The sequence below is a fragment of the Flavobacterium sp. ASW18X genome, assembly GCF_005144745.1.
GTDB lineage: Bacteria > Bacteroidota > Bacteroidia > Flavobacteriales > Flavobacteriaceae > Croceivirga.
Map to the genome: position 1 here is coordinate 1 of NZ_SWKK01000003.1, position 57,671 is coordinate 57,671.

At 38.9% G+C, this 57,671-nt stretch carries 45 protein-coding genes, 1 tRNA gene and 1 pseudogene (1 of these 47 running past the window's edge); 17 read left to right on the plus strand and 30 right to left on the minus strand.

Annotated elements, in window-relative coordinates; genetic code table 11:
- Window positions 1–3,363 carry a transcription-repair coupling factor gene (gene mfd / locus FBT53_RS01010; protein WP_136949315.1) on the minus strand — a complete coding sequence of 1,121 codons (3,363 nt, stop codon included), beginning with the start codon at window positions 3,361–3,363 and terminating at the stop codon, window positions 1–3.
- A 152-nt stretch (window positions 3,364–3,515) separates the two neighbouring features.
- Here mfd and FBT53_RS01015 point away from each other — a divergent pair, with 152 nt between their 5' ends.
- Window positions 3,516–4,865 carry an NAD(P)/FAD-dependent oxidoreductase gene (locus tag FBT53_RS01015; protein WP_136949316.1) on the plus strand — a complete coding sequence of 450 codons (1,350 nt, stop codon included), beginning with the start codon at window positions 3,516–3,518 and terminating at the stop codon, window positions 4,863–4,865.
- On the opposite strand, the gene FBT53_RS01020 is transcribed toward FBT53_RS01015, so the two are convergent.
- From FBT53_RS01020 to FBT53_RS01050, 7 genes are all read right to left on the minus strand, one after another.
- On the minus strand, window positions 4,866–5,666 hold the full coding sequence (locus FBT53_RS01020) for a tryptophan-rich sensory protein (RefSeq protein ID WP_136949317.1): 801 nt from the start codon (window positions 5,664–5,666) through the stop codon (window positions 4,866–4,868).
- Between the two features lie 80 nt (window positions 5,667–5,746).
- Window positions 5,747–6,373: a ligase-associated DNA damage response endonuclease PdeM gene (gene pdeM, locus FBT53_RS01025; protein ID WP_136949318.1), complete on the minus strand. Its 627-nt coding sequence runs from the start codon at window positions 6,371–6,373 to the stop codon at window positions 5,747–5,749.
- A 97-nt stretch (window positions 6,374–6,470) separates the two neighbouring features.
- Entirely contained in the window at window positions 6,471–10,826 is a 4,356-nt protein-coding gene (locus FBT53_RS01030) for an endonuclease/exonuclease/phosphatase family protein (protein WP_136949319.1), read from the minus strand.
- A 108-nt stretch (window positions 10,827–10,934) separates the two neighbouring features.
- Window positions 10,935–13,418 carry a ligase-associated DNA damage response DEXH box helicase gene (locus FBT53_RS01035; RefSeq protein ID WP_136949320.1) on the minus strand — a complete coding sequence of 828 codons (2,484 nt, stop codon included), beginning with the start codon at window positions 13,416–13,418 and terminating at the stop codon, window positions 10,935–10,937.
- Between the two features lie 195 nt (window positions 13,419–13,613).
- Window positions 13,614–13,913, minus strand: coding sequence for a GIY-YIG nuclease family protein (locus FBT53_RS01040; RefSeq protein ID WP_136949321.1), 300 nt, complete (start codon window positions 13,911–13,913; stop codon window positions 13,614–13,616).
- A 76-nt stretch (window positions 13,914–13,989) separates the two neighbouring features.
- Window positions 13,990–15,606: an ATP-dependent DNA ligase gene (locus FBT53_RS01045; RefSeq protein WP_136949322.1), complete on the minus strand. Its 1,617-nt coding sequence runs from the start codon at window positions 15,604–15,606 to the stop codon at window positions 13,990–13,992.
- Window positions 15,603–16,628 carry a ligase-associated DNA damage response exonuclease gene (locus FBT53_RS01050; RefSeq protein WP_136949323.1) on the minus strand — a complete coding sequence of 342 codons (1,026 nt, stop codon included), beginning with the start codon at window positions 16,626–16,628 and terminating at the stop codon, window positions 15,603–15,605. Before FBT53_RS01050 ends, FBT53_RS01045 begins: the two co-directional genes overlap by 4 nt.
- 87 nt (window positions 16,629–16,715) lie before the next feature.
- Between FBT53_RS01050 and FBT53_RS01055 the strand changes: the two genes are divergently transcribed.
- Window positions 16,716–17,141, plus strand: coding sequence for a TerB family tellurite resistance protein (locus tag FBT53_RS01055; RefSeq protein ID WP_136949324.1), 426 nt, complete (start codon window positions 16,716–16,718; stop codon window positions 17,139–17,141).
- Window positions 17,142–17,153: 12 nt separating this feature from the next.
- Here the strand turns inward: FBT53_RS01055 and fbp are convergent, their stop codons facing one another.
- On the minus strand, window positions 17,154–18,158 hold the full coding sequence (gene fbp / locus FBT53_RS01060) for a class 1 fructose-bisphosphatase (protein WP_136949325.1): 1,005 nt from the start codon (window positions 18,156–18,158) through the stop codon (window positions 17,154–17,156).
- Between the two features lie 107 nt (window positions 18,159–18,265).
- Here fbp and FBT53_RS01065 point away from each other — a divergent pair, with 107 nt between their 5' ends.
- The 3 genes from FBT53_RS01065 to FBT53_RS01075 all read left to right on the plus strand — a co-directional run bounded on the left by FBT53_RS01065 (window position 18,266) and on the right by FBT53_RS01075 (window position 21,916).
- The gene (locus FBT53_RS01065; protein ID WP_136949326.1) at window positions 18,266–18,748 is read left to right on the plus strand and encodes a GNAT family N-acetyltransferase; all 483 of its coding nucleotides are present in this window, start codon (window positions 18,266–18,268) and stop codon (window positions 18,746–18,748) included.
- 17 nt (window positions 18,749–18,765) lie between these two features.
- Window positions 18,766–20,016 carry an aspartate kinase gene (locus tag FBT53_RS01070; RefSeq protein WP_136949327.1) on the plus strand — a complete coding sequence of 417 codons (1,251 nt, stop codon included), beginning with the start codon at window positions 18,766–18,768 and terminating at the stop codon, window positions 20,014–20,016.
- A 61-nt stretch (window positions 20,017–20,077) separates the two neighbouring features.
- On the plus strand, window positions 20,078–21,916 hold the full coding sequence (locus FBT53_RS01075) for a lysophospholipid acyltransferase family protein (protein WP_136949328.1): 1,839 nt from the start codon (window positions 20,078–20,080) through the stop codon (window positions 21,914–21,916).
- A 1-nt stretch (window position 21,917) separates the two neighbouring features.
- Here FBT53_RS01075 and FBT53_RS01080 read toward each other — a convergent pair whose 3' ends face one another.
- The 13 genes from FBT53_RS01080 to serS form a co-directional block, all read right to left on the minus strand.
- Entirely contained in the window at window positions 21,918–22,544 is a 627-nt protein-coding gene (locus tag FBT53_RS01080) for a protein-tyrosine-phosphatase (RefSeq protein ID WP_136949329.1), read from the minus strand.
- An 8-nt stretch (window positions 22,545–22,552) separates the two neighbouring features.
- Entirely contained in the window at window positions 22,553–23,029 is a 477-nt protein-coding gene (locus FBT53_RS01085) for a GNAT family N-acetyltransferase (RefSeq protein ID WP_240729733.1), read from the minus strand.
- 101 nt (window positions 23,030–23,130) lie between these two features.
- A complete protein-coding gene (locus tag FBT53_RS01090; protein ID WP_136949331.1) occupies window positions 23,131–23,553 on the minus strand; it encodes a TM2 domain-containing protein in 423 nt (140 codons plus the stop codon).
- 52 nt (window positions 23,554–23,605) lie between these two features.
- Complete coding sequence (locus tag FBT53_RS01095; RefSeq protein WP_136949332.1) at window positions 23,606–23,992, minus strand: VOC family protein; 387 nt, start codon at window positions 23,990–23,992, stop codon at window positions 23,606–23,608.
- 63 nt (window positions 23,993–24,055) lie between these two features.
- Window positions 24,056–24,511 (minus strand): DUF1801 domain-containing protein, encoded by a 456-nt coding sequence (locus tag FBT53_RS01100; protein ID WP_136949333.1) that lies wholly within the window; start codon window positions 24,509–24,511, stop codon window positions 24,056–24,058.
- 27 nt (window positions 24,512–24,538) lie between these two features.
- Window positions 24,539–25,471, minus strand: a complete 933-nt coding sequence (locus tag FBT53_RS01105; RefSeq protein ID WP_136949334.1) for a 2-hydroxyacid dehydrogenase — start codon at window positions 25,469–25,471, stop codon at window positions 24,539–24,541.
- Window positions 25,468–25,833: a cupin domain-containing protein gene (locus FBT53_RS01110; RefSeq protein ID WP_136949335.1), complete on the minus strand. Its 366-nt coding sequence runs from the start codon at window positions 25,831–25,833 to the stop codon at window positions 25,468–25,470. The genes FBT53_RS01105 and FBT53_RS01110 overlap by 4 nt, the downstream gene beginning before the upstream one ends.
- A gap of 30 nt (window positions 25,834–25,863) precedes the next feature.
- Complete coding sequence (gene mgtE, locus FBT53_RS01115; protein WP_136949336.1) at window positions 25,864–27,216, minus strand: magnesium transporter; 1,353 nt, start codon at window positions 27,214–27,216, stop codon at window positions 25,864–25,866.
- Window positions 27,203–28,066, minus strand: a complete 864-nt coding sequence (gene rsmA, locus FBT53_RS01120; RefSeq protein WP_136949337.1) for a 16S rRNA (adenine(1518)-N(6)/adenine(1519)-N(6))-dimethyltransferase RsmA — start codon at window positions 28,064–28,066, stop codon at window positions 27,203–27,205. Before rsmA ends, mgtE begins: the two co-directional genes overlap by 14 nt.
- A gap of 27 nt (window positions 28,067–28,093) precedes the next feature.
- On the minus strand, window positions 28,094–28,405 hold the full coding sequence (locus tag FBT53_RS01125; protein ID WP_136949338.1) for a gamma-glutamylcyclotransferase family protein: 312 nt from the start codon (window positions 28,403–28,405) through the stop codon (window positions 28,094–28,096).
- On the minus strand, window positions 28,405–28,716 hold the full coding sequence (locus FBT53_RS01130; protein ID WP_136949339.1) for a DUF4286 family protein: 312 nt from the start codon (window positions 28,714–28,716) through the stop codon (window positions 28,405–28,407). Before FBT53_RS01130 ends, FBT53_RS01125 begins: the two co-directional genes overlap by 1 nt.
- 9 nt (window positions 28,717–28,725) lie before the next feature.
- Complete coding sequence (locus FBT53_RS01135; protein ID WP_370323656.1) at window positions 28,726–30,510, minus strand: tetratricopeptide repeat protein; 1,785 nt, start codon at window positions 30,508–30,510, stop codon at window positions 28,726–28,728.
- Window positions 30,511–30,565: 55 nt separating this feature from the next.
- Window positions 30,566–31,837, minus strand: a complete 1,272-nt coding sequence (serS, locus tag FBT53_RS01140; protein WP_136949340.1) for a serine--tRNA ligase — start codon at window positions 31,835–31,837, stop codon at window positions 30,566–30,568.
- Window positions 31,838–31,954: 117 nt separating this feature from the next.
- On the opposite strand from serS, the gene FBT53_RS01145 reads away from it, so the two are divergent.
- Both FBT53_RS01145 and FBT53_RS01150 read left to right on the plus strand, forming a co-directional pair.
- Entirely contained in the window at window positions 31,955–32,521 is a 567-nt protein-coding gene (locus FBT53_RS01145; RefSeq protein WP_136949341.1) for a cysteine hydrolase family protein, read from the plus strand.
- A 38-nt stretch (window positions 32,522–32,559) separates the two neighbouring features.
- Window positions 32,560–32,940, plus strand: a complete 381-nt coding sequence (locus FBT53_RS01150; protein ID WP_136949342.1) for a VOC family protein — start codon at window positions 32,560–32,562, stop codon at window positions 32,938–32,940.
- Here FBT53_RS01150 and FBT53_RS01155 read toward each other — a convergent pair.
- Window positions 32,927–34,261: an HTTM domain-containing protein gene (locus tag FBT53_RS01155; RefSeq protein WP_136949343.1), complete on the minus strand. Its 1,335-nt coding sequence runs from the start codon at window positions 34,259–34,261 to the stop codon at window positions 32,927–32,929. The genes FBT53_RS01150 and FBT53_RS01155 overlap by 14 nt on opposite strands.
- Entirely contained in the window at window positions 34,245–35,183 is a 939-nt protein-coding gene (locus FBT53_RS01160) for a bifunctional riboflavin kinase/FAD synthetase (protein WP_136949344.1), read from the minus strand. Before FBT53_RS01160 ends, FBT53_RS01155 begins: the two co-directional genes overlap by 17 nt.
- 54 nt (window positions 35,184–35,237) lie before the next feature.
- Between FBT53_RS01160 and FBT53_RS01165 the strand changes: the two genes are divergently transcribed.
- Together FBT53_RS01165 and FBT53_RS01170 are read left to right on the plus strand one after the other, a co-directional pair.
- Window positions 35,238–38,993: a reprolysin-like metallopeptidase gene (locus FBT53_RS01165; protein WP_136949345.1), complete on the plus strand. Its 3,756-nt coding sequence runs from the start codon at window positions 35,238–35,240 to the stop codon at window positions 38,991–38,993.
- Window positions 38,990–39,685, plus strand: a complete 696-nt coding sequence (locus FBT53_RS01170; protein WP_240729735.1) for a hypothetical protein — start codon at window positions 38,990–38,992, stop codon at window positions 39,683–39,685. Before FBT53_RS01165 ends, FBT53_RS01170 begins: the two co-directional genes overlap by 4 nt.
- Here FBT53_RS01170 and pth read toward each other — a convergent pair whose 3' ends face one another.
- The 3 genes from pth to FBT53_RS01185 all read right to left on the minus strand — a co-directional run bounded on the left by pth (window position 39,686) and on the right by FBT53_RS01185 (window position 41,952).
- Window positions 39,686–40,252 carry an aminoacyl-tRNA hydrolase gene (pth, locus tag FBT53_RS01175; protein WP_240729737.1) on the minus strand — a complete coding sequence of 189 codons (567 nt, stop codon included), beginning with the start codon at window positions 40,250–40,252 and terminating at the stop codon, window positions 39,686–39,688.
- Window positions 40,253–40,381: 129 nt separating this feature from the next.
- A complete protein-coding gene (locus FBT53_RS01180; RefSeq protein WP_136949347.1) occupies window positions 40,382–40,990 on the minus strand; it encodes a 50S ribosomal protein L25/general stress protein Ctc in 609 nt (202 codons plus the stop codon).
- Between the two features lie 20 nt (window positions 40,991–41,010).
- Window positions 41,011–41,952, minus strand: coding sequence for a ribose-phosphate pyrophosphokinase (locus FBT53_RS01185; protein ID WP_136949348.1), 942 nt, complete (start codon window positions 41,950–41,952; stop codon window positions 41,011–41,013).
- A gap of 149 nt (window positions 41,953–42,101) precedes the next feature.
- Between FBT53_RS01185 and FBT53_RS01190 the strand changes: the two genes are divergently transcribed.
- The 6 genes from FBT53_RS01190 (at window position 42,102) to FBT53_RS01215 (ending at window position 50,476) form a co-directional block, all read left to right on the plus strand.
- A tRNA-Leu gene (locus tag FBT53_RS01190) sits at window positions 42,102–42,183 on the plus strand.
- 267 nt (window positions 42,184–42,450) lie between these two features.
- Window positions 42,451–43,665 carry a DNA polymerase IV gene (dinB, locus tag FBT53_RS01195; RefSeq protein ID WP_136949349.1) on the plus strand — a complete coding sequence of 405 codons (1,215 nt, stop codon included), beginning with the start codon at window positions 42,451–42,453 and terminating at the stop codon, window positions 43,663–43,665.
- Between the two features lie 108 nt (window positions 43,666–43,773).
- Window positions 43,774–46,788, plus strand: coding sequence for a DNA polymerase III subunit alpha (locus FBT53_RS01200; protein WP_136949350.1), 3,015 nt, complete (start codon window positions 43,774–43,776; stop codon window positions 46,786–46,788).
- Between the two features lie 292 nt (window positions 46,789–47,080).
- Complete coding sequence (locus tag FBT53_RS01205; protein WP_136949351.1) at window positions 47,081–47,446, plus strand: hypothetical protein; 366 nt, start codon at window positions 47,081–47,083, stop codon at window positions 47,444–47,446.
- A 1-nt stretch (window position 47,447) separates the two neighbouring features.
- Entirely contained in the window at window positions 47,448–49,739 is a 2,292-nt protein-coding gene (locus FBT53_RS01210) for an FdhF/YdeP family oxidoreductase (protein ID WP_136949352.1), read from the plus strand.
- A 59-nt stretch (window positions 49,740–49,798) separates the two neighbouring features.
- Window positions 49,799–50,476 (plus strand): hypothetical protein, encoded by a 678-nt coding sequence (locus tag FBT53_RS01215; protein WP_136949353.1) that lies wholly within the window; start codon window positions 49,799–49,801, stop codon window positions 50,474–50,476.
- 26 nt (window positions 50,477–50,502) lie between these two features.
- Here the strand turns inward: FBT53_RS01215 and FBT53_RS01220 are convergent.
- The 3 genes and pseudogenes from FBT53_RS01220 to FBT53_RS01230 all read right to left on the minus strand — a co-directional run.
- Window positions 50,503–50,781, minus strand: a pseudogene (locus FBT53_RS01220) (trehalase family glycosidase); the annotation flags it as partial.
- 41 nt (window positions 50,782–50,822) lie between these two features.
- The gene (locus tag FBT53_RS01225) at window positions 50,823–51,458 is read right to left on the minus strand and encodes a response regulator transcription factor (protein ID WP_136949354.1); all 636 of its coding nucleotides are present in this window, start codon (window positions 51,456–51,458) and stop codon (window positions 50,823–50,825) included.
- A complete protein-coding gene (locus FBT53_RS01230; RefSeq protein ID WP_136949355.1) occupies window positions 51,448–53,478 on the minus strand; it encodes a sensor histidine kinase in 2,031 nt (676 codons plus the stop codon). The genes FBT53_RS01225 and FBT53_RS01230 overlap by 11 nt, the downstream gene beginning before the upstream one ends.
- Window positions 53,479–53,650: 172 nt before the next feature.
- On the opposite strand from FBT53_RS01230, the gene FBT53_RS01235 reads away from it, so the two are divergent.
- Both FBT53_RS01235 and FBT53_RS01240 read left to right on the plus strand, forming a co-directional pair.
- Entirely contained in the window at window positions 53,651–54,073 is a 423-nt protein-coding gene (locus tag FBT53_RS01235; protein WP_136949356.1) for a hypothetical protein, read from the plus strand.
- A gap of 6 nt (window positions 54,074–54,079) precedes the next feature.
- On the plus strand, window positions 54,080–57,671 hold the 5' portion of the coding sequence (locus tag FBT53_RS01240; RefSeq protein ID WP_136949357.1) for a M4 family metallopeptidase. Its footprint extends 386 nt past the window's final position; 3,592 of the gene's 3,978 nt are visible here — the first part of the coding sequence; the start codon lies at window positions 54,080–54,082; its stop codon lies beyond the right edge, outside the window.

Below are 57,671 nucleotides of genomic sequence, written 5' to 3' on the forward strand. Positions count from 1 at the left end.
CTAATTAGCTAAAGGCTGTAAAATACGTAAGGCAACATCTACGTTGGTAATCCGATCCATGGTTAAAAGAAGGCGTAAACCGTTTCGGGTTTCTTTTTCTTTTAGCTTTACTTTATTAGGATTGGTCTGCACATATTGCAAAACGCGGGTAAAGGCACTGGTTTGGTAAAAATCGGATTGCTGGTCGGCAAGAAAGTAACCCACAAATTTACCTTTTTTCATCACTACCTTTTCCAAGCCAATTTTGTTGGCAATCCATTTTACGCGTACGGAGTTTAAAAGGTCAACCGCTTCGTCTGGTAGCTCGCCAAAACGGTCTTTTAGTTGTTGTTCAAATTGCTGTAATTCGGTTTCGTTGGTGGTTTCGTTTAACTTGGTGTACAAGTTTAAACGCTCCGTAATGTTATTGATATACTCGTCTGGGAATAACAACTGAAAATCGGTATCCAAAGTAGTTTCTTTAACATAGACTTTTTTACGGTCGTTCCCTTCCACTTCGTCGTACAACTCCTTAAACTCGTTTTCTTTTAATTCATCTATAGCTTCAGAAAGAATTTTTTGGTAGGTTTCAAAACCAATTTCGTTGATAAAACCGCTTTGTTCACCACCCAATAAATCGCCAGCTCCACGGATTTCTAAATCCTTCATGGCAATATTAAAACCACTTCCCAAATCCGTAAACTGCTCCAAGGCTTCAATACGTTTACGGGCTTCTGGTGTCATGGACTCATATGGAGGGGTAATAAAATAACAGAAGGCTTTTTTATTGCTTCGCCCCACACGACCACGCATTTGGTGCAAATCACTCAATCCAAAATTATTGGCATTGTGGATAAATATGGTGTTTGCATTGGGTACATCTAACCCACTTTCAATTATGGTTGTAGACACCAATACATCAAACTCACCGTTCATAAAAGAAATCATGAGTTCTTCTAGTTTTTTACCGTCCATTTGCCCATGGCCAATGCCAATTTTAGCATCGGGTACCAGCCGTTGTAGCATACCTGCTACTTCTTTTATATTTTCTATTCGGTTGTGGATAAAAAATACTTGTCCGCCGCGAGAAATCTCGTAAGAAACCGCATCCCTTATTACTTCTTCGTTTAGACCAATAACCCTACTTTCTATAGGATAACGGTTGGGGGGTGGTGTAGTAATTACAGACAAATCCCTAGCTGCCATTAAACTGAACTGCAAGGTTCTTGGTATAGGTGTCGCCGTTAGGGTAAGAACATCTACATTTTCTTTTATCGCCTTTAATTTATCTTTTACGGCTACACCAAATTTTTGTTCCTCATCAACAATAAGTAGTCCTAAATCTTTAAATTTTACGTTCTTGTTCACCAATTGGTGCGTGCCAATAATAATGTCTACTTGGCCAGCTTCTAGGCGTTCTAAAACGTCTCTTTTTTCTTTGGTGGTTCTAAATCGGTTTAAATAGTCTATGGTAACCGGAAACTCTTCTAGTCGTTTTCTAAAGGTCTTGGCATGCTGAAAAGCCAAAATGGTTGTAGGCACCAAAACAGCAACTTGTTTGCCATTGTCCACAGCCTTAAAAGCGGCTCTAATGGCAACTTCGGTTTTTCCAAAGCCTACATCCCCACAAATAAGGCGGTCCATAGGACGCTCACTCTCCATGTCCTTTTTAAAGTCCTCCGTAGCTTTTGCCTGGTCCGGTGTATCCTCGTAAATAAAAGAAGCCTCTAGCTCGTGCTGTAGATAGCTATCTGGCGCATATTGAAACCCTTTTTCCGTACGTCTTTTGGCGTATAGTTTTATAAGGTTAAAGGCAATGTGTTTAACCCTACTTTTGGTTTTTTGCTTCAGTTTTTTCCAAGCAGCAGAACCTAACTTAAATACTTTGGGCGGCGCACCATCTTTACCGTTGTATTTGCTTATTTTATGTAGGGAGTGTATGCTAACGTAGAGTATGTCTCTATCGCCGTAAATAAGTTTTATGGCTTCTTGCTTTTTGCCTTCTACATCTATTTTTTGTAAACCGCCAAATTTACCTATACCGTGGTCTATATGCGTTACATAATCGCCCACTTCTAATTTGGTGAGTTCTTTTAAAGAGATGGCCTGTTTTTTAGAATAGCCATTCTTTAGGTGAAATTTATGGTAACGTTCAAAAACCTGATGGTCTGTATAACAAGCTAGTTTTAGTTCTTGGTCTATAAAGCCATTGAATATTGGAGTCACTACTGCTTGGTAGTGCACCTTTTCTTCCATGTCTTTAAAAATATCTTCAAAACGCTTGGCTTGCTGCTCCGTTGCGCAGAAAATAAAATTAACAAAACCGTCTTTATGGTTTTGGTTCAGGTTATTGATGAGCAGTTCAAACTTTTTATTAAAGGTAGGCTGCGGCTTATTTTGAAACTGAATAATATCCGTCTGTTCGGTATCCTTGGCATTTAATTGGCCCAATTGAACCAGATTAAATTGATGCAATTGTTCCTGTAACAATGCACTGCTGGCAAAAAGTTCATCGGGTGTTGCGCGTTTAACCTCGTTGCCTAGTTTATTGAAACTTTCTTCCGCACGTTCAAAATTTTCGTTAATCCGATTGTACACCAAAGGCAGGTCTTTGGCAAAAATCACCGTATTGTTAGCTATGTATTTTAGAAAGCTTTGTCTGCTTTCTTGTAAGGTTTTGTTCTCTACGTTCGGGATAATGGTAATTTTATTCACCTTATCCGTAGACAATTGTGTTTCTACATCAAACGTACGGATGCTATCTACCTCGTCTCCAAAAAATTCTAGTCGGTACGGTTTATCATGGCTAAAAGAAAAGACATCTACAATACCCCCACGTACAGAGAATTCTCCCGGCTCTGTAACAAAGTCTACACGTTTAAATTTGTATTCAAATAGTACTTCGTTTAAAAAATCTAACGATAAGGTATCGTCCAACTTAATTTTGAGCGTACTTTTTTCCAGTTCTTTCCGGGTTACCACTTTTTCAAAAAGGGCATCGGCATAGGTAACAATCAATGCAGGTTTCTTACGAGAGTTTATCCGGTTTAGCACCTCTGCTCTCAAAAGTACATTGGCATTGTCCGTTTCTTCTATTTGATAGGGCCTACGGTAGCTGCCTGGATAGAAAAGTACATCCTTATCGCCTAGTAATTGTTCTAAATCGTTAAGTACATAGGCGGCCTCTTCCTTATCGCTCAGCAACACCAAAAATGGTTTCTCAGCGGTTTTAAACGTATTTGCTAAGGCAAATGAGAGTGAAGAACCTACCAGGCCTTGAACGGTAGTTTTTAAGGGCGATGCAGAATCTTGGGCAATAGTGTTTTGCAGTTTCCTAAGGGTAGGAGACTGTTCAAATAGCTGAAGTACGGACGCTTTGGTCAATCCTGTAATTTTTTTTGAGTTGCAAAGATACGCATCGTTCCTAAATCGATGCCATCCATTTTTGATGGAAATGCGTTAGTCCTTGACGCTAAAAATGAACACCTTGCCAAAATTCTCTTTTTGTAAATTTAAAAGAGACCAATACTTTTTATATGGAAGCCAAGAAGTTTAATGTTTTTGTAATAGGAAGTGGCATTGCGGGGCAAACCGTGGCTACTAGTTGTGCCGAAGTTGGCCTTAAGGTGGCCATTGCCGATAAGCGAGCGTTTGGAGGGACTTGTGCCAATAGGGGGTGCGACCCTAAAAAGGTGCTACTAGCTGCTACCGAAGCACTACAGCAAACAGCGCAATTAAAGGGTATTGGCTTAGAAGGTAAAATGGAAATCAACTGGAAAAAGCTACAGAAATTTAAGCGTACATTTACTAAATCTGTACCCAAAGCCACTGAAAAAAAACTACTAGAAGCGGGTATAACGCTGTACCACCAATCGCCTAAATTTCTAGATAGAAATACGTTATCCGTAGAGGGTAAGATGATTAAGGCAGACCATATTGTAATTGCAACCGGTTTGGAACCTGTGAATTTGCCTATAAACGGGAGTAAACACTTAAAAACTAGTGACGACTTCCTAAATCTTAAAACACTCCCAGAAAAACTGGTATTTATAGGCGGTGGCTATGTTGGGATGGAGTTTGCGCATATAGCCGCCAGAGCAGGGGCAAAAGTAACGGTCATAGATTCTGGAGATTTGCCTTTAAAGGGTTTTGACCAAGACTTAGTTGGGCGCTTAGTAGCATATTCTAAAACTTTGGGAATTGAATTTATTATGAATGCTAAGGCAAGTGCCATAAAAAAACTGAAAAAAAATTACAAAGTATTCTACGAACAAGGCGATAAAAAGCATCATTTAAAAACCGCTATGGTCTTTAATACGGCAGGCAGAGTGCCAGCGTTAAAAGCCTTAGACTTAGAAAAAGGGCGGGTAGATTTTAATGCGAATGGTATAGAAGTAAACACCTTTTTACAGAGTAAAAGCAATGATTTGGTGTATGCCTGTGGCGATGTAGCAGATAGTAACCTGCCTCTAACGCCATTATCGGGGAGGGAAGGCTATGTGGTAGCAGAAAACATTATTAATACCAGCAAAAAACGTATAAATGTGCCAGTTATTCCTTCTGCAGTATTTACCCTACCAAACTTAGCTTCTGTGGGTTATAGTGAGGAAGAAGCAAAAAAGCGTTATAAAAATGTAATTGTAAAGTCTGGCGATGCTAGCAGTTGGTTTAATGCCAAACGATGGAACGCGCCAGTATACGCCTATAAAATTTTGTTGAATGAACGTACAGGGGAAATTGTGGGCGCGCACCTATTGGGTCCGGATGTAGGTGAGACCATTAATACTTTTGCCTTGGCCATAAACCATAAAATGACGGAAGACGATTTACAGGGCACTATATTCTCTTACCCATCTTGGGTGTACGATACCAAAAGTATGGTGTAGTTATTTTAAGCCCCAACGCTCTTTGCATTTTTCCACAGGGCTTGTGGCTCTATTTTTATAAGCGTGGATTCCTGTAGCAATAAATAAAACAATGGCCCCGCCCAGAGCGGTAAATGCTACACTTGGAAGAGCGGTTTTATGGCGAATGTAAATAGCTGCCAACGCCCAAACCCCTACCAGTGCAAACTCGCGCATGTTTCGTTTTAGGATGATGAGTAGGTTGATGAGTACCGCGGCAACAATCATCACAATAGTCCATGTTGCTTCAGAAAGTGGGCCACCGGTCCAACCCAATTTGGTTAAGTAGGCCGATACGTTGGCAATCGTTGCCACGGTTATCCAACCAGAATACAAACATATGGGCCACCACACAAAAGCGATAATTTCTATGGGAGCATCCCAGCATTCCATATCCGTATTTCGTATTATTTGAATCAAGGAGACCAAAATTCCAAGCATGATGAGTACGGAAAGTCCAACAAAATCATAACTAAAAGCAACCACCCAACTGGCATTTAAAATGTTAGTTAGAGCGAACCAAAAGCCGGTTTGTAGGATAAATTCGTCTGTTTTTTTACTGAAAAATGCGCGTCTAACCTGAAAAGCAGCATAACCAATTAAGCTTAAGAAGATGAGTCCCCAAATGGAAAATGCATAACCTGCAGGTGTAAAAAGATTATCGTATTGGGCACTAACCTCACCAATAGTGGTATTGTTTAAACGGTAAATTTGAGAAAGCGCATTTACCAAAAGCACCAGTACTACAGATAATGCATTTATGATTGTTAGTCGTTTTACCATTTGTGCCAGTTTAGTTGGGAAAATTAAGCAAATGGTACTGGTTTGTTGGTCTGGATTGCTATAAAAAGGCGTTCTTTTGGCTATACCTTAATCACTTGTTGGTCTGCCAACACAAAAACTTCGTCTTCTGGTTGGGGTGTCAAAACATACGTTCCTGTAAACTCCCCAAATGCAGGTAAAATAAGTTGTTTGTCCGTTTTATAAAAGCAGGGCAGTTTTAGATGCTGCCGGCCAAACCCCTTTAGTTTAACCGCAGGGTGTATGTGGCCACAAAAGTTATAGTGGCCTTCTTTTTCTTCTGGATGATGCGCCAATAGAAAGCCATCCGTTAGTATCTCTTCATGCAATTCAATATGTAAAGCCTCAAATTTTTCTGGGGCAATAATGTCGTGGTTTCCGGTAATTAGGGTGATTTTAGCCGGAGTCTTTGCGACCCAATTCTCAAATAACAACCACTCTTTGTTTAAAGAAGAGTGGAACAAATCCCCCAAAAAACAAATTTCAAAAGGCTGAAATGTTTGGATGACTTCATCTAGCATTACATAATTCTGATGCACTGCTTGTTTGGGTACTGCTGCACCAAATTTTCTAAAATGCGATACCTTTCCAAGATGCACATCGCTAATAAATAAGCACGATTTTTCTTGCCAGAAAAGCGCTCCATAAGGGTGTAAGGTAAAGTTTTGATTTAAAATAGTAATCTTCATTAAGCAACTGCAAGAATCCAGATGGCAAAGATACGAGCCAAAAAAAGAACGCCCAGCATAATGCCGGGCGTTACTTAGTATCTGGAAAGTGTGTATGCTATTCTTTAATCAGTTTAATGCTTTCTACTACCTCGCTACCTTCATAAAGGTTTAAAAAGTAGATGCCTTTATAGAGGTAATTTAAGTATAGTTTTTGACTTTGACATCCTTTTCTTATCCAAGTTCGGTATACCACACGTCCGTAGCTATTAAAAACAACTGCATAGTATCGTTCTTGAGTAGGTGTGCTAAAATTAATTTCGGTATAGGAGTTAAACGGATTTGGACTCGCGGTAATTACTTGCGCTACTGGGGGTACATTCTCACAACTACCCAAAGTAGCTCCTTTTTCCAATAAACGTGCTGCTGCTCTTTTGGAAACACAAAGGCTTCTGCCTTTAAAACAAACAGTAACTTTAGGGTTTCTGTAATTGTTGCCACAACTTACATCTTCTACGGTTACCGTAATATCTTTTATGGTTTCGCAACCATTGGCATCGGTAACCGTTACGCTATACGTGGTGGTTTCTTCTGGGCAAACATGTATTTGCTCTGTAGTTTCACCTGTATTCCACAGGTAGTTGTAGGGTGCAGTGCCACCCATAGTTTCTAGCACGCTAAGGGTAGTACAATTGGCATTATCATATCCAACAAAAACCTTAACATCTTCAGAAGTAATTACGTCTATAGCCGCTGGCTCCATTAATGTAAAACTAGCACTCACGCTTGCAGAAAGCGCATCGGTAATGGTAACGGTATAATCACCAGCTTCCAAACCAGAAACACTTGGGGTACTAGCGCCATTACTCCATACATAGGTATACGGAGCTGCACCGCCAGAAATGCTAACACTGGCCGTTCCATCAGCTTTTCCAAAACAACTAATGTCCGTACTAGCCAATTGCTCCAAACTTAGTGGTTTAATCAGCATGCGTACAGAAACAGGAAAATGGTCCGATGCGGTACTGGTATAATCACCGTCATAAAATTCGTAATGCACCCGAGCAGATTGGTCAATGTAATTAGGTGCTATCTCGTTAGACACCAAAATATGGTCTATCATATTTTCCCTAAACGCGTAAGACCTAAAACCTTGTTCGCTTAAAACATCCGTAAGTACATCAAAGTTGGTAGCATCTGCTACGTAGGCCTCGTAACTAGAAAGGGTAGTGTTAATATCATCTGCAACCGTTTCGTCTACATCATCATTAAAATCGCCCAAAAGAACCAAGTTGTTCGTAGGGTAATATTGATTTAAGCTATCGCGAAGCATCTCAACATCATACTTACGCATATCGTAACGTTCTTGAGGACCATTACTGCTATTCGCTCTTGCGTGTAACACGATAAAATCATAAGGAACTTGGGTGCTATCGATAGTTACTTGGGTAGACATCATAAACGGTAAACGCCCACTGGCATAGAAACGGTCTGGAGTACTAGGATAATCGGTCAAGAACGATGTGTCTCCACCATTGTAATACGGATGTACACTTTCTAACAACACCTTGGTATCCGTAATGCTTACCGTACCATTCTTATAAATAAAACCTACTTTCTGTTGGTTGCCCGATGTATCGTCTGGATAAGAAACGGCAGGAGAAAGCACATAACTGTATCCTTCTAATTCGTTCACCATGGTGGTAAATAAAGCTTCGTCTGCAATCTCTTGTACGGCTAAAACGTCTGGGTTTAATTGCTGAATAATTGTTTTAACGCTGTCTTTTTGTATGGCGTCCGAGTTTGGGTTGCCCGCCGCTGGCGAATTGCTGTCATCTCCAAACCATTCTATATTCCACGTAGTGATTTCTAGTGTACTAGCAGGGTCTACTGGTATTGGTAAAGGTGGATTCTCATACGGTTGCGCACAAGCCAAATCTGTGCGTTGTCTTGGTAATAATTGGTAGAAGTCGCGGAATTTACCAACTACTCCAATAACTTCTCCGCAATTTTCTGGTTGTGCCAAACCTACAAGTTCAGTTACGTCATTGTCTATTCGCATTTCACCCGTACCACTTGCATCTGTAAGTTGGTAATTGCTATTACCGAACAACAAATCGTTTGGTCTAGGGAAGGTAACATTGTTAATTTTTACCAGCTGTCCATCGTATGCTCCTAATTGGTCTAGGGTTATCGTTGCCGGAATAATGGGTTGGTTAGGGGTGCCGTTTGCACTCACTGAAGTAACCGGCCCTAATTGCAGTTGTTCGTTAAAAGAACTACGTACCGCGGTAACGGTAATGCTGTCCCCAACCTGGAATAGCCCCTCGCCATGAACTTGAGGGTCAAAAATGGCAATACCCGCAGTAGTATCTTGTAGGTATGCAGAACCACCAAATTCGTCCGATACGGTTAATACGCCAGTAACGGTAACCAAGGTGCCCTCTGCGGCATTTCGCGCTTCGCTAATAGTAATTACGTCAGGATTTTCGTCCACTCCACCATCACCACCAGCGTAGGTTTTAACGGGGTAAGGTACGCTTGCTGTGGCATTGGTAGTGGTGCCATCTAGAGCGTTGGTGCCACTAAAACTCCAATCGGTTAAAACAAAAGAACCGTTATTTAATGTGCCTGTGTTACGGTAGGCCCATCCATCCAGATATTCCCAAGCTTGTCCTGTGCCATCTGTATTGCTATCCCCAAAAACATCTATAATTTCATTGTTGTAAAAAAGTTCAACGGCATCATCCCCATTAATGGCTAAGGCTCCAGAAGTAAAATCTGGTGCAAAGCCCAAGTAAGCGGTAAAATTATCGGTTTCAGAAGCTACGTAAATGTATGTTCCTGCGGCTACGCTCACGGCCGGAAAGGTAAATTCTACTCCATCCGTACCGCCACCATTGTTGGCAGAGCCAACACCATAGCTACTTAAATCAGCAATGGTATTTCTTACATACAATTCCATAGCTTTTGGCGTTCCACCAGAAAGTGGGCCATCTATAACCCCAGTAATCAATAAATCGGGTCCAAAAGCTTTTGTTGGGAATGGTGCAGTGGCAGTGGCATTATCTGTGCTGCCATCTAGAGCATCCGTTCCAGAGAATATCCAGTTGCTGGGGTCAAAAGATCCACCATTAGCTATGCTATTGTCTTTACGATAGGCCCAGCCGTCTACATGGTCCCAAGCTGTTCCTGTTCCATCGGTATTAATATCCCCAAAAACGTCTATGATATTACCATTTAAAAATAGTTCCACGGCGTCGTCACCATTAATTCCCATTGCACCAGTGGTGTAGTCGGGTTCAAATCCAAAAAAGCTGGTAAAACCATCCGTTTCTGAAGCAACATAGATAAACGTGCCAGCAGCTACTGGAACCGCATCAAATGTAAATTCTTGTCCGTCTGTACCACCACCGTTGTTGGCTGAACCCAAACCATAGGTAGATAGATCATCAATAGCAGCCGTAGCATATAATTCTACGCCTTTTGGTACACCGCCAGAAAGCGGCCCGTCAAAAACGCCTGTAATAATAAGATTTGCACTAATTGTGCTGTCAGATTGGGTTTTAGCAGTAGTAGTTACTCCAGTAGAATACTCAAAACTGTCGGAAACCGACCAAATTTTGTAGTAGTACGATGAATTAGGTATTAAACCTGCATGATTAAAACTACTGTTATTGCCAGAAAGTAAAATGGTACTACCATCGCTTAATTGTTCTCCCGGTACATAAGGAATACCTTCTTCTGGGCTAGCAGTAATTGGGGCAGTAGTAGAAAATACCAATAAAATATTATCGTTATTTGGATTCAATGCCCATGTTAAATCTATAGCAGTAGTGCTATTGGCCAAGCTGTTAAAATTAGTAGGATTGGCAATGATATCTACTTGACCGCCTCCAAAGGTTGCGGTTGGGAAAGGCACTGGCGCATTGGCATTACTCGTTTGTCCATCTAAGGCATTGGGACCACTGTAGGTCCAATTGTCCAATACAAAGGTTGCTCCATCTGGGCCGGTATCACTTTTACGATACGCCCAACCATCTAAGTACTCCCAAGGTTGCCCAGTTCCGTCTGTGTTGATGTCGCCAAAAGTATCAATTACCGTGCCTTGGTAGTACAATTCTATAGCATCATCTCCATTTATATTCGCTGAACTATCTACGTAATCTGGAGTAAAGCCAAAAAAGGAAGCAAATTGTACCTCTTCTGAAGCAATATAAATAAAAGAACCCGCTGTTACACTTGTCACCGGAAAAACAAATTCTTCACCGTCCGTGCCACCGCCATTATTGGCAGAGCCAAGACCGTAAAAACTTAGATTGGCAATATCATTAACGGCATAAAGTTCTACCGCTTTTGGTAGTCCGCCGCTGAGAGGACCATCTATAACTCCAGTAATTCTTAGGTCTTGAGCAAGGCCGCTAAAACCAAAAAAGAGGATTGCTAAAAATAGTAGCGCGTAATTTTTTTTCATATAGTGGGTTTAAGAATAAAAAAACGCTCAAAGGTGCGGTGTTTTTATGATGTAGAGGCGTGTTAAAAATTAAGGTTAGGTTAACAATTTTAACACATAGGCGAACCGTTATTTGGTAAGCATGCGAGTCATACGCTTAATACGGTCTGCCAGTTTTTCTGAAGACAGTTTTTCTCGTAATCGGTCTGTGATGATAGGAAAAGAAAAAGGAGTAGGTTTTTCGCAATTTTTCCAAATAATGTTTTGCTGCGCGATGCGTTCCAGCGCTAATCGCAAACGGCCTTCTTCCAATTGATGTTCAAAAGTCTCGGTAAAAGCCTGTTGAAACAACAAGTTATCTGGCTCATAATCCCGAAAAACATCGAATAACAATTGTGAACTGCTTTGTAGGTGCTTCATTTTTACGCCTTTCTCTGGATAGCCTGTAAAAACCATTCCGCTGATTACCGCAATATCACGAAACTTGCGCCTTGCCATTTCGTTACTGTTCAGGCTCTTTTGTAAATCGGCCAATAGGTAATCCGTAGTAAACAAATCGTTGTCCAGTACGGCTTGTATGTCAATAGGTTTATCGCTCAACATCTCAAAACCATAATCGTTAAAGGCCAAAGAAGCGGTAATTGGACTTAATAGGCTTATACGATACGAAAGTAGGCTGCTCATCGCCTCATGTACCGCACGACCCTCGAACGGATAAAAAATATGATGATACCCGTCTCGCGTTTTAAAGGTTTCAATGAGAAATTCGTCCGGTTTGGGCACAATGCTTTCTTGGCGCTGCTTATTAAAAATAGGTTGTAAAGCCTTTAGTTCTTCACTAATAAGTTTCCCCTCTCCTTTGGGGAGGGGGCTAGGGGGTGGGGCTTTATAGAGTTCCTGGCGTAGCAATTCGGACATTTGGGCACTAAAGCTTAGTCTACCGCCCATCCAACTGGGTACTTTGTTGGTTTTTTTATTGGAATTTCGAACGTGGGCCTGCATGCCTTTGATACGGATGAACTCCAAGTTTCTTCCCGCAAAAGTAAATACATCGCCCTGCGTTAATTTCGAAATAAAATATTCTTCAATAGAACCAATATACCTTCCTTTTTGGTATCTAACACTTATGGTAGCATCCCCTACTATGGTCCCAATTTGAAACCGATGCCGCATAGCTACACCGCGATTGTTCACTTTAAACTTGCCGTCTGCTTCCACTTCCACTTTTTTGTACTCGTCATAGCTGCTCAGACTTTGGCTGCCCATGACCAAAAAATTTAGGAGCCATTGCCACTGGTCTTCCGTAATTCCTTGATAGCAAAAGGTCTGCTGAATTTCAGGATAGATTTCTTCTGGGTAAAAACCATCCGAAACTGCTAAAGTGGTGAGGTATTGCAATAACACATCATAACTGTTGAGGTAGGGTAGGCGGTCTTCCACCGCATTTTCCTTAACAGCCACCTGCAAGGCAGAAGCTTCTATCAATTCCATGGCATGTGTAGGCAAAAAGTGGATAACACTCTCTTTTCCGGGTCGGTGCCCACTACGCCCTGCACGTTGTAAAAAGCGAGCTACCCCCTTGGGGCCACCAATTTGGATTACCGTTTCTACTGGAGCAAAATCTACACCTAAATCCAAACTAGAAGTACACACCACGGCCTTTAAGCTTTCGTTACGAATGGCCTGTTCTACCCACAAGCGTGTTTCCTTGTTTACACTGCCATGGTGCATGGCCATTTCCCCTGCGAATTCCGGATACTTTTCCAAGATTTTCTGAAACCAAATTTCGCACTGGCTACGGGTGTTGGTGAATAGTAAAGTGGTCTTGCTGTTGTTGATGATGGGGACCACTTCGTCTAACAAATGCAAGCCTAAATGCCCACGCCACGGAAAGGTTTCCATGGTTTTTGGGATGATGCTTTTTACGGTAATTTTCTTTTGTAGGTTGGCGCGTACCATGACGGAATTTTCCAGTTCTGGACTTGTGGGTCCCAGTAACACCTGTCTGGCCTGTTCTAGATTACCAATGGTTGCCGAAATGCCCCAGATACGTAAATCATTGCAGATGGTTTTGAGTCGGCTAAGACCCAGTTCCATTTGTATACCACGTTTTGTACCCAAAAGTTCGTGCCACTCATCTACCACAATGGCAGAACAGTTTTTAAAGACTTTTTTATAATCCTTGGAAGAGAGCAATAATTGTAAACTTTCTGGTGTGGTAATGAGCAAATCTGGCATGGCAGTGCGTTGCTTGGCGCGCTCCTTGGTGCTGGTATCTCCTGTGCGGATGCCTACCGTCATTTTGGTGCCTAAATCTTCCGTAATGCGTTCTGCGGATTGTTTTATTTCTTGGGAAAGGGCTCGTAATGGTGTTATCCAAATAGCTTTTAACCCCTTTTTGTGTTTGTTCTTGTAATCAGGATTTTGTTTGATGTAGTTGAGAACGATGGGGAACCAAAGTGCGTAGGTTTTTCCGCTGCCTGTGGGCGCATTGAGCAGTCCGTGTTTGCCCGCCAAAAAGGCTTTCCAGGTCTCCTTTTGAAACGGAAAGGGTTTCCAACCTTGCTGCTGAAACCAATCTTGGGCTATATGGAATAATTCTTTTTGGGTCATACATTGCGAGGAGCGAAGCGACGAAGCAACCCTTCTTTTTTACTGAGCGAAGCGACGAAGCAATCCTTCTTTTTTACTGAGCGAAGCGACGAAGCAATCCCTCTTTTTTACTGAGCGAAGCGACGAAGCAATCCCTCTTTTTTACTGAGCGAAGCGACGAAGCAATCCCTCTTTTTTACTAAGCGAAGCAATGGCTTACTCTTCACTATCTCTCCATTCTAAAGCTAAATCGTTCCACTTTGGGTTTATCGAATTTATTAAATCTATTTTTCGTTTTCGGTTTCCTGCTTTAAGTTGTTTTTCTCTTGCAAATGCATCTTTAACAATATCAAACTTTTCAAAATATACTAGCCAGGTACAATTGTATCGTTTGCTGAATGCGTTTTTGTATTTTCCATTTTTATGTTCACTAATTCTCCGTTGTAAGTCAGTTGTTGCGCCAACATACAAAACGGTCTTATTTTTATTTGTCAAGATGTAACAATACCCAGGCATTAATAGCTATTTGTTAATATTTAAACAGATTCCTTCGCTTTGCTCGGAATTACGTCTCGTAATCAGCTTATTTGACTTATCCCTCCCCATTCGGAATCAAAGCTTTTAAATCTTCTAAGCTGTTTGCTTCTTCAATTTTCTTGTCTTGCCGCCAGCGTAAAATTCTTGGGAACCTTGTAGCAACACCGCTTTTGTGTCTTTTGGATAGGGCTATGCCTTCAAAGGCAATCTCAAAAACATGATATGGGGTTACGCTGCGTACCGGTCCAAAGCGTTCCAAGGTGTTTTTCTTTATCCAAGCGTCTACTTTTCGGAATTCGGTATCTGTAAGCCCAGAGTAGGCTTTTGCAAAAGTGACCAGCTCTTTTTCGCCATCTTCATTTTCGTCCCAAAGAGCAAAGGTGTAATCTGTGAACAGGTTACTACGCCTCCCATGGCCACGCATGGCATAAGTAAGTACGGCATCTATGGTTAATGGGTCTACCTTCCATTTCCACCAGTCGCCCTTTTTACGGCCTACCAAATAGGGCGAATCGTTCTTCTTCAGCATAAGGCCTTCACTGTGTTTTTCTCTCGAGGTCTCCCGTTCTGCGGCTACTTCTTCCCATGAATTAAATGCCATTTTTTGGGATAGCAATAAAGGTACACCGTTAGCTGAGGTTGCTTGACTATACAGTTGTTCTAGGAGCTTTCGCCTTTCTAAATAGGGCAATTCCCTACAATCTTTACCTTTCCATTCCAACAAATCATAAGCCTTTAAAATAACAGGAGTTTTTTTAAGCAACGCCTTGGATACTGTCTTGCGTCCTATACGGGTTTGCAAATCGTTAAACGTACCAATTTCTCCATTGGGATAGGGTAGAATTTCACCGTCTAGAACAGTGCCGTTAGGGATAACTCCCACAAACGCTTCAAACTCTGGATATTTATCCGTTACCAATTCTTCGCCACGGCTCCAAACAAACAATTCATTGTTGCGAAGAATAACCTGGGAACGAATACCATCCCATTTGTGTTCAAAAGACCATTGGGTAACATCGCCTAAATCCTTGGGCTCATCTTCCAAGGCATATGCCAAATAGAAAGGATAGGGTTTGGAAAGGAAATCGCTTGCCTTTTCTTCCAATACCAAATCTTGAAAACTAATGGTATTCGGGTCCCAATTTCCCATTAGTTTGTAGGCAAGGATATCTTCGTCTATACCAGTAGCCTTGGCCAAGGCTCGGGTCATTAATTTTTGGCTTACCCCAATGCGGAAGCCCCCGGTAATCAGTTTGGTAAATACAAAGCGACCGTAATAATCTAATTGTTTCCAATTGGCGAAGAGGTAGGCTTTTTTATCAGCATCTTCCTGTTTTTTGAGCCAAATCATTTCTTGCAAAAACTGGGTCAATGATTTGTCGGTTGCGGTTTCGTCTTGAGGTACGACCAAGGCAATGGTTTCTGCCAAATCACCAACAATATGATAGCTTTCCTCAAAAAGCCACAGTGGAATATTCGCAAGTTCAGAAGCCCATTCGCGCAACAAAGTAGTGTTTACCGGGCGTGGAGGCCTTCTATGAGACAATATGGCGATGGTCCACACCTTGTCTTGGTCTGTAGCGGTAGCAAAATAATTAGCCAAGGCCGCTACTTTTACATTGGTCTTGTTGGTGCCGTCCAAGGTTTTTATAAGTTGGGAGAACTGCTTCATGCCGATTCTTGGGTTTCGGGTTCTGCATTCACTTCAGCATTTTCTCCTTCAAACTGTGTAGCTTCTGTACGGGCGTCGTAACCCAAGTCGCGCAAGTACTTAGAAAAAATATCTGTATAACCGTGGGTACAAATTACCTTGTCTGCTCCTGTGTCCTTAATTGCCTTGAGCAATGATGGCCAATCGCAATGATCGCTCAATACAAAACCTTTGTCTATGGCGCGTCTGCGGCGTGCACCCCTAAAGGCCATCCAACCACTGGCAGAAGCGGTAACAAAGGGAACCATTTTACGTATCCACGTACTGCCGTGTGCAGAAGGCGGCGCTAGCACCAAATTGCCTTTTATGGCTTCCTTTTTGGTGTCTCTTGTAATCAGTTCCGTTTCTGGAAAATCCACTAATGGGCGTAATACTTCTGTCATATTCTCAATGGCACCATGGGTATAAATTTTGCCAATGCTGGGGTCTAGATGCTTTAGCAGGCGTTGTGCCTTGCCCAATGAATAACCGAATAAAATAGAGGTTTGACCGTTGGCTTTGTTCTGGGCCCACCAGTTGTTAATATCTGTGAATACTTCGGTTTGTGGCCGCCATAAAAAAGCGGGTAGGCCAAAGGTACATTCGGTAATAAAACTATGGCATTTTACGGATTCGTAAGGTGTAGCTACCCCATCGTCCTCTAATTTATAGTCCCCCGTAAATACCCAGATTTCTCCTTTGTGCTCTACTTTTATCTGGGAAGAACCAATGATGTGTCCTGCAGGGTAAAAGGTGAATTTTACATTATTTATGGTAAAGGGTTGTCCCCAGTTTACACCAGAAACATTTATATCTCCTAGCCGGTGTTTTATAATGGGAACGTTGCTGTTGTGTGTTATGTATTGTTGGTGTCCCCAGCGGCTATGGTCTGCATGGCCATGGGTTATCAAGGCTTTGTCTACCGGTTTCCAAGGGTCTAAATACACCTTTGCCGGATGGCAGTATATGCCTCGGTTCGTAAATTCCAATAAGGGTTTTTTCATAGCAGTGTGAATTTACGAATTCTTTCTAGCATTTCGTACTGTGGCATTTATCCATAAAAACTATATTTGCGGAACAAAAATTTGAAGATGCCAATTATAGATTTATACGAGCACGGAGAAAGAAGAAAAGAAGTGGCACACTTTGCTACTTTGGCTAGTTTAGCTGCCGTGGATGGAGAAATAAATCCAAAAGAAAAAGCTATTTTAGATAAGTTCGCTTTTAGATTGCATATTAGCGAAGAAGAATATGCGGAAATTCTTAAAAAGGAAAATAAATATCCTATTGAAACGCCACATAGCGCTGAGAAAAGATTAAAGCGTTTGTTCGATTTCTTTAAAATCATCTTTTCTGATCATGAAATAGATGAGGCAGAATTAAAGATGGTTAAACGTTACGCTTTAGGACTTGGATTTCCTTCTGATAAAGCAGAAAGCATCATCCAGAAATCCATTAAAATTTTCTCTGGTAACATTCCTTTTGAGGATTACCAATATTTAGTAGAGAAAAAATAATATACTACTTAGTTAAGGTCGAAGAAACTCTTCGGCCTTTTCTACCATATTTTTACTGCCACAGAAAAACGGTACCCGTTGGTGTAGTTCTGTTGGTTCTATATCCATAATTCTTTGCGTGCCATCACTTGCTTTGCCATTGGCTTGTTCTGCTAAAAAAGCCATAGGATTACACTCATACAACAAACGTAATTTTCCGTTTTTAGCTTTGCTGGTTTGTGGGTACATATAAATACCACCTTTTATCATATTACGATGAAAATCTGATACCAAAGAACCTATATATCTAGAAGTATACGGTCTGTCTCCTTCTTCTTTTTGGCAATACTTAATATAATCTTTTACCCCTTGCGGAAAGTGTACATAATTGCCCTCGTTTACAGAATAAATGTTGCCATCTTCTGGAAATTGCATGTTTGGGTGACTTAAATAAAAGGTGCCCAATGCAGGGTTTAAAGTAAAACCATTTACGCCATGCCCAGTTGTATACACGTACATGGTAGAGGTGCCATAAATAATGTAGCCTGCAGCAATTTGCTTGTTGCCTGGCTGTAAGAAGTCTTCCATGGTCACTGGTGTACCTACCGGCGTAACCCGGCGGTATATAGAAAAAATAGTACCCACGGAAACGTTTACATCTATGTTAGAAGAACCATCTAAAGGATCTATAAGAACTACATATTTGTTTTGGTGATTTTCATCAAAGCTATTTATGGTGATAAAGTCATCTTCTTCTTCGGAGGCTATACCACAAACAATTTCCCTGTTTTTTAGGGTTTGTATAAACTTATCGTTTGCAAGAACATCTAATTTCTGTTGGTCTTCTCCTTGCACGTTGGTTTCCCCAGCAGCTCCTGTAATATCTACTAGTCCAGCTTTATTTACCTCATGGTTTACTACTTTGGCTGCTAGTCGGATACCATTTAAAAGTCTAGAAAGCTCCCCAGAGGTATATTTAAAATTATTTTGATTGGCGATGATGAATTCGCCCATGGTCATATTTTTAGCTTCGGACATGGATGTGTGTTATTTGAGGGCAAATATCGAACATTTTGTGAAACTACAACGATTTCGAGAAGGCTTAATTGGTGTGTATTATAACTTATTGTTTTATTTGCAACAAGATGGAAATAAAAATACGAATAGCAGAAAAAAAGGACGTCGAAAGTATGTATCGACTAATTAAAGAATTGGCTTTGTTTGAAAAAGAACCCGATGCGGTGAAGATTTCTGAGGCCGATTTGGAAAAGGCAGGTTTTGGGGCTCAACCACTTTACCATTGCTTTGTTGCTGAAGCTGAAGAGCAAATAATAGGGATGGCTTTAGTGTACCCAAGATACTCCACTTGGCAAGGTCCTGTTATTCATTTAGAGGACCTTATTGTAACACAAAGTTATCGCGGTAAAGGTTTAGGTTCAAAGTTGCTAGATGCAGTAGTTGCTTATGGTAAAGAGCAAGGCGTTAGGCGTATAAGTTGGGAGGTGCTAGACTGGAATGAGCCTGCAATTAAATTTTACGAGAGTAAAGGAGCCAATGTAATGCGAGATTGGGATGTAGTACAATTGGACCAAAAGGGAATTGAAAATTATTTAACGTATAAAGGGTAAAACCTTAAAAAGGACATATGAGGATTTTTAAGTTTGGTGGCGCATCTGTTAAAGATGCAGCAGGGGTAAAGAATGTAGTAAATGTCTTAAAGGAAGTTGGGCATAAAAATACCTTGTTGGTTATATCTGCCATGGGTAAAACTACCAATGCTATGGAGCGTGTGGTAAATGGTTATTTTAAGGACAAAGCGGATATGGAAATGGCCATATCTGAGTTGGTAGAATACCACAAAGAAATTTTAAATGATTTGTTTGAAGCCCGTAACCATGAGGTGCATCATAAGGTAAATCAGTTAATAGAAGAGTTTAAAGGATTTTTAATCTGGAATAAATCTCCCAAATATGCCTTTGTTTATGATCAAGTGGTGGGCTATGGAGAACTAATTTCTACTACCATTGTAAGTGCTTATTTAAATGAGGTTGGTCTAACCAATACGTGGTTAGACGTTCGTGAATTAATAAAAACAGATAACAGTTATAGAGACGCCCAAGTAGATTGGGAAAAAACTGAAGCAGCGGTAAAAACAACTGTGGATAAGTCTAAGTTAAACATTGCCCAAGGTTTTTTAGGAAGCGATGAAAATAATTTTACCACTACCTTAGGTAGAGAGGGATCTGATTATACTGCTGCTATTTTAGCCTATTGTTTAGATGCAGAATCTGTTACCATTTGGAAAGACGTTCCAGGGGTTTTGAATGCTGATCCAAGACATTTTACAGAAACTCAATTATTAAATAAAATCAATTATAGAGAGGCCATAGAATTGGCGTTTTACGGTGCATCTGTAATACACCCTAAAACTTTACAGCCTTTGCAGCGTAAAGAAATTCCATTACACGTTAAGTCTTTTATCAACCCAAAAGAAAAAGGGACTACCGTAGGTAAAGGGGTTAAAATTGAGCCAGAAGTGCCTTGTTTTATCGTAAAGAAAAATCAGGTTTTACTAAAACTTTCGTCTTTAGATTTCTCTTTTATTGTGGAAAATAATATTAGCGAGATTTTTAAGCTTTTTCATGAGCACCGGCTTAAAGTGGATATGATTCAAAACTCTGCCATCAGTTTTTCAGTATGTTTAGATAATAAGTTCGGCGGTCTATCGTCATTATTGCCAGAACTAGAGAAAAAATTTAAAGTGATGTGTTATGAAGAGGTATCTCTATACACCGTGAGGCACTTTACAGAAGAAGCAGTGAAATCCGTATTAAATGGCTACGAGGTACTTGTAGAGCAACGCGGTAAACAAACCACACAATTAGTGGTAAAATAAAGCAAAGCACACCTAGATGCACTGGTATTTTTCTATATTTACTCTTTACTAAACAGAGTAGATGGGGCTGGTAAGCGCAAAAGAAGTTGCACAAGTACTGAACTTAGAAAAATACGGAATCTTTGGAACCTTCGTAGGCTGGCTATTGATGCTGGTAACCCGTATTACAACCATTAATAGGTTTTATGACAACCATAAGGAATTAGATGCTCCAGAATTTTTAGATAAAATTCTGGAGCATTATGAGATTAACTTTGAAATAGTAGAAGAAGACTTAAAACGTTTGCCTAAAGACGGGCCTTTCATTACTATTTCTAACCACCCGCTTGGAGGCATAGATGGTGTGTTATTGCTAAAACTTTTGCTTGGTCAGCGAGCAGATTTTAAAATTATTGCCAATTTTTTACTGCATAGAATAGAGCCTATAAAGCCTTATATTATGCCTGTTAACCCTTTTGAAAGTCATAAAGATGCTAAAAGTAGTGTCGCCGGTTTTAAAAATGCTTTAGCCCACTTAAGAAATGGACATCCATTGGGAATATTTCCAGCAGGAGAAGTATCTACCTACAGAGATGGTAAATTGGTGGTAGACAAACCATGGGAAGAAGCTGCTTTAAAATTAATACGGAAAGCCGAAGTACCTGTGGTGCCTATTTACTTTCATGCCAAGAATAGCCGGTTGTTTTATAGGTTGTCCAAGATTGATGATGTTTTTCGTACAGCTAAATTGCCTTCGGAAGTAACAACTCAAAATCGTAGACCTATAAAAGTCCGTATTGGGAAGCCCATTTCTGTGGCCACCCAAAAAGATGAGCCTACATTAGAAAGTTTTACCGAATTGCTGCGAAAGAAAACGTATTTATTGGCGAATGCTTTTGAAAAAGAGCGATTTATAGATAAAGTGCCTTCGTCTTTAAAAATACCTAAACCACCTAAAAAAATAGTTTCTGCTGTACGTACGGAAGTTATACAGGGCGAAATTGAAAAGCTGCGCGAAAAAGATTTAAGGCTTTTACAAAGTAAAAATTACGAAGTTTTTTTAGCGCAAGAAAAAGATATGCCCTTTATCCTAAAGGAAATTGGAAGGCAGCGCGAAGTTACGTTTAGAGCCATTGGTGAGGGGACCAACAACGCCATAGATTTAGACCATTTTGATACCTATTACCATCATTTGTTTCTTTGGGACGATGACCAAAAAGAAATTGTTGGAGCTTACCGCATGGGCTTGGGTTCAGAGATATTTAAGAACCATGGAATAGACGGTTTTTATTTGCAAGATTTATTCCGATTTGAGCCAGAATTATATCCCATGATGCGCGAAAGCATAGAAATGGGTAGAGCTTATATTGTTGCGGAATACCAGCAAAAACCCATGCCTTTATTTTTATTATGGAAAGGAATAGTGCATACCACACTCCGTTTTCCAGAGCATAAGTATTTAATTGGTGGCGTAAGTATCAGTAATCAGTTTTCTAACTTTTCTAAATCCTTGATGATAGAGTTTATGAAATCGCATTACTGGGATCCATATGTAGCCCAATATGTGCGCCCAAAAAAAGAATTTAAGGTGAAGTTGAAGGACGCGGATAAAGAATTCGTTTTTGATGAAACTCAGGCCGACTTAAATAAGTTTGATAAGCTAATAGAAGAGGTAGAACCAGGTAGTCTAAGGTTGCCCGTATTGATAAAAAAATATATTAAGCAAAATGCTAGAGTGGTAGCGTTTAATGTAGATCCCTTGTTTAATAACTCTGTAGATGGGTTAATGTATATCAAAATTGCAGATTTGCCAGAAAGTACTGTAAAGCCTGTGATGGAAGAATTCCAAGCAGAATTGGAACGCAAACATGCAGAGGCTTTACAGCAGCAACAAGGTCTAATGACTGAAGAAGAGGAGTAGATTACTTTAAAGCTTCTTCAAACACAAATTTTAACTCCGTTGCAATTTGCACGCTCCTTGCTAAATAAGTAGCGTCTTGCTCAGGGGTTCCATCAGATACCTTTGGGTCTTCAAAAGTGATTGGAAATCTTTTTTCTGCTCCCGCTACAAAAGGGCATCCTTGGTCTGCAGAAGAACATGTCATGATTGCTCCAAACCCATTTGCTGGATTAAAGTCATGATCATAACGTTTAGAGAATCCGATGACAGCTGGTTCATTTTCGTGAAATTTCACCGCGTATACTGGATTATCTTCTTTGGATAAAACTTGAATTTGAAACCCTTGATTAGTAAGTGTTTCTGCAACTTTAGGGAATAGCGCCGTTGCTTCGGTACCTCCAGAATAGCAATATAACTGCTTTACATTAAAATAATGGCCTATAGTTTGTGCCCAAATTTGGGACAAATGACTGCGTCTAGAATTATGGGTGCATATAAAATTTAGTAGTATAGGCTGGTCTTCATTTATTTTGCTTTTCAAGTATTGGGCCAAAGGCATTAAAATGGTTTTTCGTTCTTCTGTTATGCTCGCCGTATTTATTTGAGCAAGCGTTTCTTTTAAATTGGGATAAAGGTTGTTTGTATTCATGTGTCTATTTATTGTCCTATAATTTTGCTACGTCTTTCTAAAAGTAAATTATCTACCCAGATACCTTCTTTGGTTTGGGCAATACGCTCTCTTGTTCCCAAATGTCTGAATCCACAAGTTATATGTAAGGTTACACTAGCTTTGTTTTGTGGAAAAATACCAGATTGTAAGGTCCAGTAACCGTTATCTTCACTGTCTAAAATTAATTGTTGTAGTAACTGCTTGCCTATACCTTTACCTCTAGCATTAGATGCAATATAGATACTAACTTCTGCAACACCTCCATAAACACACCTACTAGATACGGGGCTTAATGCAGCCCAGCCAATGAGATGGTTGGCCTCAGTAGCAACCCATCGGCAATTCTTTAAATGCCCAGCATCCCAATCTTCGTAAGAAGGTACATTGGTCTCAAAGGTTGCTATACCGGTGGCAATGCCTTCTGCATAAATTTTAGAAACGGTAGGCCAATCTTTTGCTAGCATGTACCTAAGTTGCATACTGGTATAATTTATTTATTGCAATATTACGATGAAAGTATGAATTAAAAAAGACCAGTAGGTTAACTGGTCTTTAAATGTATGCTTTAGAACCAAGGTTTTCTACCTACTTGATAGGTGTTGTAGAACTCCTCATCTGACTTGGTTAAATAGATGATACCTTCTACTAAACCAATTAATCCTACTATGGATGTAGGTATTCCACAAAGGAACCAACCCACCACACCAATAGCGGCCATGATAATTCCTTCTTTTTGATACCCTAAGATGAACTTGTGAACACCTAACCACCCTAATACTATAGCTAAAATTCCAGCAAGTATTTTTTTATTCTCAGCGTTACCTGCATCTTTTAAACCTTCTGCGAATTCGTTAGCAGTTTTTTTAGCGCCTTCACTAAAGTCTTTAGCGCCATCTTTTACATCTTCTGCAGCCTCTTTGGCCGCGTCTTTTGCTTTGTCAAAAGCTTCTTCAGCTTTATCTCCTAAGTCTTTGTTTTCTTCCGACATGGTTTATTGTATTGTTGGTTATCTAGGATTAAAAGTAGCAAATAAATTAATACTAAAGAAAAGCTTTATCAATAGGCTCCCAAAGTTCTATTTTATTGCCTTCTGGGTCTAGTATCCAACCAAACTTACCGTACTCAAATTCTTCTATTTTATCAATAACTGTAACACCTTCCTCTTTTAAAGTAGCCAGCAATTCTTTAAGGTTCTCTACTCTAAAATTTATCATGAACGGCTTTTTACTTGGTTCAAAATAGTCGGTATCCTTATTCATGGGACCCCATTGGGTAAGCGCATCGTTACCCTCCTTATCTTTCCACCAGAAGCTGCAGCCATATTGGTCCGTATTTAAGCCTAAATGTTTATTGTACCAACTTTTTACCTTATCGGGGTCATCGCACTTAAAAAAGAATCCGCCTATACCAGTAACACGTTTTTTCATGATTGCTAAAATATGTATGCCCTTTAGAGCCAAGGTTTTAATGATTCATTGAAATATACGCAATTATCGTTTTACGTTTTCTTCATAAAGAGTAATCCATTCGTTAACACTCATTTTTGCTGCTAGCTGGGCCATTAAATTGAACGGAATTTGATTCATTCTTTTAAAACGAATACAACTTTTACCCATATCTAGTTTTGTCTTAACATGCTTTGGATATTCCGCTACAAACCAATCTAGCAACATTTTATCCGCATATATACCGGAGTGATATAGGGCGACAAAATTTTTCTGTGATGCAATATTAATAAATGGTAAAGGTAGTTTTGGGGCACAATGATAACCCTCTGGGTAAACAGAATGGGGAACATAAAACCCAATCATTTTATAAGAAATACCCTCTTCAAAACCTGGAGGCAAATGTTCCTTAATGGTATCCCGTAATTGTGTTATAGCTTCTTTGCGTTCTTCAGGAAGTTGAGATAGGTATTCTTCTACCGTTTTAGCTTCAGCGGCCATATAGCGTTTATTGGTGCTCCACTAAAGTTACATAAATTTTTCCTTTACCTTATCTACAATTGTTTGCGCCAATTTTTCTTTACTTTCAAATGTCCAGCCTGCTACGTGTGGTGTCATAAGCACGTTTTTAGCTTTGCGTAAATATTTAAAGGGTTTTGGTTTTTGAGTAAACCAGTCTTCAAAAGACTTTTTTTCGTACTCAAGAACATCTAATCCAGCACCTAAAATTTTGCCAGATTTTAAAGCGGTTACTAAGTCTTCTGTTTTAACGCATTTACCGCGAGCTGTATTTAATAGCCAAAATGGGTTATGAAAAGCGTTAATAAAAGCCTCATTTATCATACCTATGGTAAGCTCTGTTTGGGGTACTTGCAAACTTACTACATCTGCATGTTGCTGAAACTCCATAATACCCACTTGCCTAGCATTTTCATCGCCTACACCACCCACAATATCATAACAAATAACATTGACATCAAAACCTCTAAGTTTTTTGGCAAAGGCTTTTCCCATATTACCATACCCTATAATACCTACGGTTTTACCATCTAGCTCAACACCACGATTACCTTCTCTATCCCATTTACCTTTGCGCACCTCTCTATGTGCTTTGTGCATTTTGTTCATTAGAGATAATAACATTCCTAAGGCATGTTCGCCAACCGCATTACGGTTGCCTTCTGGCGCGTTGGCTAAAAAGATGCCTTTGCGTTTGGCATATTGTGTATCTATATTTTCTAAACCAGCGCCAACCCTACCAATAAATTTTAATTGTGTAGCGGCATCTAAGAACTGCTGGTCTATGGTAAATCTACTTCTAATTACAATACCATCGTATTCGTGAATTTTAGCTTCAATCTGTGCTTTATTGCTCGTGTAATCTTCATGATTTTCCCAGCCAAGTTCTTGAAATCTTTGTATTAATAGTGGATGATTGGTATCTAAATGAAGTACTTTCATAATTTTGGATATGCTGTTTTAGTAAGTTGATGCTGTGTTTTTCCTGTATGGGCAGTAGTTAACTTTTCAAAGAGTAAAACTTCTACAATTTCATCGTTTTTAGTTAACGGACAATGTTCTACTCCTTTGGGTACAATAATGATTTCTCCTTCTTTAACTATTTCTGTACGGTCTCTAAATTGCATATATAAGGTGCCTTTTACGACCTGAAAAAGCTCATCTTCATCTTCATGACTATGCCAAACAAATTCACCTTGTAATTTGGCTAATAACACCTGCATTTGGTCTACAACTCCAATTTGTTGCGGGTGCCACGTGGCATTAAATTGCCTTAATTTTTTTTGAATGTTTATCGGTTTCATGCAGGTTTGCTTTAGTGAACGGAGTTACTGCTAAAGACCTAAGATAAGCTTAGCAATAGAAAAATAGATAAGAATCCCAAAAATATCGTTGCTAGTTGTGATAAATGGCCCTGTAGCAATGGCAGGGTCTATACCTCTCTTATCTAGAAAAAGCGGTACAAATGTCCCTATAAAACCAGCTACTACAATTACAGCTACTAGCGATATAGATATAGCTATGGAAGTCATTAAATCTCCCTTCCAAGCCCATGTAAATAAGAGTAGAAGAATCGACAGAATAAATCCGTTTAATAAGGCAAGAAGCATTTCTTTCACCAGTCTAGTACTAATACTTCCTTTAATATCGTCATTAGCTAAACCTTGAACAATTATGGCACTAGATTGTACCCCTACATTCCCAGCCATTGCTGCAATGAGCGGTGTAAAAAGGAATAAGATGGTGTATTTTTTAAACATTTCTTCAAATCCGCCCATAATCATGGCAGCTGCAGCCCCACCGAAAAGCCCTAATATCAACCAGGGTAAACGGGCACGGGTTAAATCCCATATACTGTCATCAGAATCTACGTCTTGAGAAATACCTGCCGCCATTTGGTAATCTTTGTCTGCTTCTTCTCGGATTACGTCTACAATATCATCAATAGTAATACGGCCTACCAGCCTACCAATCTCATCTACTACAGGTATGGCTTCCAAATCGTACTTAGACATAATTTTGGCCACCTCCTCCGGTTTTTCATTTACATTTACAGAGTCTACTTTTGGAATGTAAACATCACTAATATTGGCACGGGTAGATGTGGTTAGCAAATCTTTTAAGGATAAACGCCCTTGTAATTTATCTTCATCATCTACTACATAAATTGAATGTACTCGAGTAACATTCTCTGCTTGTGCGCGCATCTCTTTTACACACGTAAGCACGTTCCAATTTATATTTACTTTAACTAGCTCCTTGGCCATAAGACCACCAGCAGTGCTTTCATCATAACGCAGAAGGTCTACAATGTCTTTGGCATGCTCCCTATCATCTATTTCTGAGATTACCTCCTGTACAATGTTTTTGGGTAGCTCACCTATAATATCTGCTGCATCATCTGTATCTAGTTCCTCTAACTCATCTGCAATTTCTTTGGGAGATAAATTGGATAGAATAGCTTCCCTAACATCTTCATCTAGCTCAGTAAGCGCATCAGAAGTTTTTTCGGTATCTAATTGTTTAATGAGGTAGGTGGCTTCGTCTTCTTCTAACTCATTAATGATTTCTGCAATATCGGCATAGTGCATATCATTCATCAGAGTACGTAGCTCACTGCTATTGCTCTGAGAGATGAGTTGTTTTATCTGCTCTAGTAAATCCTCTGTTAGCTTAAACGGGGTCATTCTCAATCAGTTTTGTCAGATAAATAAATTTGGCCACCGATAACTGCTCTGGGCGCTGGTCAAATATACTATCTTCTCTGAGAATGGGAGAGAGGTCAAAGGTTTTTAAACTATTTCGTAATGTTTTTCTACGTTGGTTAAATGCGGCTTTTACAACTTTAAAAAATAAGCGTTCGTCGCAATCCAATTTGTAGTTGGTTTTTCTGCGGAGCATAAGTACTCCAGATTGCACTTTAGGCGGTGGGTCAAACACCTGAGGATGAACAGTAAACAAATATTCGGCCTCATAAAATGCTTGAACCAGTACAGATAATATGCCGTAGGTTTTACTTCCTTTTTGTTCGCAAATGCGTTGGGCAACTTCCTTCTGAAACATTCCAGAGAATTCTGGGACTTGATGGCGCATCTCTAGCATTTTAAAAACTATTTGGCTAGAAATATTATAAGGAAAGTTACCTGTAATGGCAAAGGGTTCATCTCCGTACAATTCGGTCAGATTAAACTTCAAAAAATCGGCCTCAATCACATTAAGCTTTCCTTTCTTAGTAAACACGTTGGGGTATTCTAAAGGAAAACTGTGGTTCAGGTACACAATGGAGTCCTCATCTAAATCCATCGCCACCAAATCCATACCTCGCAATAATAAATATTTTGTGAGTACCCCAGTTCCCGGCCCTATTTCTATAACATTGCTATAGTTTTCTAGGGTTAGGGTTTCTGCAATACGTTTTGCAACGCTTTCATCTTTTAAAAAATGCTGTCCTAAATGTTTTTTCGCCTTTACCGGACTTTGCGAGGCAGATGCCTCTTGCTGATATTTAGTGTGCTTTTTCTTTCCTTTTTTACCCATTTGGGGTGTTTTTGCGCAAGGTACTACCTATTGCGGTTTTTCTAAATAGACCCAGGCTTTTTTACCATTTGCCAAGGGTAACAAGCTGCGTGTGTAATCTGGACCTTCATATGCATCTGTAAGAGCCAATTCTGCTTCATTAATTTCATAGGCTACTCCTGCGATGCATAAGCCTGAATTAGGTATTACTACAGGGTATTGGCCGTACATTTTTTTGTTAGCAAGGGTGTAATTAGGTAATATTGCCTTATGACCTTGCAATAAACGCTCATAAATGGCTATTTGTACCTTAGGTTCTTGCAAGGTACCATAGCTAAAGATTAGATGCGTTGGGTTCATTATTGTTGGCTGATAACTTCTAGTTCTGTGCGGAAGGCTACAAATTTATTTGGAAATAGGCGAGTACCTTGCATTCGCATATTTTCGGCGTTCTCTTTGTAATATGCCTCTAAAGTAGCTCTGTCTTTAACGCGATATTGCACGGAATAAGTGGTGCCGCCCATTTCTTCCTCTACAAGTACTTTGCACATTTTTGCTTCTGTAAACTTTTGAGTAGCTAGCATATCTGGAATGTGGCTTTCTTTCATCCATTGCAGCCATTCATCATGCACACTATCTTCTATGTTTATGGTAACGTTGTATATAATCATATATGTAATTTAATTTACAGCATCTCCTCTAAGGCGCCTAAAATGTTTTCTGGCTTGCGGAAAATAATAACTGTCTTGATAGTTGTAAATAATTTTTTCATAGAGCGGCATTGCTTTTTCAGGCTCATTTAAATGTTGTTCGTATAGTTGAGCAAGTTTAAAGTGTGCATCGTCTGCTAAAATACCGTCGCTAAAAAACTCTATTATTTTAATGTAGTTAAACCGAGCGTCGTCAAACTTCTTTTTGGCTTCTAATAATTCCGCTTGCTTTAGTAAAGCTTCGTCTTCTATTTGCTGTCCTTTGTGTTCTTCTAAAATAGTACCTAAAAGCAAAATAGCATCATCCGTTTTTTGTTGATACGCCAGAAGGTCTGCTCGCGCATATTTTTTAAGTGCTACCTGTGTGGAATCTTCATAGGTGTTATCTGAAATTAAGAGGCTCAATTGCATAGCATCATTGGCTATAAGTTGACTGGTAGAACTGCGTAATACTTTTAGCTGGGTTAGCGCCCAGTCAAAATCGCCCTTATAAAAACTAGTTTGTGCTACTTTAAATCGAGCATTTTGACCCATAACATCATTTTTAAGGTTTTTTTGAGTTTGGGTAAAATAAATTAAAGCCTCATTAAATTTTTGGTCAAAAACTAAAATGTCCCCTAATGCCATTTTTAGGTAAGCCTCTCCATAGCGTCCCATAGGGATTTCCATGCTCTTTCTAAGCAGATTGATGGCAGGTTCTGGAGTATTTAGATTGAAGGTTAAAAAATTAGCGTAAGCAATTTGAAGCTGTAGAGATTTAGAATCCAAGCCGTACGTTTCTATTAAAGCTTGGAACTTTTTATCTACACTACTGTAAGATTTGGCTCCGTCTTGTTTTAATTGCAATTGTATTAACTCTAACTGTGCATTAAGCTTTTGCAAAGGTTGGTTAGCATTTTGGGATATGTATTCAAAGACTGCAGCAGCGGTTTCATCTGCTAGGTTGTCTAAAGCTATTTTTCCTAAGTTTTCTAACCGGTCTAAAGACAGTTCGTCCGTACGCTTATAGATAGCCTTTTCTTGTGCAAAAGCACTGTTAAATTGGTTTTGTTGAATAAATAGCCAGCTCAAAAGTTCATTCCACAATACATCTGGATTCCTTTGTGCATTTTTTAATAAGGTTTTTCTAAGTAAAATATTGTTAGGATCCTCTGGGTCGTCAGAAATAAAGTCTTCTAGATAACGTAAAACATTAGAACGGCTGGTGTGGCCTTCATATATAAGTTTTAAATAGGACTCGTACATTTTACCAATAGCACCTTGCTCTCCATAAATACGAGCTAAATGAATATCATAATTTAAATCTGGCTTTAGTTCCATGGCGGTAGTGTACGTTTCTATGGCTTTATTTAAAAGCGCATATTTTTGAAACCGATGCCCCAAAGGATAGCCAAAATTCGGGTTTTGTGCCAAGGTTGCTATGGCGCGGTCATAGAACATATCTGCTTGGGCTGTTTTCTCTTGCAAGGCATATGTGTACCCTAATTCTATATAAAAAGTTGGGAAAGCTCTAGGTTGTTCTAACTTTTTAAGCAAGAAGGCTTCTGCTTCTTCATAAGCTTCAAGCTGTTGTAAGCAACCCACATAATATTCTGCATAGTCCGTTCTAGACGGATTTCTTTTCACCAATTTTTCATACAAGACTTTGGCTTTTTCAAACGCACCATCATTGTAATACTGTTTGGCTAAAAAATCGTCTTGAGCCCAAGTACCAAAGCAACAAAGAAAACTAATTAGCAGGCAAATACGCATCATACCCAAAGATAACGGAGAAATAAGGATAAATATGTTAAGCTGCTACAAAAACCTGTTAGTCTATTAAATCAAAACCACAATAGGGTATCAAGACTTCTGGAATTTTAATACCGTCTGCTGTTTGATAGTTTTCTAATATGCCAGCTAAAACACGTGGCAATGCCAGAGAACTACCATTTAAGGTATGTGCAAATTGGCTTTTCCCATTTTCGTCTTTAAAGCGTAGTTTTAAACGATTAGCTTGATAAGTTTCAAAATTGGAAACAGAGCTTATCTCTAACCAACGGTCTTGCGCTGTAGAGAACACTTCAAAATCATAAGTCAACGCAGAAGTAAACCCTAAATCGCCGCCGCAAAGCCTTAGAATACGAAAAGGTAATTTAAGCTCACGTAAAATTTCTTTAATATGCTCCACCATTTCGTCTAAGGCAGCATAGCTGTTTTCTGGGTGTTCTACGCGCACTATTTCTACCTTATCAAATTGGTGCAAGCGGTTTAATCCGCGTACGTGAGCGCCATAACTGCCTGCTTCTCTTCTAAAACAAGGCGTGTATCCAGTGTATTTAATGGGAAAATCATCACTCTTTAAAAGTTCATCTCTAAAAAGGTTGGTCACAGGCACCTCTGCTGTAGGTATTAAATACAAATCATCTGCACCTACATGGTACATTTGACCTTCCTTGTCTGGTAATTGTCCTGTGCCATAGCCAGAAGCTTCATTTACCAAATGAGGCACCTGTATTTCTGTGTAGCCAGCAGCTGTATTTTTATCCAAAAAATATGAGATTAAAGCACGTTGTAAGCGAGCGCCTTTACCTTTATAAACGGGGAATCCAGCGCCAGCAATCTTAACGCCTAGTTCAAAGTCTATAATGTCGTGCTTTTTTGCTAATTCCCAGTGGGGTAATGCATCTTCTACAAGGGTAGGTATATTACCTTCTGTATATATTTCTTCATTATCCTCTTCTGAGTTACCCGCAGGAACACTAGGGTGTGGAATATTGGGAACCTGATATAACTCTTGTTGCAATTTTTCGGCAGCGTCATTTAGTTTTTCTCCTAGAACTTTGGAGGCTTCTTTTAATTCCGCTGTTTTGGCTTTAAGAACATTAGCTTCTTCAGCTTTGCCACTTTTAAAAAGCATGCCTATCTCTTTAGATAGTTTGTTGCTTTCCGCTAGAGTACTATCTAATTGTGTTTGTGTAGCACGTCTTTCTTCATCCAGTTCTAGAATTTTGTCCAATATAGGAAGTGCGTCTAGGTTTCTCTTAGCCAAAGCCGCTGCAAATTCCTCTTTGTTTGCTCTAATAGCGTGTAATTGCAACATCGAATTAAAATTTTGTCCTGCAAATTTAAGGGAATAGCCCAATTATAAAACTATATTTGGCTAGAATCCCCCAGCATTGATTGTATTTAAATTATTTAGTAAACTATTGAATTTGAAATGGCGCTAAAAGAGAAAAATCCAGCTTTAATTCTTGTTGATGTACAAAAGGCTTTTTTAGATGAAGATTATTGGGGCGGTACCAGAAACAATAAAAATGCTGAGTCCGTTTGCGGGACGATATTAGAAAAGTGGCGAAAGCTCAATTTACCCATTTTTCATATTAGACATACTTCTACCCATCCAGAATCTAAGTTCAATGTAAACAACATGGGTTTTGAATTTAATGATGCAGTTTTGCCTTTGGATAATGAACCTGTGATTACTAAAAATGTAAACAGTGCATTTATAGGGACCACTTTGCAGGAGCAGTTAGATGCCAAGGGAATTGCAACGCTTGTTATTGTTGGTGTTACAACAAATCACTGTGTGTCTACCACTACTAGAATGGCTGGTAATTTAGGGTATGAAACTTACCTTATTTCTGATGCAACAGCGGCATTTGAACGCATCGGTATAAATGGAGAAAAATATAGTGCAGAAACCATACACTATACAACATTAGCTAATTTAAAGGATGAATTTACTACAGTTTGGGATAGTGAAAAGTTGTTTTCTGAATTGTAAAAAGTACGCTATCATTTTAAACTATATCCACTAGAATTATGACTTTTGAACACTTTGCCTTAAATGTGGCGCATTTGCAAGATATGGTAGATTGGTACCAAGAACATATTGGATTGAAAGTGGTTAAACAGTTAAACCGGCCACCGTTTATGACCTTTTTAGCAGATAGTGCGGACCGTATAGTTTTGGAGTTGTATCATAGGCCAGAACATAAAATGACAGATTTTAAAAAAGAACATCATATTACCTTTCATATCGCTTTTATATCTGTAAATGCACAACAAGATAAAGAGCGTTTGCAAAAAGTAGGTTGTAGTTTTATAGAAGAAGCAAAAAAGGACGATGGCACTCATCTTGTAATGTTAAGGGACCCTTGGGGTTTACCATTACAATTATGTCAACGTGCTACTCCTTTTTAGTCTTTTGAGGATAGGGTAAAATCCAATCGTGATGGCTAAAATGCTGCCAAGATACCGCTGCTAAATCTACTTTTGGGTCTATAAAAGTGGCGTATTCACCACGGTTAACTTTTGCTCTAGAACTTACATAAACACTGATGTCTTCTCCTTTAGCAGCAAATTCTTTTTTCAAATGCTGCGCAAATTGCCAAGCAAAATCTGGGTAACAGGCCACCTTTCGCTTTTGTTTGCTAGTGAGGTAGTCATTAAGGTTGATAAAAGTTGTTTTCTTAGTCTTTTTATTGACTACTCTAAACTTTATGGTGCCCGCTCTACTACGCAACATCATGCGCCAACTAAGTCGGTGACCTTCCTCCGTCCATAAAACGTCTCCAGCAATAAAATGATGCCGAATAGGCAGTAATAATTGTAGTAATAAATAGCTCCCTATGGCCATTGTGGTAAAGTTATGGTGCTTTGGTAAGGCATTTGTGGTAGGGACTACGGCTGGCTTAGACTGTAAAACTAATTTTCTAATGGTTTGGGGTTCAAAAAAGAACAAGCAAAACGCTAAAGATAGATAGGGGAAAATGCCAATTTGAAAAACAAAGCTGTTGAATAAGTGAAAAAAGATACCTGCTGCAAAAGCAAATTTTCTAGTGGGTTTCCAGAGTAGGGTAGGCACAATAAATAAATCGAACGCTATGCCAAAAATAGCGATACATCTATGTACCCATGGTTGCTGTAAAAATTCGCCCACCAACACATAGTCTTTTTTACTACTCATTAGTAACTCTATGATGCTGAAATCTAACCAGTCTCCGTATAGTTTTGCAATGCTAGCGTAGGTATAGACTATAAATAATTGTAAGATGATAATCCAGCGGCACCAGTTATACATCCAATCTTTTTTAATGTCTGGTTGTAATTTGGCATCTAAGCTATGGTTTTTGGCTGCAGGCAAAAATGCCATGATGTAGGCCAGTAGCATTAACAAGTAATAATGGTTGTTGTAAGATGTTTTTTGCATTAAATAAACCCCTGTCCACAAAATAGCAAAGCTCAGTGCAGACCATCTGTACTTGTAACCTATGGTAATTAGTAAGCCTAGAGTACCCATGACAGTAAAGTAGATATACATACCAGAACCAGGCAAGGGTTGTAACCACTCAAAACCAATAAAATTAAAGGTGAATTTAGGTGCTATTAAAGTACGCTTTACCCAGCCAGTGGCAATAGCTCCGTAACATTCTGCGGCAATTAATAAACCGTAACAAACTCGGAAAATAACCAGTTGTACGTTGTCTATTTTTTTGAAGAGAAAATTAGATATGCGCTGCATTTTTTAAGTACATCAAAGAAGTTTCTTGGTCCTCTTTTAATTGTGAAGTTAAGGCTTCTAACGAATCAAATTTTTGTTCGTTTCTTATTTTTTTCAATAAATGCAATTGAATTTTCTGACCGTATAAATCGCCTTCAACATCAAAAAAGTGTACTTCTATACTTTTTTCGTTGCCGTCTACAGTAGGGTTAAAGCCAATATTCATCATGCCATAAACGGTCTTATTGTTTATTGTAGATTTTATAATATAAACGCCGTTTTGAGGAATTAACTTGTACGTTTCTGCAATGTGTATATTAGCCGTAGGATACCCTATTTGTCTACCAATGCCTTTACCTTTAACAATAGTACCAGTAAGCAGATAAGCATAGCCCAGATAGCTATTTGCGGTCTCTATATCGCCCTCTTCTAGTGCTTTTCGGATTTTGGTAGAGCTTACGGATACGTCTTCTATTTCTTGCACAGGAATTTCTTCAACATCAAAATCATATATTTCCCCAAAACCGATAAGGTCTTTAATATTTGCATTTCTATTTCTGCCAAATCTATGGTCGTAGCCTATTACTACATTTTTAGCTTTTAGTTGATTGACCAATACATCGCGCACAAATTCTAATGCAGTAAGTCTAGAAAATTTTTGTGTAAATGGGTGAATTATCAAGTAGTTTAATCCGCTTTGTTTTAAAATGTACTGCTTTTCTTCTAAGGTATTTAACAATTTTATATTGGCATCTTTTTGCAGCACCATCCTTGGATGGGGGAAAAAGGTAAGTACCAAAGATTTAGTGCCTGTACTTTTGGCATTATTTATGAGGCGTTCTAAAATCTTACGATGACCAATATGAACACCATCAAACGTACCAATAGTAATGGCCGTCCTTTCTTGGGTAGTAAATTCAAAAATATCTTGGATTGCTTCCACAGGATTACAAATAAAAAAGGCTTACTTTTGATAGTAATACGCCCCTTTTTTAGGATGAGAGCTAAGTTACACCTTGTTTTATCAATTTCCATATTTTTTATCAGCTTTTATAGTTGGTCCCAAGCGGATTATTGGAAACCTATTGTATCTCAGACTGCTACAACAATAGCAGGCAAGAACAATTCATCAGAATTTTACCAATTAGAAGAATCTAAGTTCCGTACATTGATAGGTAAGGCCAAGCTAGGGAAAGCTTTTGTGTATTTGCCTGTAAAAAATAAAGGATTAGTGCCTTTTAAGGTAAGAGAAACTGGGATTTTACATCCAGATTTGGCAAAGAAATATCCAGAAATACAATCATTTACTGCGGAAAGTTTAGACAAATTGTACCGAGCAAAAATAAGTGTAACTCCCCTCGCAGTAGATGCTACAGTACTTGATGTTACAGGTGGTGAGGTGCAAATTTTAGCAAAAGATAAAGCTCAGGATACGTTATATCATGTGCATGATAGAAATACAGAATCACGGCAAATCCAAAATTTTATTTGTAAAACGCCATACGAATTTGGTAAAGCATTGGTTACTAGCAATTGGTCTAAAAATTTAGTGCAAGACCAAACGCTGCGTAAATTTAGAATAGCGGTTTCTGCTACTGGGGAATACACCGCAAAATTTGGTGGTACAAAGGCTGGGGCTTTAGCGGCTATTAATGCGACGCTTACTAGGATTAATATGGTTTTTGAGCGAGACTTGGCTATCACGCTAGAACTAATCTCTAATAACGATGCAATTATTTATACAGATAAGGATACGGACCCATATGGTAGTAGTTTAAATTCTGAAGTACAAAGTACAATCAATGCTGTAATTGGTGCGGCAAATTATGATGTTGGGCACTTGTTTCATGTTGCCAATGATAACGGCAATGCAGGGTCTATTGGTTCGGTTTGTAAGGATGCAAGTAAAGGGAGCGCCTTTTCTGCAGCACAAGAGCCGTCTGGGGATGCGTTCGATTTGGATTATGTAGCGCACGAACTAGGCCATCAATTTGGTGCAAATCACACATGGTCTTTTGAGACCGAAGGGACAGGGGTGCAAATGGAACCTGCTAGTGGTACTACAATAATGGGGTATGCAGGTATAGTGGAAGGAAATAATGTAGCAGAAAGCGGAAGTGATTATTTTCATCATGCAAGTATTGCTCAAATTACAGACTTTATTGCTACTACTAGTTGTGCAGAAGAAGTGGTTCTAGCGAATCAGGCGCCTGTAATTGCATCGCAAACCGATTACATAATCCCCAAGGGAACTGCCTTTGCGCTTACAGCATCTGCTACAGATGCAGATGGAGACATGCTAACCTATGCCTGGGAGCAAATAGATAATGGAGTAGTAACTACAGAAACCTTTGGTCCAGAAAATTCTTCTGGTGCTAATTTTAGGTCTGTTCCTCCAACAGCTAGTCCAACAAGGTATTTTCCCAGACTTTCTAGGGTGGCGAGAAATCTATTAACCCAGACCTTACCCACTAAAGATTCTATCTGGGAAACCGTCTCTACTGTAGAGCGGAATTTAAAATTTGCGGTTACCGTAAGGGATAACAATCCTAATGGAGGTCAAATAGCAGCAGATACGGTAGCTGTAAGCGTGGTAAATGGTGCAGGGCCTTTTAAGGTCACCTCCCAGATGTTACAAGAAACCTACCAGGCGGGGAGTGTGCAAACTATTTCTTGGGATGTTGCTAATACCAATGTAGCGCCAATCAACGCAGAAGAAGTAGCTATTTACTTTTCTGATAATGGAGGCTTATCTTATGACCATTTATTAGTGTCTGGAGTGCCTAATACAGGTACAGCTAAAGTGCAGATGCCAGGGGTCAACACTACAAACGGACGGGTGATGGTAAAAGGGGTAAATACCATATTTTTTGCCGTTAATAAAGCGCCGATTACTGTGACATCCACAGATGTTGTCCTAAATTTTGATGCTTTAAATTATGAGGTTTGCAAGCCAAATTCTTTAGTGATTCCTTTTGTGTATGAAGCTTACAACGGTTTTGCAGAAACAGCTACATTGAGTATTAATGGTCCGGCTGGGGTAACTGCTGTATTTTCTGAGCCTACAGTTACCGCTAATAATACCCCAGTAACAGTAACTTTAGATAATCTGGCAAGCGTACCAGCGGGTTACCACAATGTTGAGATTGTGGCTACAGCCAATAGTATAACAACATCAGTAGTGGTTACAGTTTTGGTATTGGATGATGCATTTACTGGAATTTCACCGGTTTTTCCTGCGGATGAAGCGGCAGGCATTACGTTAAGCCCAACATTAGAATGGACCGGTACGGCCAACCATCAGTCCTATGATGTAGAAGTGGCTACGGATGCTATGTTTACAAACATCATTTCGTTAGGTACAGTCAATTTCAATAGTTACAAGCTTACTAGCTTACTGCCAGAAACTACATATTTCTGGCGCATTAAGCCAAAAAATGAATGTGGTGAAGGGGTTTTTGGCGCGGTACATCAATTTACGACTTCTATAGTAGACTGTGATACTTTTGATGCCGATTTCTTACCCTTAGAAATACCGTCAGAAAATGCGGTGACTGTTAGCTCTAAAATAGCTTTTTTTCAAGATGTTAAGGTGGCAGATTTAAAAGTAGCGGTAGAATTATCACATACGTTTTTAGAAGATTTAACCTTACGCTTAATTTCACCTAACGGTACAAGCGTTGTTTTGGTATCCAAAGCATGCGGCAGTAGCAATAATATTGTGGCGGTTTTTGAAGATGGTGGTGACCCCGTTAGTTGCGGAAACAATCCTGCTATCAGTGGTAATTTACAACCTTTTGGATCTTTAGCTTCTTTTAATGGAGAGTCTTTGCTAGGAGAATGGACATTGCAAATAGAGGATGCGGCGGCATCTGATGGTGGTGAACTGGTGGCTTTTTCTTTGGAAGTTTGTGTAGAAGGTATTTTTAGGCCAGATGAAGATGGGGACGGTGTGTTTGATGATGGGGACGATTTGTGTTTGGGTACGCCAAAAGGAACACCGGTAAATACTAGTGGTTGTGCTATAAATCAGTTTGCGGCCAATAATTTTACCGTGGCAATCGCTAGCGAAACTTGTATTAATGCAGAAGATGGAATGGTTTCTGTGACTGCTGCGGATACAACGTTGAATTATACAGCGACGATTACTGGTGGGGCTAATAATTTGATACAAGATTTTACGGAAGAAGTTAGTTTTGAAGGGCTTTCGTCAGGAACCTATCAACTTTGTATAGTAGGTACAAATGGTACCGTGAATTATACTGAAAAGTGTTTTGAAGTTGTGGTAACGGAGCCAGAATTATTAGAGGTTTTAACTAGTGAATTGCAACAAGGTACGCTCTTAGAATTGCAGTTGTCTGGTGCCAATTTTTATACCATAGAGCTAAACGGGGTTCTTTATCAGACGGATAATTCAATTTATCAATTGCCTTTAGTGAATGGAAAGAATGATATAAAAGTGAGTACGCTACAAGAATGTCAAGGGGTGTATAAAGAAACAGTTTTTGTAGCAACAACAACCAATGTAGTGCCTAACCCGGTTCGGAGCCAAGCTCAAGTATGGGTCGGTTTTCCAGCAAAACAGGTGTCCCTGCAGTTGTTTGCTATGGATGGCACGTTACTTTGGGTTAGAAATAAAACTTTAGAAAACAGATTTGCAACCCTAGAGATGGATGGCCTTGCAAATGGTGTGTATCTTTTAAAGATTGTTGGGAATGGAAATTCAAAAACAGTTAAAGTGGTGAAGCGATGATGAGACTGCAACAACTTTTAGCGCTACTATTGTTCTTAATTGTGTTTGCATGTGGTAAAAAGGACGATGGACCACCGCCTGCACCAGAAGAAGCTTTATTAGTTTTTCCAGATAAAGATGCGGAATGTACTACGGGAGTCTCTTTAAATGCAACTCAAAGTCAAGTGCGTTTTGAGTGGCAACCCAGCGCTAATACGGATTTATATACGTTAACAATTATAAATTTAAACACCAATACGCCACAAGCATTCAATACTATGAATACAAGCCTTAGTGTGGCAATAGATAAGGGAGCTCCTTATTCTTGGTCTGTATTGTCTTCTTCTAATGATTCTAACGAAACAGCTACTAGTGATAATTGGCTCTTTTACAATGCAGGGGCGCAAACCACTTATGCTCCTTTTCCTGCACAAGTAATAGCTCCTATCTCTGGGAGTACGATACAATTGAATGACGCTGGCGAAGTTTCTTTAAAATGGTACGGCTCTGATGTGGAAGAAGATATAGAAAATTATAAAGTGTATTTTTCTACGGAAAATCCACCTCTAGAACTAGTAGCCACTTTAGATGCAACGGTAATGGAAACCGTAGTTGATGCAGAAGAGAATACTATTTACTTTTGGCGAGTTATTACTACGGATAGTGAAGGTAATACTTCGGATTCTGGAGTGCTAGACTTTAAAGTGTTCTGATTAAGTGTTATTGAACAGATTCATTGTGTTTTTGGGGCCAGCAAAGACAAAAGAACGTATTAAGTCTGTAGATTTTTGCAAGCGTTCTATCAAAGCACTTTCTTCTTGGGCGCTCCATTTGCCTAAAACAAATTCTACTTGTTTACCTTTGCCAAAATTAGCGCCAACACCAAATCTAAACCTATGGTAAGTGCTGGTTTGTAGTACATTTTGTATGTCTTTTAAGCCATTATGCCCGCCATCACTGCCTTTGCCTTTTAAACGGATGGTGCCAAAATCTAGATGAATATCATCGGTTATAATTAATACGTTGTTAAGCGGTATTTTTTCTTGATCCATCCAGTACTTAACAGCTTTGCCACTAAGATTCATGTAAGTAGATGGTTTTAAGCAGATGACTGTTTTACCTTTGTGAGTAAAAGTGGCGACACTGCCAAGCTTGGCACTTTCAAATGTAAATTGTTCTTCTTCGGCTAAAGCATCAAGTACTTTAAATCCAATATTGTGTCGCGTATTAGCATATTCTGCACCAATATTTCCTAAACCTACAATCAAGAATTTTTTCATGGGGTTTGTTTCTGTAATTTGTATAGAAACTTCTTTTTTTTGTTTAAAAAACCATTTCAGCATGGCTTAAAAATACAAAAGCATCCTTTTCTTAAGAAAAGGATGCTCTTTTTATAAATTTTTAGCGGATTAAGCTTCTGCCGCTTCACCACCTTCTTCGTCTTCTTCGTCTTCGTCAGAACCAACAGCAGCGTTTCTAGAGGCCTTAACCTGTACCACGGTAATGTTGTCTGGCTGCATAATAGTATACTCATCTACTCTTAGGCTTTCTACAGCAACTTTACCACCAATTTTAAGTTTAGAGATATCTACAACAATCTCGTCTGGTAATAAGTTAGGTAATGCTTTAACCGAAAGCTTGCGGTTTCTGAATAACAATCTACCACCGTTTCTAACACCTGGAGAGTTCCCCTCTAAACGAACAGGAATATTCATAGTCACAGGCTTGTCATCAAACAACTGGAAGAAGTCTATGTGTAAGATACTATCTGTTACTGGGTGAAATTGGATGTCTTGCAACACAGCGTTGATAGACTGTCCATTTTCTAACTCAATTACAGCGGTATACGCGTTAGGAGTGTAGACTAAATCTCTGAACGATAGCTCTTCTGCTGAAAAGTGTATCGGTGATTCCCCTCCGTATATAACGCAAGGGACCTTTCCAGCATTACGTAAGGCCTTAGTTGCTACTTTGCCCACGCTTTCTCTTTGGGATCCTTTGATAGTAATCGATTTCATTTTATCTATTTATTAAAAAATTACATTAAAAATTTAGAAGATATAGAGGTGTTGTGGTGTACTCTATGCATTACATCTGCAAATAATTTAGCACAACTCAATACTTTTATCTTATTAAAATTCTCCTTGGTAGGAATAGAATCTGTGATGATTAATTCCTTTAAAGCAGATTTTTCTATTCTTTCATAAGCATTGCCAGAAAGTAAGCCGTGTGTAGTAATGGCACGTACACTTAGTGCGCCACGTTCCATCATTAGGTCTGCTGCTTTAGTTAAGGTGCCGGCTGTATCTACCATATCATCTACTAAAACCACATTTTTACCTGTTACATCACCAATCAATTCCATTTTAGAAATAATGTTGGCTTTTTCTCGCTGCTTGTAGCAAATAACAACATCACTCTCTAGAGCTTTAGAATAGGCATAGGCTCTTTTAGAACCACCCATATCTGGCGATGCAATACAAAGGTTATCTAGTTTTAGTTCTTTTAAATAAGGCAAGAACAAAGTGGAGGCAAACAGATGGTCAACAGGTTTTTCAAAGAAACCTTGTATCTGGTCTGCATGCAAATCCATAGTAATAATCCTTGTGGCACCAGCAGTCTCTAGCATTTTAGCCACTAGTTTAGCTGCAATAGGCACTCTAGGCTTATCTTTTCTATCTTGTCTGGCCCAACCAAAATAAGGCATTACCGCAGTAATGTGTCTCGCAGAAGCACGTTTTGCGGCATCTAACATTAACAACATTTCCATTAAGTTCTCTGGTCCGGGATTGGTAGAACCTATGATAAAGATTCTGGCTCCTCTAACGGACTCTTCAAAAGAAGGTTGAAACTCTCCATCGCTATACCTAGAGAATTTAATGTTTCCTAGCTCTGCCCCATAGGCAGCTGCGATTTTTTCTCCTAGAGCGGTACTCTGGGAGCAGGCAAAAATTTTCGGTTCTGGAACTTGATACGGCATTGCTAAAAATTGAAAACAGGCATGTTAACTTAAAAATATGCCTGCTTAAAATCGCTGCAAATTTACACATTAATCTGGGTTGCTAAAGAATAATTATCATTATTTGGTTTTTAAATTGAATTAATTTTATACTTTTGCCATCCGTTTTAGCCTTGGTGGCGGAACTGGTAGACGCGCTGGATTCAAAATCCAGTGTCTTCGGACGTGTGGGTTCGATTCCCACCCAAGGTACTTAAAGCCTCAAAATCATACGATTTTGAGGCTTTTTTGTTGATTTTACTATCTCCCTCTTTCTTCTTTTTTAAATGACTTTAGTAGAGCCTTTAATTGCTGCTAAGGTCCCAAATGAATCTATATTATTCATGTTGATATTTTAACATGGATAAAATCCAAATAAATGGAATAATACCATAATTTAGCTTCCCCTTTTTTATGCATTCTTCTTTCAATTGTTTTGAAATGAAGATTTAATAGGTTGACAGTGGGGAGTTAAAAAGTATGAACAAGACTATTCTACATTTGGATTTAGATACGTTTTATGTGTCTGTAGAGCGACTCATACAACCAGCGTTAAAGCACCGTCCATTATTGGTTGGCGGCACAAGTGACCGTGGTGTGGTGGCGGCCTGTAGTTATGAAACCCGTGGTTTTGGGGTGCATTCTGGTATGCCTATGCGTATGGCCAAACAGTTGTGTCCAGAGGCGGTGGTAATTCGGGGCAATGCGGGTACCTACAGCAAGCATTCAGATTTGGTTACGGAAATTATTAAAGAGCAGGTACCTGTTTTTGAAAAATCTAGTATAGATGAGTTTTATGCAGATTTAACAGGGATGGACCGTTTTTTTGGCTCGTACAAATACGCTACGGAGCTGCGTAAAAAAATAATCAAGGAGACGGGTTTACCCATTTCCTTTGGGCTTTCGGTAAATAAAGTGGTCTCTAAAGTTGCTACCAATGAGGCAAAGCCTAACAATCAAATAAAAATAGATTTTGGGTACGAAAAACCTTTTCTGGCTCCTTTGTCCATTAAAAAAATACCCATGGTGGGCGATAAAACCTACCAAACCCTACGTAATCTGGGAATACGCCAAGTAAAAACCGTGCAAGAAATGCCCAAAGATGTTATTCACCAAGTGCTGGGTGCCAACGGGGTGCTCATTTGGAAAAGGGCACAAGGCATAGATAATACGCCAGTGGTTCCTTTTAACGAGCGTAAATCTATTTCTACGGAGCGCACTTTTGATAAAGACACGATAGACGTGGTTAAGCTAAAGGGTATTTTAACGGCAATGACAGAGAATTTGGCCTATCAGCTAAGGCGTGGCGAAAAGCTTACCGCTTGTATTACGGTAAAAATTCGCTATTCAGATTTTAACACCTATTCCAAGCAAAAACGAATTGCCTACACCAGTGCGGACCATATTTTAATACCTAAGGTGATGGAGTTGTTTCAATCACTTTACAATAAAAGAATGTTGGTGCGCTTGGTTGGGGTGCGGTTTAGCCATCTGGTATCTGGAAACTACCAGATAAACTTGTTCGAGGATACGGAAGAAACCTTGAATCTATACCAAGCCATGGATAAAGTGCGGCAGCGCTTTGGGGACAGGGCCGTATTGCGAGCGTCTGCTATGGGGGCCAAAACCATTGGTAGAATGCAAAACCCATTTAATGGGCAACCACCTGTTGTTTTAGCACACAGAAAACAGTAAAACCTAGTTGCAAGCAGTATCAATTTAAAAAAAATGCATGCAACAAACAACAAACAACGAACAACGAACAACGAACAACGAACAACGAATAACGAAAAATAAAACACCGTGTATCTAAATTGCCATACTTATTACAGCCTGCGTTTTGGAACCTTTTCTGAGGTAGCGCTTTTGCAATTGGCACAAGAGCATCATGTGCGGCAATTGGTGTTAACAGATATAAATAATACTTCTGCGGCATTAAATTTTGTACGTAAGGCGCCAGAATATGGCGTAAAACCTATTTTGGGTATCGATTTTAGAAATGGCGTAGACCAGTGTTTTGTTGGTGTAGCACAGAATAATGAGGGGTTTCAAGAATTGAATACTTATTTGTCCCGTTTTTTACATCAGCATATTCTTATTCCAGAACGGGCTCCTGTTTTTAAAAATGCCTTTGTGGTATATCCATTTGAGAAAGTATTGCTGAATGAGTATGAAGAATTTCTGCCGCATGAATTTATAGGTATTTCTGTGCGCGATTTGAGGAGACTGCCTTTTTCTCGACTTAAAAATTATACGGACAAGCTGGTAGTGCAGCAGCCGGTTACTTTTAGAAACAAGCGCGATTTTAATGCGCATAGGCTATTACGTGCCATTGATAATAATGTATTGTTAAGCAAGCTAGACGATGACCAGGTGGCCAGCGAAGAAGAGAAAATGTATCCTATCGCCAATTTGGCCCAAGTGTTCTCAGAATACAGTTTTATTTTGGAAAACACCCAAAAACTGTTGGATGGCTGTGAGCTGTTTTTTGATTTTTCTGCCGATAAAAAGACCCAAAACTTACGGCACTATACTGGCAATGCCTCAGAAGATGTAGTCTTGCTCAAAAAATTGGCAGAAGAAGGGTTGCCGTATCGGTATCCAGAGGTAACCCAGGCCGTAAAAGACCGTATGGCAAAAGAACTGGATTTAATTATCCAGATGGATTTTGTCTCTTACTTTCTCATTAATTGGGATATTGTGAGTTATGCTCGCAAGCAGGGTTTTTTCTATGTGGGTAGGGGTAGTGGCGCCAATAGTGTGGTGGCGTATTTATTGCGAATTACAGATGTGGACCCAATGGATTTGGATTTGTATTTTGAAAGGTTCATCAACCTCTATCGCGCCAACCCACCAGATTTTGACATTGATTTTTCGTGGCGAGACCGCGAGCATATGACGCAATATATTTTTAATCGGTTTAACCATGTGGCGCTGGTAGGTACCTATGTTACATTTAAGGAAAGAGGGGTAATCCGGGAATTGGGCAAGGTGTTTGGGTTGCCTAAAGAAGAAATAGATGCTTTGAGTGCGGGGCAAACCAACCTAAAACAACTAGATACTATAGCGCAGTTGGTGCTCAAATACGGAAGGCTTATTCATGGAATGCCCAATTATGTAAGCGTACATGCTAGCGGTATTTTAATAAGCGAGGGCCCGTTGCAGCAATTTTCGGCCACATTTTTGCCGCCAAAAGGTTTTGCTACCGTTCATTTTGATATGATAGCCGCAGAAGATGTGGGCTTGTATAAGTTTGATATTCTTGCACAGCGCGGTCTAGGTAAAATCAAAGATACCTTGGGTATTGTACAATACAATCAGCCAGAAAAATTCACTTTTGATATTCATGATGTAAAGACGTTTTTTAAAGACCCTACCATCAATAATTTAATAAAAACAGCACAATGCATGGGGTGTTTTTATGTGGAGTCTCCTGCTATGCGCATGCTGCTTAAAAAATTGGAGGTAGATAATTATCTGGGGTTGGTGGCGGCCAGTTCTATAATTAGGCCTGGGGTAGCTAAAAGCGGTATGATGCGGGAGTATATTCTTAGGCATCGTAATCCAGGAAGGGCAGAAGAAAAAGGGCACCCGGTGTTATTGTCTATTATGCCAGAAACCTATGGGGTTATGGTGTACCAAGAAGATGTGATAAAGGTGGCGCATCATTTTGCAGATTTGGATTTAGGAGAGGCAGATGTGCTCCGTAGGGGCATGAGTGGTAAATTTCGCTCGCGCGAAGAGTTTGAAAAAGTCAAGGATAAATTCCGAAGCAATTGCTTGGCCAAAGGGTATGCAGAAGCGTTGATAGATGAGGTGTGGCACCAAGTGGCTAGTTTTGCTGGTTATGCTTTCGCCAAGGGGCATTCGGCCTCTTATGCGGTAGAGAGCTATCAGAGTTTATTTTTGCGGGCCTATTTTCCATTGGAATATATGGTGGCGGTACTCAATAACGGGGGCGGATTTTATAGTGCCGAATTTTACATTCATGATGCGCGTATGCTTGGGGCAACCATACATCCGCCTTGCGTAAACCAAAGTGTAGCGGCTAATGTTATCTACGGTACCCATATTTATTTAGGGTTTATGTACCTGCGCGATTTGGAAGAGCGTGTAATGCAACGCATTGTTAACGAACGCGTGGCGCAAGGACGTTTTTTATCTCTGGAAGATTTTCTAGACCGTGTGCCTATTGCTATGGAGCAGTTGAGTATTTTAATACGTATAGATGCTTTTAGGTTTACAGGAATCAATAAGCATGAATTACTTTGGAAAGCACATTTTGCGTTGGCCAAGGGCAAACGTGTAGAACATCCAAAGCTTTTTAAGCCTAAGCAACCCAAGTTCCAAATTCCCAAACTACATACTACGGATTTAGAAACAGCTTTTGAACAGTGGGAACTATTGGGTTTTCCGCTGTGTAGCCCTTTTGCATTGTTGGCAGAGCCTGCTAAAAACAGCAACGGGCAACAGCATTTGCAGGCGTATTTAAACAAGCATATAGATATTTACGGGTATTTGGTTACGGTAAAAAATACCAAAACACATACGGGTAAACGCATGCATTTTGCTACGCTTTTGGATTGTTACGGAGAGGTGTTTGATACGGTTCTTTTTCCACCAGTCGCCGCCAAATATAGTTTTAGGGGCAAAGGTATTTATCGGTTTTATGGTAAAGTGGTGAGCGAATTTGGTTTTTTAAGTGTTGAGGTTATTAAGATGCAAAAGCAAAATTATGTCTCTGACCCTCGCTATGCAGATATGCGCGCTGGTAAAAAGGCATTGGAAGACAAGAAAAAGAATGGTGAAAAAGTTTGATGGTTTAATAGATGTACTTAGCACTGTGCAAAAAGAAAAGGCATTTGATAGCAATCTTGGATAATTCTACTCAAGGGTTTATTTGGTGTTGTAATCAAATTTAAATTAGAAAGAATAAAAACCTAATCTACTAGACAATTTATCAACAGTAATGATATGCGTGTTTCTAGTGTGCTCTAAATAGGTGAGTTAACGCTTTTATTTGCTTTTGTGATAGGGCTAATGATAAACCGTTTTGGGCGCCCTCATTCGAAGGCTAATGCGTACATTAGAGGTTCGTAAAACCAAACACATGAAAATTCGCATAAAAGGAGATGCTATTCGCTTTAGACTAACCCAGTCCGAAGTAAAGCAACTTTCAGATTCTGGCTATATAGAAGAGCAAACACATTTTGAGTCTTCAGTATTTACTTACGCTGTCAAAGCCATGAAAGGACTTAGTCAATTAGAGGCTGCTTTTGAGGGTACTACAATTACACTTTTTATGCCAGAAGACCTTTGTGAAAATTGGTTTTACAATGACCAAGTGGGGTATAGCAATCAAATGTTGATGCCCTCTGGGCGTAGTTTAGGACTGCTCCTGGAAAAAGACTTTACGTGTATGGACAATACCATAGAGGACCAATCAGACAACTACCCCAATCCTAAACTGCAATAAAATGGCGCACAACAAAAGAAATGTCTCTTTTACGGGATCTACAGAATTTACGGGTTTAAAATTAGGTGACCCTATACAGCATGCTGCGGGCATGCTCGGTGTAAAAGAAGCTTTAAAACATACATTTAAAGAAATGGGGGTGGTGCGCTCTACCCGAGCATTATTCAAAATGAACCAAAAAGACGGATTTGATTGTCCTAGCTGTGCTTGGCCAGACCCAGAACACCCTTCTAAGATTGCAGAATACTGTGAAAATGGAGCAAAAGCCTTGGCAGATGAGGCTACTACAGATAAAATAGATGCTGCTTTTTTTGCTAAACATTCGGTAGAGGAATTATCACAACTAACGGATTACGAACTAAATAGGTTTGGTCGTTTGGTGTCGCCTTTGGTATTACGTCCCAATGGTGTCCACTATGAGCCTATTTCTTGGGAAGAATCCTTTCAACTTATTGCGGAGCATTTACACAAGCTTAGCAACCCAAATGAAGCTATTTTTTATACTTCCGGGCGTTCTAGTAACGAGGCCGCTTTTTTATACGGCACGTTTGCAAGGGCTTTTGGGACCAATAACATGCCAGATTGCTCCAATATGTGTCATGAAAGCAGTGGGGTGGCATTGGGCGAAACCCTAGGTATTGGCAAAGGTTCTGTGACCTTAGATGATTTGTATGGGGCAGAAGTGATTATCATAGCTGGGCAAAACCCAGGGACAAATCACCCTAGAATGTTATCGGCCTTAGAAAAATGCAAGCAAAATGGAGGTAAGGTGGTTAGTATTAATCCGCTAGAAGAATCAGGGCTTGTGCATTTTAAGAATCCACAGCATGTAAAAGGTATGTTGAGTGGTGAAGACATGGCAGATATTCATTTACAAGTACGCATAAATCAAGATATTCCTTTGGTAAAAGCCATTTTAAAAAAATTAAAGGCCTTGGATGCGGAAGAAAATTCTGTTTTTGACCATGATTTTATTGCGAACTACACAGAAGGTTATGAGGCGGTAATGAACGATTTAGACCAGCATAATTTGCAAGATTTAATTGCAATGACTGGTGTTTCCGAGGCTAAAATAGATGAGACCGTACAGTTATTGGCGCCATCCTCCAAAATAATTGTGTGTTGGGCCATGGGGCTTACGCAGCACAAAAATGGGGTAGAAACCATTCGGGAATTTATTAATCTATTGCTGTTGAAAGGGGCTATAGGTAAGCCGCATGCGGGTACATGTCCAGTACGGGGGCATAGCAATGTACAAGGAGACCGTAGCGTTGGCATACAACATTTTGTAGATAAGGCCATGAACCAGCGCATCAAAGAGCATTTGGGTTTTGATGCGCCTACGGAAGAAGGTGTGGATGTGGTAAAAGCCATAATGGCAATGCATAAGGGAGATGCTAAAGTGTTTATGTGTTTGGGGGGTAATTTTTTAATGGCGGCATCAGACACGGCATATACTGCCGAAGCTATTCAGAATTGCGATTTAACCGTGCAAATTAGTACAAAGCTAAATCGTTCGCATTTAGTCACTGGTAAAACTGCTTTGATTTTGCCTACTATGGGGCGTTCTGAAAAGGACATGAAAAATGGTAAACTGCGTAGCTTTACCGTAGAAAACAGCATGGGAAAAGTAAGGCATAGCAAAGGTTTGCTAAAACCTGCTTCTGGCGATTTGGTGAGTGAACCAGAGATTATCGCCCATATTGCGGATGCCTATTTTAAAGGGAATCATTCTGTAGATTGGAAAACGCTTGGCGATAACTATGAAATGGTTCGCGAGTTGATAGATAAGGTGGCAAAAGGCTTTAAAAATACGGAGGAACGTGCCAAAGGTTCAGGGTATTATTTGCCCAATAATGCCAGGGATAAAGATTTTAGTCATTTACCCAATGGTAAAGCGCAGTTAATGGTGAATAACTTGCCAAATCACGATTTAAATGAGGACGAATTTATGTTGATGACCATTCGCTCTCATGACCAATTTAATACTACCATTTACGGATTGCACGATCGTTACCGTGGGGTCTATAATGAAAGACGGGTCTTGTTCATGAATAAGAAGGATATGGCCGCTAGAGGTTTGGCTAAGTGCGATGTGGTAAACCTACATAGCCATTATGATGGCGTAAAGCGTACGGCAGAAAAATTCTTAGTAATACCCTATAATATTCCAGAAGGAAATCTGGGGGCCTACTTTCCGGAAACCAATGTTTTGGTGCCCATAAACCATTATGCGGACCGTAGTTATACGCCTATAAGTAAAAGTGTAAAGGTTACTGTGGAGAAACTGTAGCTTTTTTAGAATTTAAATTTCTTATTTTTAAGTGTTAGAGAATTAATTCATAGTGATAAATGAAAGCAGCGCTTTATCTTTTAGTGGTTTTGTTTAGTTGTTCTAATTCTTGGGCTCAAAAAGGTGAAAGCAATTTAGAAAATGTAGATGGGTGGTATTTTAGAGTTACAGGTGGTTATCCAGCAGCCATATCATTTGAACCTATAGTCTTGTTTAAAGATGGAACCTATTTTGAAATAGGAGAAGAAGCGCTTTCTGAGGTTGATATTTCACAGTCTAAAATTACAGATGCCAATCTTTGGGGTAGATGGACAAGAAACGGAACTATTTTTACGTTGACCAACGAAGAGAACAAGTCCTACGAGTATGATTTAAATTCTGGTAATTGGTTTGTGGCTTTTCCTTATAACCCCAAAATTAAATTAATCGGAACGTATGAGAAGGTTTCTGGGGGTGTCTATGGTAATGGGTTAATGGCTCTTTTTAGTTCTAAACTAACGTTTTTGGATGATAAGCATTTTACCCATGCAAAAAATGGTGGGGTAACAGCGTATGGTTCTTCCGCTTGGAAAAACGATGAAAAATCTGGTGTATATCATATTAAGGGTAACGAAATCAGTTTGTCGTACAATAATGGCGTTACTGTAAAATTTTCCTTTGCCATAGGTGCAGAGGGAGATAATGTTATAGACACGGATATGTTACTTATAGGGGGCAAAGCGTATGTTATCGAATAGTTAATACTATCTTTTAGCAAAAGTTGCTATTGTTCAAACTCCTTTTTTAGCGCTAGGTATACACCATTACTCCAACCAAAGCCATCTTGCACGGGGTATTCTCCACCGCCCGCTTCTAAGGTTAAATCCTCTACGTTGTATTTTTCTACAAATTTACCAGTGTTCTCATAAACCTTTTCGTTCAATTGTATCCAGCGGGTAGCAATAGTCTTGGCTAATGCCTGGTGGCCATAATTATTTAACCCAACATAGGTCATCCACTGTAGCGGTGCCCATCCATTAGGTGCATCCCACTGTTGTCCAGAACTACCACCATAATTAATATAAAAAAGGAGATTTGTTTAGGTTATAATAAACCGTTTTTAATAGCAAATCTTACCATTGCTGCGGCATTAGAAACATCCATTTTTTGCATTAAATTTCTACGATGCGTTTCAACAGTTAATGGACTAATAAATAATTCTTCTGCTATATCATTGGTTTTTTTACCGTCTGCGATTAACTGTAAAATATGTTTCTCTCTTCTTGTTAGTTGTGGTACCTCTACTATTTCTTGTGCAATGAATTCAGTAAGAATTTTTTGAACCTCGTTGCCATAATACACATTGTTATTGTAAACTTGTTTGATGGCCAAACACAACTCATCAGCACTTGCATTTTTTAACAAATATCCCTTTACCCCGTTACGAATCATTTGGGTTATAATACTTGCTTCATTATAGGTGCTAAGTCCTAATATTTTTGAATTTGGGTTATTTGCTAAAATATGTTTAGCCATATCTATTCCACTAATATCTGGAAGATTAACATCTAATAATATTACATCTACGGCAGTTATTTTTAAATATTTTAATGCCTCTTTGCCAGTGGTAAAATAGTTTTTTACACTAAGGGATTCAAACCCTTCCAGAAGTGTTTTTAAACCTTCAATAACCATAGGGTGGTCATCAATTATTACTATTTTAATTGCTTTATGCTGCATTAATGTTAAGATGTATGTTTACAGTAGTACCTTCATTCTTTATGCTATGAAAATCTAATTCTCCTTTTAAGTAAGCAATACGTGTTCTTAAGTTTGAAAGACCCATGCCTTTTTGTTCTTTTTCTAAAATTTCTTTTGACATACCAATACCATTATCTTCTACCGTAATGTCGATGGTGTTGCCTTCTCGTATAAACTGTATTAAAACCTCTGTTGCTTTAGCATGTTTTACTGCATTATTAATGAGTTCTTGTATTACTCTAAAAATAGTTACTTGATGATTTAAATCAATGCCATTTTCATTGCCGTAAAATTGCAGGGTAACTTTGGTGCCTGTACCTGTCATGTTTGTACAATAATCTTTAAGTGCAGCATGTAATCCAAATTTCACTAATGTTTCTGGCATTAAATTACGTGCAATTACCCGTAACTCACTTAACGAATCATCTAAGTCTTTCATCACCTTTAATAGCCTGTCTTTTGGATATTCACTAGGTTCGTCTTTATCTAACTTTGATAAATTTAAACTTATACCAGACAACCGTCCTCCTAAACCATCATGCAAATCAATTGCCAGTCTTTTACGTTCCTTTTCTTGACCTTCTATCATAGCAGAAAATATTTTATTTTGTTGCTCTTGTTTTAAAAGGTCAAGTTCAGCCTCTTTAAGTCTTTGTTTTCTGCGCGTTTTTCTGAGTTTATTTCTGTAAAAAATATATCCCAATACTATTAATAAGCCCAATAAACCAATTGCCATCCCATAGAAATAGGTTCTTGATTTTTGTTTTTCTAAGGCTAGTGCATTTTCATTTCTTTCATTTTCTAAAGCCAAGATCTGCCGCTCTTTTTCTGCAGCCGTATACTTAAGTTCTAATTCCTTTGATTTTTTAACCGAAGCCTGTATTTCAATACTGTCATAAATATCCACAGCTGCCAACATATCTTTGTAAGCACTTTTATAGTCTTTGGCCGAAGCATTAATTTTTGACCGAGAATAATATGCTTGAAAAACCCCTATACCATCATTAGATTTTAAAGAATGGTTTAAATATTTTGTAATGTAACTGCTCGCAGAATCAAACATTTTAGTTTGCTCATATAGTTTAGCATAGCGCTGCATAACCATACCATATTGATTAGACGACTTGTAATTTTTAACAAAATTGTAAGCTTTGTCCAACGTTTTTAATGAGCTCTTATACTCTTTTGTTCTAAGCTGATATTGACTTTTTTGTAAGTTAAAATTGAATTGATCAAAAGTATTAGGATAGCGCTCTAATAACTCTTCAACTTTAGTCAAGGTAAGATTCATTTGCGGTAAAGAATCTAACCGCTCTTGAACCATTGCCAACTGTATTAAATTAAAAGTGGCCTGCTCTGGATATCCCAACTGAGCATAAACCACTTCACCTTTTACCAAACTTTGGTAAGCATCAATATAATTAACTAGGTTTATGTTCTTAACACCTAAATTGGTATAAACATTGGCAAGAAAAAGGCTGTCTTTTAATTCTTTAACTATTGGTAAAACCATTTCTGTAATTTCTAACTCTTCGTTGTGCTGACCCAAATAGCCATAGGTTAAACCCAAATTGTAATTAGATTTGACCCAAAGTTCTTTAAGTTTATCTGACACCGTCTTGTACTGCAAATTTTCTAAAATAGCTACAGATTTAGTTAGGTAAACCAAAGCGCTATCTGGATTTACATACATATAAGCTCTTCCCATTGTATAATTGGCATCAGCACTACCTTTTCTGTATTTAATTTTTGAACTTAATTCTAGTGCCTTCCTGGCTAGGTTAAAAGTTTTTGTAGAGTCTGTTCCATCATAAGCTCTTGAAAGTTCGCATAGCGCATCAATTTTTCTCTCATTTATTAAGGCACTTGGCTGTTCTCTTTCTATCGCATAAATTGTTCTTAGCTCATTTTCTAAGCTATCTATTTTACTGGTTGTGCTTAATTGAGCAGTTACAAGCCCATAAAAAAGACCACATAATAACAATAATGCAACCCGCATAAAATTATTTGAATTAGCTAATCAAATCTAATATAATACAACTCTTAGTTGTAAGAAATACCTTTTAAAGATATACCTAGAAACCAGTAGAAAAAAATACAGCTTTGAGGGTATTTACCACAGTTTCTTTTTTAAATACATTCGTTAACTACTATTTAATTTACAGAACACTATGAAACCAACCTACATTTTCACCTCTTTAGTTTTGCTACTTTTTATAGGTTGTAAGTCTCAACAATACACTTTTGAGGAATTACCAGAAAAATACATTCAATTTGGTTCTGGTGGCGGGGTAACAGGCATGGTTACCACGTTTACCTTGTTACCCAACGGTCAATTATTTAAGAACAATTCTATTACAAAAGAATATACAGAACTTCAAAATGTTCCAAAAGATAAGGTTAAGCTTTTATTCAACAGGTTAGCTGATTTAAAACAAACCAACACTCCCATAGAACAACCCGGTAATATGTTTGCTTTTTTAGAAGACATAGATGGTAAGTCCACTTACCGTATGGTTTGGGACACTGCAAACCCACAGGTTTCAGAAGAAATAAGAACACTATATAAAATGCTATACACAACCACTAATTAACTACTAATGAAAAAGAAAACTACAGTCTTACTAGTTTTCTCGTTTTTTATTGGCTTAGGGGGGCTTTTTGCCCAAAAAACCTTTGCTGATAAAAAGCGAGGCTCTTCGGAGAATAGTCATGTGAAAGTTGAAAAGCTTAAACCATCTTTACTTCAAAAAAAAGTTCAAGAAAAAGTAAATAAAAAAACACGTCAGCAAGCCATCTCAAAGTTCAATCTTTCTAAAACTTTTTCATTTGCCAAAAATTCTGAATTTAATCCTACAAAATCAGTCTTGTCAAAATCTGGTAGAATTGTATTTAATAATGCAGGTATTAGCAGTAAAGAAAGTACATCAGCACTAACCGAAATCAGTAAAAATTATTTAAAAACCCTACTACCTCAACTAAAAATTAATTCTATTGAAAACGAACTTCAATTTAAAGAATCACATGTCGATAAAAATGGAAAAACCCATTTAAAGTACCAACAAATCTTTAATGGGGTCAAGGTTTTTGGAGGTGAAAGTTATGTACACATTAGCAAGAATAAAGATAAGGTAAGTTATACTGGAAAACTCTATCCAAGTAAAAATGTACAAGCCTTCAATCCTAAAATAACTGCTTCTTACTGTTTTGATATCATTGAGAATGACCTAAATACTTCTATCATAAAAACAAGAAAAAGTGTAAACCAAATAACTATTCCAGGACCAGAGTCGGAGTTGGTATGGTATAATCACCAACAATCTTTAGTATTGGTATGGCACATAACCGCCTTTGAAAATTATGTTGATAGATGGGAGTATTTTATAAATGCAGAATCGGGGGCTATTGTTGCCAAATATTATCACACCTGCACGCTTACCTATGAGCATTTTAAAGGTCATAAACATAAAAACAACTCAATAGCAAGCTCTACTAAGTCTTTACCACCAACCTCAGATAATCTTATTGACTTAAATGGTGTACAAAGACAAATTAATGGCTACACAGAAGGTACAGAAACCTATATGTTTAACACCACTAAATCTATGTTCAATGCAGCGCAAACCCAAGTGCCAGACAATATGGTAGGAGCAATAGTAACGCTAGATTTTAATAATCAGCCTTACGACACAGAAAATCCCTCCTTTTTTTATGTGTCAGAAGGAAATGGCAATTATACCAATCCTATTGCGGTTTCTGCCCACTACAACGCAAGTGTGTCATATGATTATTTTGAGAATACGTTTAATAGAAATTCATTAAATGGAGAAGGCGGAACAATTTATTCTATTATCAATGTTGCTGATACGGACGGTGGCGGATTTGACAACGCTTTTTGGAACGGTTCCTTCATGGCTTACGGCAACGGAAATTTTGCGTTTAATCCTATAGCAGGAGCACTAGATGTTGGCGGTCATGAAATGGGTCATGGGGTTATTGGCACCACTGCCAATCTAGTTTATCAAGACCAATCTGGAGCCATAAACGAATCTTTTGCGGACATTTTTGGGGCAATGATAGATCGTGATGATTGGCTAATTGCCGAAGATATTGTTACCAATCAATACTATACCTCTGGAGCAATGCGAGATATGCAAAATCCGAACAATGGAGGTAACTCTTTCGGTGATCCAGGATGGCAACCCGCCCATATGGACGAAATTTATACGGGCACACAAGACAATGGCGGAGTGCACATTAATAGCGGTATAGCTAACAGAGCTTATTATCTAGTAGCAACAGCTATTGGCAAAAACAAAGCTGAACAAATCTATTACAAAGCGCTTGTAGATTATTTAACCGCCTCTTCTCAATTTATTGATTTGCGAATTGCTGTAATTAATGCAGCAACAGATTTACATGGCACTGGTTCTGCCGAAGTACAAGCTGTTATTGATGCTTATGATGCTGTTGGTATTACTGGTGGAAATGGCGATGGAGGAACCGATACCAATGATGATTTACCATCACTAAGTGGAAACGAATTTATTTTAAGTGTAGATGTAAATTCTAGTGACCCTAATACCCTCTACATTTCTGATACTAATGGCGAAGATTTTGTACCTGTATCTCAAGTTGGTGTTTTTAGAAAGCCAACGGTAGCTGATGATGGTAGCATTGCATTATATGTAACTGAAGATAATACGGTCAATGGGCTGGTTTTAGAAGAAAACAATATTAGCGAAGAAGTAGTTTCTGATCAACCTATTTGGTCTCAGGTAGCACTTTCAAAAGATGGTACCAAATTTTCAGCAATAACCAATGACGATAGTAATATTATCTATGTTTTTGATTTAATTTCGGGAGAATTTCAAGAATACACTTTATTTAATCCTACCACGCAAGACGGCGTTAATACTGGTGATGTACTTTATCCAGATGCTATGGAATGGGATTATTCTGGTGAATACATTATGTATGACGCCTACAATGCTTTGGACAACCCTTTTGGCGTGTCAATAGACTATTGGGATGTTGGTTTTATTAAAGTGTGGGATTATACTACCAACACTTTTGGTGATGGTAGCATTCAAAAACTATTTTCTAGCCTCCCAGAAGGTGTAAGCATTGGTAACCCATCTTTTTCAAAAACCTCTGGTAACATTGTGGCCTTTGACTACTTTAATTTTCAATCCGATGAATATGAGGTGTTGGCTGCTAATATTGAAACCGGTGAATTAAATACCATATTTGTGAATCAAAAACTTGGGTTTCCTAATTATGCCAGTGATGATTCTAAGCTAATATTTGATGCTTACGCTACTGACGACAGTGAGCTAATTGCTGTCATTAATCTAAACACAGACAAAATTAGCGCTCAAGGTAGTGCCTCTGGACTTATTGGTCAGGCAAAATGGGGCATTTGGTACACCCAAGGTGAAAGAGAAACAGAAGAACCTCCTTCAAATAGCGGTAACGCCATATTATCTTTTAGTTTTAATAGTTTAACACCCACTGTAAATGCTACAATATCTGGCAATCAAATTAGCGCCTTAGTACCAGAAGACACCGATTTAAGTGCTTTAGTGGCAACATTCACCTTATCAGATGGTGCTGTTGCAACAGTTAATGGGATTACCCAACAAAGTGGAATAACGGTAAACAATTTTACAAACGCAGTAACCTATACTATTACCTCTACGGCAAATACAGTTCAAAATTATACAGTTACCGTAGTATTAAATAATGATAATACTGACCCTAATGATTTGGATGGAGATGGCATTCTTAACGATTTTGACAAATGCCCAAATACACCAACAGGCATCCCTGTTGATGCAGATGGTTGTTCTACAAATTCAAACTCAGACAGCAACTTTACGGTTCAAATTACAGATACCTCATGTATTAGGGTATCTAACGGTGTTGTTCAAATTACTGCTGTAAACAGTGCTAATTATACAGTATTGTTTACTGGAAACGGTATTAATGAGACTGTAAATTTTTTGGAAACCGCAACTATTGAGAATTTACCTCCAGGGCAATATTCAGCGTGCATATCACAACAAGGAAATCAAAATGCAGAAACTTGTTTTGAGATACAATTATCAGAACCTGAGGCATTAGGGGTTGATTCGATAACAGATGTAGACCAAAAATCAGTAACCTTAATCTTATCTGGTAGTTCAAGAT

Bases quoted from the DNA above. Each gene is read 5' to 3' on its own strand.
- FBT53_RS01090 (WP_136949331.1), bottom strand. From the start codon at position 23,553: ATGTCGGAAGAAAACAAAGACTTAGGAGATAAAGCTGAAGAAGCTTTT.
- pth (WP_240729737.1), bottom strand. From the start codon at position 40,252: ATGAAAAAATTCTTGATTGTAGGTTTAGGAAATATTGGTGCAGAATAT.
- FBT53_RS01075 (WP_136949328.1), top strand. From the start codon at position 20,078: ATGGGGCTGGTAAGCGCAAAAGAAGTTGCACAAGTACTGAACTTAGAA.
- FBT53_RS01215 (WP_136949353.1), top strand. From the start codon at position 49,799: ATGAAAGCAGCGCTTTATCTTTTAGTGGTTTTGTTTAGTTGTTCTAAT.
- FBT53_RS01145 (WP_136949341.1), top strand. From the start codon at position 31,955: ATGGCGCTAAAAGAGAAAAATCCAGCTTTAATTCTTGTTGATGTACAA.
- mgtE (WP_136949336.1), bottom strand. From the start codon at position 27,216: ATGACCCCGTTTAAGCTAACAGAGGATTTACTAGAGCAGATAAAACAA.
- FBT53_RS01035 (WP_136949320.1), bottom strand. From the start codon at position 13,418: ATGACCCAAAAAGAATTATTCCATATAGCCCAAGATTGGTTTCAGCAG.
- rsmA (WP_136949337.1), bottom strand. From the start codon at position 28,066: ATGGGTAAAAAAGGAAAGAAAAAGCACACTAAATATCAGCAAGAGGCA.
- FBT53_RS01165 (WP_136949345.1), top strand. From the start codon at position 35,238: ATGAGAGCTAAGTTACACCTTGTTTTATCAATTTCCATATTTTTTATC.
- FBT53_RS01155 (WP_136949343.1), bottom strand. From the start codon at position 34,261: ATGCAGCGCATATCTAATTTTCTCTTCAAAAAAATAGACAACGTACAA.
- FBT53_RS01100 (WP_136949333.1), bottom strand. From the start codon at position 24,511: ATGGCCGCTGAAGCTAAAACGGTAGAAGAATACCTATCTCAACTTCCT.
- FBT53_RS01110 (WP_136949335.1), bottom strand. From the start codon at position 25,833: ATGAAACCGATAAACATTCAAAAAAAATTAAGGCAATTTAATGCCACG.
- FBT53_RS01050 (WP_136949323.1), bottom strand. From the start codon at position 16,628: ATGAAAAAACCCTTATTGGAATTTACGAACCGAGGCATATACTGCCAT.
- FBT53_RS01205 (WP_136949351.1), top strand. From the start codon at position 47,081: ATGAAAATTCGCATAAAAGGAGATGCTATTCGCTTTAGACTAACCCAG.
- FBT53_RS01015 (WP_136949316.1), top strand. From the start codon at position 3,516: ATGGAAGCCAAGAAGTTTAATGTTTTTGTAATAGGAAGTGGCATTGCG.
- FBT53_RS01020 (WP_136949317.1), bottom strand. From the start codon at position 5,666: ATGGTAAAACGACTAACAATCATAAATGCATTATCTGTAGTACTGGTG.
- FBT53_RS01230 (WP_136949355.1), bottom strand. From the start codon at position 53,478: ATGCGGGTTGCATTATTGTTATTATGTGGTCTTTTTTATGGGCTTGTA.
- FBT53_RS01125 (WP_136949338.1), bottom strand. From the start codon at position 28,405: ATGAACCCAACGCATCTAATCTTTAGCTATGGTACCTTGCAAGAACCT.
- FBT53_RS01105 (WP_136949334.1), bottom strand. From the start codon at position 25,471: ATGAAAGTACTTCATTTAGATACCAATCATCCACTATTAATACAAAGA.
- FBT53_RS01095 (WP_136949332.1), bottom strand. From the start codon at position 23,992: ATGAAAAAACGTGTTACTGGTATAGGCGGATTCTTTTTTAAGTGCGAT.
- serS (WP_136949340.1), bottom strand. From the start codon at position 31,837: ATGTTGCAATTACACGCTATTAGAGCAAACAAAGAGGAATTTGCAGCG.
- FBT53_RS01130 (WP_136949339.1), bottom strand. From the start codon at position 28,716: ATGATTATATACAACGTTACCATAAACATAGAAGATAGTGTGCATGAT.
- FBT53_RS01235 (WP_136949356.1), top strand. From the start codon at position 53,651: ATGAAACCAACCTACATTTTCACCTCTTTAGTTTTGCTACTTTTTATA.
- pdeM (WP_136949318.1), bottom strand. From the start codon at position 6,373: ATGAAGATTACTATTTTAAATCAAAACTTTACCTTACACCCTTATGGA.
- FBT53_RS01085 (WP_240729733.1), bottom strand. From the start codon at position 23,029: ATGCTAGCAAAAGATTGGCCTACCGTTTCTAAAATTTATGCAGAAGGC.
- FBT53_RS01170 (WP_240729735.1), top strand. From the start codon at position 38,990: ATGATGAGACTGCAACAACTTTTAGCGCTACTATTGTTCTTAATTGTG.
- FBT53_RS01030 (WP_136949319.1), bottom strand. From the start codon at position 10,826: ATGAAAAAAAATTACGCGCTACTATTTTTAGCAATCCTCTTTTTTGGT.
- FBT53_RS01080 (WP_136949329.1), bottom strand. From the start codon at position 22,544: ATGAATACAAACAACCTTTATCCCAATTTAAAAGAAACGCTTGCTCAA.
- FBT53_RS01180 (WP_136949347.1), bottom strand. From the start codon at position 40,990: ATGAAATCGATTACTATCAAAGGATCCCAAAGAGAAAGCGTGGGCAAA.
- FBT53_RS01055 (WP_136949324.1), top strand. From the start codon at position 16,716: ATGCCAATTATAGATTTATACGAGCACGGAGAAAGAAGAAAAGAAGTG.
- FBT53_RS01210 (WP_136949352.1), top strand. From the start codon at position 47,448: ATGGCGCACAACAAAAGAAATGTCTCTTTTACGGGATCTACAGAATTT.
- FBT53_RS01065 (WP_136949326.1), top strand. From the start codon at position 18,266: ATGGAAATAAAAATACGAATAGCAGAAAAAAAGGACGTCGAAAGTATG.
- FBT53_RS01045 (WP_136949322.1), bottom strand. From the start codon at position 15,606: ATGAAGCAGTTCTCCCAACTTATAAAAACCTTGGACGGCACCAACAAG.
- FBT53_RS01070 (WP_136949327.1), top strand. From the start codon at position 18,766: ATGAGGATTTTTAAGTTTGGTGGCGCATCTGTTAAAGATGCAGCAGGG.
- FBT53_RS01225 (WP_136949354.1), bottom strand. From the start codon at position 51,458: ATGCAGCATAAAGCAATTAAAATAGTAATAATTGATGACCACCCTATG.
- FBT53_RS01135 (WP_370323656.1), bottom strand. From the start codon at position 30,510: ATGATGCGTATTTGCCTGCTAATTAGTTTTCTTTGTTGCTTTGGTACT.
- FBT53_RS01150 (WP_136949342.1), top strand. From the start codon at position 32,560: ATGACTTTTGAACACTTTGCCTTAAATGTGGCGCATTTGCAAGATATG.
- dinB (WP_136949349.1), top strand. From the start codon at position 42,451: ATGAACAAGACTATTCTACATTTGGATTTAGATACGTTTTATGTGTCT.
- fbp (WP_136949325.1), bottom strand. From the start codon at position 18,158: ATGTCCGAAGCTAAAAATATGACCATGGGCGAATTCATCATCGCCAAT.
- FBT53_RS01040 (WP_136949321.1), bottom strand. From the start codon at position 13,913: ATGCCTGGGTATTGTTACATCTTGACAAATAAAAATAAGACCGTTTTG.
- FBT53_RS01185 (WP_136949348.1), bottom strand. From the start codon at position 41,952: ATGCCGTATCAAGTTCCAGAACCGAAAATTTTTGCCTGCTCCCAGAGT.